General features: G+C 65.0%; 51 protein-coding genes, 1 tRNA gene and 1 pseudogene (2 of these 53 cut by a window edge). 17 read left to right on the forward strand and 36 right to left on the reverse strand.

Annotation, left to right across the window (positions count from 1 at the left end):
* Together CVM73_RS16525 and CVM73_RS16530 are read right to left on the reverse strand one after the other, a co-directional pair.
* A protein-coding gene (locus CVM73_RS16525; RefSeq protein WP_100233015.1) for a response regulator crosses the window boundary here: on the reverse strand, positions 1-580 show its 5' portion. 68 nt of this gene lie to the left of the window's left edge; 580 of the gene's 648 nt are visible here — the first part of the coding sequence; it begins with the start codon at positions 578-580; the stop codon falls past the left edge of the window.
* Complete coding sequence (locus tag CVM73_RS16530; protein ID WP_100233016.1) at positions 577-1,959, reverse strand: sensor histidine kinase; 1,383 nt, start codon at positions 1,957-1,959, stop codon at positions 577-579. Before CVM73_RS16530 ends, CVM73_RS16525 begins: the two co-directional genes overlap by 4 nt.
* Before the next feature lie 187 nt (positions 1,960-2,146).
* On the opposite strand from CVM73_RS16530, the gene CVM73_RS16535 reads away from it, so the two are divergent.
* Positions 2,147-3,007, forward strand: a complete 861-nt coding sequence (locus tag CVM73_RS16535) for a DUF3280 domain-containing protein (protein ID WP_100233017.1) — start codon at positions 2,147-2,149, stop codon at positions 3,005-3,007.
* Positions 3,008-3,061: 54 nt separating this feature from the next.
* Here CVM73_RS16535 and CVM73_RS16540 read toward each other — a convergent pair whose 3' ends face one another.
* From CVM73_RS16540 to CVM73_RS16550, 3 genes are read right to left on the reverse strand one after another with little or no spacing between them, the layout of a single operon-like run.
* Positions 3,062-4,093, reverse strand: coding sequence for an L-idonate 5-dehydrogenase (locus tag CVM73_RS16540; RefSeq protein WP_100233018.1), 1,032 nt, complete (start codon positions 4,091-4,093; stop codon positions 3,062-3,064).
* A gap of 24 nt (positions 4,094-4,117) precedes the next feature.
* Entirely contained in the window at positions 4,118-4,885 is a 768-nt protein-coding gene (locus tag CVM73_RS16545; RefSeq protein WP_100233019.1) for a glucose 1-dehydrogenase, read from the reverse strand.
* A gap of 12 nt (positions 4,886-4,897) precedes the next feature.
* Positions 4,898-6,097: a mandelate racemase/muconate lactonizing enzyme family protein gene (locus tag CVM73_RS16550; protein ID WP_100233020.1), complete on the reverse strand. Its 1,200-nt coding sequence runs from the start codon at positions 6,095-6,097 to the stop codon at positions 4,898-4,900.
* A gap of 177 nt (positions 6,098-6,274) precedes the next feature.
* Between CVM73_RS16550 and CVM73_RS16555 the strand changes: the two genes are divergently transcribed.
* Positions 6,275-7,039, forward strand: a complete 765-nt coding sequence (locus CVM73_RS16555) for a GntR family transcriptional regulator (RefSeq protein ID WP_100233021.1) — start codon at positions 6,275-6,277, stop codon at positions 7,037-7,039.
* A gap of 24 nt (positions 7,040-7,063) precedes the next feature.
* Positions 7,064-8,428, forward strand: coding sequence for an MFS transporter (locus CVM73_RS16560; protein WP_100233022.1), 1,365 nt, complete (start codon positions 7,064-7,066; stop codon positions 8,426-8,428).
* 46 nt (positions 8,429-8,474) lie between these two features.
* Here CVM73_RS16560 and CVM73_RS16565 read toward each other — a convergent pair whose 3' ends face one another.
* The 4 genes from CVM73_RS16565 to CVM73_RS16580 form a co-directional block, all read right to left on the reverse strand.
* Positions 8,475-8,711: a hypothetical protein gene (locus CVM73_RS16565; protein WP_100233023.1), complete on the reverse strand. Its 237-nt coding sequence runs from the start codon at positions 8,709-8,711 to the stop codon at positions 8,475-8,477.
* A gap of 121 nt (positions 8,712-8,832) precedes the next feature.
* The gene (locus tag CVM73_RS16570) at positions 8,833-10,092 is read right to left on the reverse strand and encodes an arsenic transporter (RefSeq protein WP_167406884.1); all 1,260 of its coding nucleotides are present in this window, start codon (positions 10,090-10,092) and stop codon (positions 8,833-8,835) included.
* A gap of 54 nt (positions 10,093-10,146) precedes the next feature.
* Complete coding sequence (locus tag CVM73_RS16575) at positions 10,147-10,587, reverse strand: EamA family transporter (RefSeq protein ID WP_100233025.1); 441 nt, start codon at positions 10,585-10,587, stop codon at positions 10,147-10,149.
* 227 nt (positions 10,588-10,814) lie between these two features.
* Positions 10,815-13,292: a PAS domain-containing hybrid sensor histidine kinase/response regulator gene (locus tag CVM73_RS16580; protein WP_100233130.1), complete on the reverse strand. Its 2,478-nt coding sequence runs from the start codon at positions 13,290-13,292 to the stop codon at positions 10,815-10,817.
* A 221-nt stretch (positions 13,293-13,513) separates the two neighbouring features.
* Between CVM73_RS16580 and CVM73_RS16585 the strand changes: the two genes are divergently transcribed.
* The 4 genes from CVM73_RS16585 to CVM73_RS16600 all read left to right on the forward strand — a co-directional run bounded on the left by CVM73_RS16585 (position 13,514) and on the right by CVM73_RS16600 (position 18,104).
* Positions 13,514-14,617: a zinc-binding metallopeptidase family protein gene (locus CVM73_RS16585; protein ID WP_100233026.1), complete on the forward strand. Its 1,104-nt coding sequence runs from the start codon at positions 13,514-13,516 to the stop codon at positions 14,615-14,617.
* Positions 14,618-14,780: 163 nt separating this feature from the next.
* Complete coding sequence (locus CVM73_RS16590; protein ID WP_100233027.1) at positions 14,781-16,796, forward strand: acetyl-CoA carboxylase biotin carboxylase subunit; 2,016 nt, start codon at positions 14,781-14,783, stop codon at positions 16,794-16,796.
* Between the two features lie 145 nt (positions 16,797-16,941).
* Positions 16,942-17,808, forward strand: a complete 867-nt coding sequence (locus CVM73_RS16595) for an isocitrate lyase/PEP mutase family protein (protein ID WP_100233028.1) — start codon at positions 16,942-16,944, stop codon at positions 17,806-17,808.
* Positions 17,805-18,104 (forward strand): acylphosphatase, encoded by a 300-nt coding sequence (locus CVM73_RS16600; protein WP_100233029.1) that lies wholly within the window; start codon positions 17,805-17,807, stop codon positions 18,102-18,104. Before CVM73_RS16595 ends, CVM73_RS16600 begins: the two co-directional genes overlap by 4 nt.
* 248 nt (positions 18,105-18,352) lie before the next feature.
* Here CVM73_RS16600 and CVM73_RS16605 read toward each other — a convergent pair whose 3' ends face one another.
* Positions 18,353-19,870: a PAS domain-containing sensor histidine kinase gene (locus CVM73_RS16605; RefSeq protein ID WP_100233030.1), complete on the reverse strand. Its 1,518-nt coding sequence runs from the start codon at positions 19,868-19,870 to the stop codon at positions 18,353-18,355.
* Positions 19,871-20,005: 135 nt separating this feature from the next.
* Between CVM73_RS16605 and CVM73_RS16610 the strand changes: the two genes are divergently transcribed.
* From CVM73_RS16610 to CVM73_RS16620, 3 genes are read left to right on the forward strand one after another with little or no spacing between them, the layout of a single operon-like run.
* Complete coding sequence (locus CVM73_RS16610) at positions 20,006-20,563, forward strand: GbsR/MarR family transcriptional regulator (protein ID WP_100233031.1); 558 nt, start codon at positions 20,006-20,008, stop codon at positions 20,561-20,563.
* A gap of 16 nt (positions 20,564-20,579) precedes the next feature.
* The gene (locus CVM73_RS16615) at positions 20,580-21,245 is read left to right on the forward strand and encodes a DUF4166 domain-containing protein (RefSeq protein WP_100233032.1); all 666 of its coding nucleotides are present in this window, start codon (positions 20,580-20,582) and stop codon (positions 21,243-21,245) included.
* On the forward strand, positions 21,242-22,678 hold the full coding sequence (locus CVM73_RS16620; RefSeq protein WP_100233033.1) for a TIGR01777 family oxidoreductase: 1,437 nt from the start codon (positions 21,242-21,244) through the stop codon (positions 22,676-22,678). Before CVM73_RS16615 ends, CVM73_RS16620 begins: the two co-directional genes overlap by 4 nt.
* 13 nt (positions 22,679-22,691) lie before the next feature.
* On the opposite strand, the gene CVM73_RS16625 is transcribed toward CVM73_RS16620, so the two are convergent.
* Positions 22,692-23,543, reverse strand: a complete 852-nt coding sequence (locus CVM73_RS16625; protein ID WP_100233034.1) for a LysR family transcriptional regulator — start codon at positions 23,541-23,543, stop codon at positions 22,692-22,694.
* 111 nt (positions 23,544-23,654) lie between these two features.
* Between CVM73_RS16625 and CVM73_RS16630 the strand changes: the two genes are divergently transcribed.
* Entirely contained in the window at positions 23,655-24,077 is a 423-nt protein-coding gene (locus tag CVM73_RS16630; RefSeq protein ID WP_100233035.1) for a tautomerase family protein, read from the forward strand.
* A 45-nt stretch (positions 24,078-24,122) separates the two neighbouring features.
* Here the strand turns inward: CVM73_RS16630 and CVM73_RS16635 are convergent, their stop codons facing one another.
* A complete protein-coding gene (locus CVM73_RS16635) occupies positions 24,123-24,836 on the reverse strand; it encodes a DNA helicase (protein WP_100233036.1) in 714 nt (237 codons plus the stop codon).
* 198 nt (positions 24,837-25,034) lie between these two features.
* Positions 25,035-25,784 carry a lipoyl(octanoyl) transferase LipB gene (gene lipB, locus CVM73_RS16640; RefSeq protein WP_100233037.1) on the reverse strand — a complete coding sequence of 250 codons (750 nt, stop codon included), beginning with the start codon at positions 25,782-25,784 and terminating at the stop codon, positions 25,035-25,037.
* Positions 25,785-25,866: 82 nt separating this feature from the next.
* Here lipB and CVM73_RS16645 point away from each other — a divergent pair, with 82 nt between their 5' ends.
* Positions 25,867-26,109 (forward strand): FliM/FliN family flagellar motor switch protein, encoded by a 243-nt coding sequence (locus CVM73_RS16645; RefSeq protein WP_018647371.1) that lies wholly within the window; start codon positions 25,867-25,869, stop codon positions 26,107-26,109.
* Between the two features lie 182 nt (positions 26,110-26,291).
* A tRNA-Leu gene (locus CVM73_RS16650) sits at positions 26,292-26,376 on the forward strand.
* A gap of 74 nt (positions 26,377-26,450) precedes the next feature.
* Here CVM73_RS16650 and CVM73_RS16655 read toward each other — a convergent pair.
* From CVM73_RS16655 to CVM73_RS16755, 21 genes and pseudogenes are all read right to left on the reverse strand, one after another.
* Positions 26,451-28,523 carry an SWIM zinc finger family protein gene (locus CVM73_RS16655; RefSeq protein ID WP_100233038.1) on the reverse strand — a complete coding sequence of 691 codons (2,073 nt, stop codon included), beginning with the start codon at positions 28,521-28,523 and terminating at the stop codon, positions 26,451-26,453.
* A 14-nt stretch (positions 28,524-28,537) separates the two neighbouring features.
* A complete protein-coding gene (locus CVM73_RS16660; RefSeq protein ID WP_208639212.1) occupies positions 28,538-29,701 on the reverse strand; it encodes a VWA domain-containing protein in 1,164 nt (387 codons plus the stop codon).
* Complete coding sequence (locus CVM73_RS16665) at positions 29,698-32,121, reverse strand: DUF5682 family protein (RefSeq protein WP_100233040.1); 2,424 nt, start codon at positions 32,119-32,121, stop codon at positions 29,698-29,700. Before CVM73_RS16665 ends, CVM73_RS16660 begins: the two co-directional genes overlap by 4 nt.
* A gap of 10 nt (positions 32,122-32,131) precedes the next feature.
* Positions 32,132-33,235, reverse strand: a complete 1,104-nt coding sequence (locus CVM73_RS16670) for an ATP-binding protein (protein ID WP_100233041.1) — start codon at positions 33,233-33,235, stop codon at positions 32,132-32,134.
* Positions 33,235-37,023, reverse strand: coding sequence for a DUF4132 domain-containing protein (locus CVM73_RS16675; protein WP_100233042.1), 3,789 nt, complete (start codon positions 37,021-37,023; stop codon positions 33,235-33,237). Before CVM73_RS16675 ends, CVM73_RS16670 begins: the two co-directional genes overlap by 1 nt.
* A 560-nt stretch (positions 37,024-37,583) precedes the next feature.
* Positions 37,584-37,838 carry a hypothetical protein gene (locus CVM73_RS16680; protein ID WP_100233043.1) on the reverse strand — a complete coding sequence of 85 codons (255 nt, stop codon included), beginning with the start codon at positions 37,836-37,838 and terminating at the stop codon, positions 37,584-37,586.
* A gap of 18 nt (positions 37,839-37,856) precedes the next feature.
* A complete protein-coding gene (locus CVM73_RS16685; protein ID WP_158237573.1) occupies positions 37,857-38,123 on the reverse strand; it encodes a helix-turn-helix domain-containing protein in 267 nt (88 codons plus the stop codon).
* A gap of 5 nt (positions 38,124-38,128) precedes the next feature.
* A pseudogene (locus CVM73_RS16690) lies at positions 38,129-38,443 on the reverse strand (type II toxin-antitoxin system RelE/ParE family toxin).
* A gap of 115 nt (positions 38,444-38,558) precedes the next feature.
* Entirely contained in the window at positions 38,559-39,779 is a 1,221-nt protein-coding gene (chrA, locus tag CVM73_RS16695) for a chromate efflux transporter (protein WP_100233045.1), read from the reverse strand.
* 258 nt (positions 39,780-40,037) lie between these two features.
* Complete coding sequence (locus CVM73_RS16700; RefSeq protein ID WP_100233046.1) at positions 40,038-41,012, reverse strand: tripartite tricarboxylate transporter substrate-binding protein; 975 nt, start codon at positions 41,010-41,012, stop codon at positions 40,038-40,040.
* 24 nt (positions 41,013-41,036) lie between these two features.
* On the reverse strand, positions 41,037-41,753 hold the full coding sequence (locus tag CVM73_RS16705; RefSeq protein ID WP_100233131.1) for a GntR family transcriptional regulator: 717 nt from the start codon (positions 41,751-41,753) through the stop codon (positions 41,037-41,039).
* A gap of 23 nt (positions 41,754-41,776) precedes the next feature.
* Positions 41,777-42,517: an SDR family oxidoreductase gene (locus CVM73_RS16710; RefSeq protein ID WP_100233047.1), complete on the reverse strand. Its 741-nt coding sequence runs from the start codon at positions 42,515-42,517 to the stop codon at positions 41,777-41,779.
* A 23-nt stretch (positions 42,518-42,540) separates the two neighbouring features.
* Entirely contained in the window at positions 42,541-43,311 is a 771-nt protein-coding gene (locus CVM73_RS16715; protein ID WP_100233048.1) for an SDR family oxidoreductase, read from the reverse strand.
* Between the two features lie 15 nt (positions 43,312-43,326).
* Positions 43,327-43,707, reverse strand: coding sequence for a carboxymuconolactone decarboxylase family protein (locus CVM73_RS16720; protein ID WP_100233049.1), 381 nt, complete (start codon positions 43,705-43,707; stop codon positions 43,327-43,329).
* A 29-nt stretch (positions 43,708-43,736) separates the two neighbouring features.
* On the reverse strand, positions 43,737-44,963 hold the full coding sequence (locus tag CVM73_RS16725; protein WP_100233050.1) for an ABC transporter substrate-binding protein: 1,227 nt from the start codon (positions 44,961-44,963) through the stop codon (positions 43,737-43,739).
* Positions 44,964-44,997: 34 nt separating this feature from the next.
* On the reverse strand, positions 44,998-46,248 hold the full coding sequence (locus tag CVM73_RS16730) for an ABC transporter substrate-binding protein (protein WP_100233051.1): 1,251 nt from the start codon (positions 46,246-46,248) through the stop codon (positions 44,998-45,000).
* A gap of 34 nt (positions 46,249-46,282) precedes the next feature.
* The gene (locus tag CVM73_RS16735; protein WP_100233052.1) at positions 46,283-46,990 is read right to left on the reverse strand and encodes an ABC transporter ATP-binding protein; all 708 of its coding nucleotides are present in this window, start codon (positions 46,988-46,990) and stop codon (positions 46,283-46,285) included.
* Complete coding sequence (locus tag CVM73_RS16740; RefSeq protein ID WP_208639214.1) at positions 46,977-48,749, reverse strand: branched-chain amino acid ABC transporter ATP-binding protein/permease; 1,773 nt, start codon at positions 48,747-48,749, stop codon at positions 46,977-46,979. Before CVM73_RS16740 ends, CVM73_RS16735 begins: the two co-directional genes overlap by 14 nt.
* A gap of 2 nt (positions 48,750-48,751) precedes the next feature.
* Entirely contained in the window at positions 48,752-49,687 is a 936-nt protein-coding gene (locus tag CVM73_RS16745) for a branched-chain amino acid ABC transporter permease (RefSeq protein ID WP_100233054.1), read from the reverse strand.
* Positions 49,688-49,781: 94 nt separating this feature from the next.
* Entirely contained in the window at positions 49,782-51,176 is a 1,395-nt protein-coding gene (locus CVM73_RS16750) for an MmgE/PrpD family protein (protein ID WP_100233055.1), read from the reverse strand.
* A 31-nt stretch (positions 51,177-51,207) separates the two neighbouring features.
* A complete protein-coding gene (locus CVM73_RS16755) occupies positions 51,208-52,101 on the reverse strand; it encodes an NAD(P)-dependent oxidoreductase (protein ID WP_100233056.1) in 894 nt (297 codons plus the stop codon).
* A 255-nt stretch (positions 52,102-52,356) separates the two neighbouring features.
* Between CVM73_RS16755 and CVM73_RS16760 the strand changes: the two genes are divergently transcribed.
* The 4 genes from CVM73_RS16760 (at position 52,357) to CVM73_RS16775 (ending at position 55,706) form a co-directional block, all read left to right on the forward strand.
* Positions 52,357-53,712: an MmgE/PrpD family protein gene (locus CVM73_RS16760; RefSeq protein WP_245452314.1), complete on the forward strand. Its 1,356-nt coding sequence runs from the start codon at positions 52,357-52,359 to the stop codon at positions 53,710-53,712.
* A gap of 31 nt (positions 53,713-53,743) precedes the next feature.
* Entirely contained in the window at positions 53,744-54,130 is a 387-nt protein-coding gene (locus tag CVM73_RS16765) for a carboxymuconolactone decarboxylase family protein (protein ID WP_100233058.1), read from the forward strand.
* Positions 54,131-54,157: 27 nt separating this feature from the next.
* Complete coding sequence (locus tag CVM73_RS16770) at positions 54,158-54,991, forward strand: N-acyl homoserine lactonase family protein (RefSeq protein WP_100233059.1); 834 nt, start codon at positions 54,158-54,160, stop codon at positions 54,989-54,991.
* Positions 54,992-55,097: 106 nt separating this feature from the next.
* Positions 55,098-55,706: a cysteine hydrolase family protein gene (locus tag CVM73_RS16775; protein ID WP_100233060.1), complete on the forward strand. Its 609-nt coding sequence runs from the start codon at positions 55,098-55,100 to the stop codon at positions 55,704-55,706.
* A 69-nt stretch (positions 55,707-55,775) separates the two neighbouring features.
* On the opposite strand, the gene CVM73_RS16780 is transcribed toward CVM73_RS16775, so the two are convergent.
* Positions 55,776-56,558 carry a Crp/Fnr family transcriptional regulator gene (locus CVM73_RS16780; RefSeq protein ID WP_100233132.1) on the reverse strand — a complete coding sequence of 261 codons (783 nt, stop codon included), beginning with the start codon at positions 56,556-56,558 and terminating at the stop codon, positions 55,776-55,778.
* Between the two features lie 210 nt (positions 56,559-56,768).
* On the reverse strand, positions 56,769-57,138 hold the end of the coding sequence (locus tag CVM73_RS16785) for a DUF305 domain-containing protein (RefSeq protein ID WP_100233061.1). It continues 818 nt past the right edge of the window; only the last 370 of its 1,188 coding nucleotides appear in the window; its start codon lies off the right edge, out of view — the gene reads right to left on this strand; it ends in the stop codon at positions 56,769-56,771.

Genomic DNA, 57,138 nt, shown 5'->3' on the forward strand with positions numbered 1-57,138 from the left:
GCTTGTCCTTGATCAGGGAATGCAGGTTCGCCACCGTCTTCGGGCTGACATGCAGCGTCTCGGCGATCTGCTCCGTCGTGTTCTCGGCGAGCAGCAGCCGCAGCACCTCGAATTCGCGCGGCGTCAGCACGTCGGCGGCCGAGCTCTCGCCGCTGATGCGGCTGAGCGCAAGCTCGTGGTCGATGTCGGGGCTGATGGCGATCTTGCCGGCGAGCACGTCCTTCACCGCGCGCACCAAGGTCTCGGGCGGACTGGTCTTGGTGACGTAACCCCTCGCACCGGCGCGGATCGCCTGCACGGCAAAGCCGGCATTCTCGTGCATGGTGAAGACGAGGATTCGTGCCGCCTTGTCCCACTGCCTGATCCGCCTGACGGCCTCGATGCCGCCGATGCCGGGCAAGCTGAGGTCCATGATGACGAGATCGGGCGCCTCGGATTTGTACAGCCGGTAGGCCTCCGCACCGTCAGCCGCCTCGGCGATGACGCGCAGGCCCGGCTGCTTCTGCAGCACGGAGCGATAGCCCTCGCGGACGACGGAATGGTCGTCGACCAGCAGGATGGTCGCCTCAGCCGTGCTCATGCCGCGTGCTCCAGCGCCTGCCGATCGGCGGCCGCAAGCGGAATGGACACGCGCAGCGCGGAACCATGGGGGCCGGTCTCAAAGCTCAGCCGGCCGCGGAGCGCGGCGACGCGTTCGCGCATGCCGAGCAGGCCCATGCCGGATTTGACGGCAGCCTCGTTCGGCCGGCCATCGTCCTCGATCGCGAGCGCGATCTCGCTTTCGGCCATCGTCAGATGCAGGCTGACGCTCGTGGCGCCGGCGTGCTTGGCCGCGTTGGTGAGCGCCTCCTGCACGATGCGATAGAGATTGGCGCTGACGGAGGCTGGCACGCTTTCGAAGGCACCGTCGAACCGGATATCGTAGCGCGTCTGGCCGCGGCTGCGGCCGTTCCACCCCGACACCAGGCCTTCGAGGCTGGCGACCAGGCCGAGCTCGTCGACATCGGGCGGTCGCAACCGGAACAGCGCACCGCGCAGCGTCTCCATCATGCCGGTCGCGGTCCGGGCAATGCTGTCGCATTCGCCCAGCAATCCCGGGCAGTCCTGCGCCGCAGTCTGGCGGGCGGACGCGGCCAGCGCGCGGATCGCGGCGAGCGACTGGCCGAACTCGTCATGCAGCTCGCGCGCGAGGTGGCGGCGCTCCTCGTCCTGGAGCGCGATCAGCTTCCGCGTGAGCTCGCTGCGCTCGGCCAGCGCGGTGTCGAGGCTTTCGGCGAGGTGGTTGAAGACGTCCCGGATGGCGGAGAGCTCGGCGAGATCGAACGGCGGCAACCGCGTCGTGAGGTCACCGGCGGCGATCCGCTCGAGGCCGTTGCCGATCATGCGGGTGGGGCGCAGGGCGCGGGCCAGTGCGGCATAGACCAGCGCGCAGAGCAGCGGCAGCGCGATCGCAAGCGCGATCATCAAGCGGCCGGCCTCGTGCCAGGCCTCGGCCGTCTGCACGGCCGGATCGACCGAGACCACGGTCTCGCCGAGCTTGGTTCCGCGCACGATCACGGGCCGTGCCGCCTCGCGGCCGGGGTCGAACAGGCTGCGATAGAACGCGGCGAAGGCTTGCGGCGGCGGGCTCGCAGGGGCAGGCGCGCCACTACAGAAACGCTGCAGCATGTCGCCGCTCGGGCTCCGGAATCCGAGGCACAGGCCGGGCGTCATCACATGGGCCGACACCGGGTCGAGGTTCGGAAAGTCCGAGCGGGGGCTCGCCACCCATTGGACCTTGCCCTGTTGCAGCTCCAGTGTCTTCGCCACGATGGCGGCGATACCGTCGATGCGCGCATGCGCCGCGCTGTCGGCCGTGACAAGGAAATAGGCGGAGATCGCGGCGAAGCAGGCGGCCGATATCGCGGCCACGCGTAGCGTCAGACGGACCTTGAGATCGAACCTCGGGCGATTCCACATCGGCTTGCACCTGGTGCGAACGGGTTTGTCGCGCCCTCATTAAACGGCAGAACGCCAGCGGCGGGAAGCGTTCCCGCCCTACCGCAGTGCAACGTCGTGAAATTTTCCCGGCGTTCGTCGGGACAACCACAGCTGCGCGGCCTCAGGCGGCCCGTCCAGATTTGCGTTCCATCCACGAGGCCCGTTCATGCACCGCTGCCGGCTGGTTCTCTCTGCCTGTCTCCTCTTCGTCCTCTCTTGCTCGCCCGTCGCTGCGCAGGCCGCCATCGGCGTCGCCATGGACGATTTCAGCTACACCGATACCTCGGCCGAGCCGACCAACCAGACCGCCGCCCACGAGCGGCGGCTGGCGGCGTTCATGGCCGCGCTTCGAAGGGACATCGACGCGGACCAGCGCTATCGCTTGGTGCCGTCCGCCCAGGACGGAGCGGCGTTCAAGGTCATCGGCGGCATCCAGAAGACGAGCACGCTGGTGCAATGGGCGAAGGTCGCCGTGATCGACGTCGGCGCCAAGAAGCTCGTGATGGACAAGCTCTACAGCTTCCGCGGCGACAATGATGAATCATGGGAGCGCGCCGAGGTCTTCGTGTCCCGCGAGGTCATGGCTGCGCTCGGCACGCCCGCGCCGGTCGCGCTTGCCGTGTTCGATTTCGAGCTCGAGGACATGACCGCCGCCTCCGCGGGCGCGTCAGCCGGTTCGGATGCCTCGTACCTGGCCGAGGTCACCGGCGGTGTACGCGAGGCGCTCAGCCAATCCGGCCGTTATCGGATCGTCGATGTCGGCACAGAAGCGGCGAGGGCGGGCGCTCTGCGCGATTGCGGCGGCTGCGAGGCCTCCATTGCGCAGAAGCTCGGTGCAGACCAGTCACTGATGGGCGTGGTGCGCCGCGTCAGCCGCACCGAATACACGCTCGGCTTCCAGGTTCGCGATGCCGGGACCGGCGCGGTGCTGGCGCGCGGCGACAGCGGCCTGCGCATGGGCGCAGACTATTCCTGGAAGCGCGGGGCGGTGCGGCTCGTCAGGGATCGGCTGATCGACAGCCAGTAGCTACGCTGGTGTTCACCTCTCCCTACGGGAGAGGTGAACCAAGACGCGCCGCGCTCAGAACGTCAGCTGCACCTTCATCGACTGCGAGCGGTCGCTGGCGAGCTCGAAGGCGGCGACCGCGTTCTCGAACGGCATGGTCGCCGTGATCAGCGGCTTGACGTCGATCAGGCCTTCGCCCATCAGCCGCACCGCCAGCTCGAACTCGGGATCGAAGCGGAAGGTACCGCGGAGCTGCAGTTCCTTGCCGACGATGGAGTTGATCGGCAACGTCATCTCGCCGCCGAGGCCAAGCTGCACGAGGATAGCACCGGGGCGCAGCACGTCGAGCGCCGTGCGGAGCGCAGCCTGGTTGCCGGAGGCCTCGAACAGCGTGTCGAACACGCCCTTGCCGGTGCGCCACGGGTCGAGCGCAGCGGCGTTGGTCGCGACATTGATGGCATGCGTGGCGCCGAGCTCTTTCGCGACGGCGAGCGGCGCGTCGGCCACATCCGTCACCACGATCTCGGATGCGCCGCCGAAGCGCGAGACCAGGATCATCAGCGCGCCGATCGGGCCGCAGCCGGTGATCAGCACGCGCTTGCCGAGCAGGGGACCGGCCTGCTTGCCGGCGTGCAGGCATACCGCGAGCGGCTCGGCCACCGCCGCTTCCGCCAGCGAGAGCTTGTCTGAGATCGGCACGGCCTGCGTCGCATCGACCGTGATGAACTCGCGAAAGCCGCCCTGCACATGCGGAAAGCGCATCGCGCTGCCGAGGAAGCGCATGTCGAGGCACTGGTTGCGCAGGCCTTCCTGGCAGTGCAGGCATTGGCCGCACGGCTTGCTCGGATTGACCGCAACGCGCGTGCCAGTCTTCACGGTGGTGACGCCGTCGCCGACCGCGGCGACGACGCCCGCGATCTCATGCCCCAGCGCCATCGGCTGCTGGATGCGCACGACGCCGAAGCCGCCATGATGGTAGTAGTGCAGGTCCGAGCCGCAGATGCCGCCATTGGCGATCTTGACGCGGACCTCGCCGGGGCCGGGTGCCGGGTCGGGGTAATTGTCGATCCGCAGGTCCTTTGGGGCGTGAATGACGACGGCGCGCATGGCTTGCTCCCTAGACTTCGCAGGTCACATCGCGGCGATCATGCCGCCATCGACATAGATGATCTGGCCGTTGACGTAGGTGGAGGCGTCCGACGCCAGGAAGATCGCCGCGCCGACCAGCTCATCCGGCTTGCCCCAGCGCTTGGAGGGAATGCGCCCCATCAGCCAATTGTTGAAATCGGCGTTGTTGACCAGTGCCTCGTTCATGTCGGTCAGCATGTAGCCGGGGCCGATCGCATTGGCCTGGATACCGTGCTGGGCCCATTCCACCGCCATCGAGCGGGTCAGGTTCTTGATGCCGCCCTTGGCGGCGGTGTAGGGCGCGATGGTGGGGCGCGCGAGCTCGCTGCCGAGCGAGCCGATATTGATGATCTTGCCGCGCTTGCGCGGGATCATGCGCTTGGCAGCCTCGCGGCCGATCACGAAGGCGCTGGTGAGGTTGGTCTCGATCACCTTGCGCCATTCGTCGGTGGTGAACTCGACCAACGGCTTGCGGTGCTGAATGCCGGCATTGTTGACGACGATGTCGACGGCGAGGCCCTTTTTGTCGAAGTCGTTGAAGGCCGCGATGATCGCGGGCTCGTCGGTGACGTTGAAGGCGGCGCCTTCGGCCTGGTAACCCGCGCTGCGAAACTCGGCGACGGCCTGCTCGACGCGCTTGGGGTCGACGCCGTTGATGATGATCTTCGCGCCGGCCTTGGCCATGCCCTCCGCAATGGCGCGGCCGAGGCCGCGGGAGGAGCCGGTCACGAGCGCGGTGCGGCCTGAGAGGTCGAAGAGAGAAGTGCTCATCTCGAGGAATCCTTAAGTGTTGGAACGGCGCACGGTGAGATCTGAGCGCTCGAATACGGCGGGCAGAAGGTCGACGCCGAGGCCGGGTCCTTCCATCGGGAAGACGTAGCCGTCCTTGATCACGGGCATCGTGGTGACGAGTTCATTGTACCAGCCCTTGTAGAAGGCGCGCACCGATTCCTGGATCAGCGTGTTGGGCTGGCTGAACGACATGTGGATGGCCGCGATGAAGCCGATCGGGCCGATGCAATCGTGCGGCGCGAACGGCCGGTGATAGGTCTCGGCCATCGCCGCGATCTTACGGCCTTCGGTGAGGCCGCCGGTCCAGCACAGGTCCGCCATCACCACATGCATGGCGTCGCGGTCGAGCATGTCCTTGTAGGGAAAGCGCGAGCCCAGCGTCTCGCTGGCGCAGACCCAGACGTCGGTCGAACGCGCATATTCGGCCAGCGCCTGCGGCGAGTTCATCCGGATGGGGTCCTCGTACCAGGTCGGCTTGTAGGGCTCGAGCGCGCGCGCGATCTGCTTGGCGGTCGGCAGATTCCACAGCGAATGGAGCTCGACCATGATCTCCATCTTGTCGCCGACGGCTTTGCGGATCTTCTCGAACGGCTCGATCGCCTGCTTCATCTGGGCGGCGGTGATGTAGAGGCCCTTGTTCTCCTGCGCGGCCGGATCGAACGGCCAGATCTTCATCGCCGAGATGCCGCTTTCGAGCAGGCTTTCGGCGAGTACATCGGCATGGTTCATGAAGCCGTCGAGATCTTCATAGGGTCCCTTGGAGGCGCCGAGATTCCAGTTCGCGACTGGGCTGATATTGGTCGAGCGGACATATTGCGTGCCGGCGCAGGTGTTGTAGATGCGCTGCTTGTCGCGGCAGAGGCCGCCGAGCATCTGATGCACCGGCTGGCCGCAGACCTTGCCGAACAAATCCCACAGCGCGATGTCGATGGCGGAGGCCGCGCGATACTCGACACCGGTGGACGACTGCGCCATCGGCAGATTCAGCATGTCGCGATGGATCGCCTCGATGTGCAGGGGATTGCGGCCGAGCAGGCGGCCGGCAAAGGTGTCGTGGATCTGCGCCTCGACCGCGCCCGCACCATAGAAGGTCTCGCCGAGACCGATCACGCCGGCGTCGGTGTGGACGCGCACCCAGATGACGTTGGAGAATTCCTCGGTACGCAGCGTCTCGATCGACGTGATCTTCACGGCAACTATCCTCCCATCACGGGCGCCTCGCGCCGACGTCTCATTTTGCATTGCAGCATGTTGCATGTTGCGTGGAAGTCTTACGCCTGCTTGTAATATATCACAACATGTTTTAAGGGTGCCACAAACAAAGCGCCGCCCAACAACGAGAGCGCGAACCTGACGGGAGAGAACGACATGGCACGGCGCAAGCGCGCGCTCGAGGTGGTGAGACACGACGACAGCGAGGGCAGGCCCTCGCGGCGCAACCGACTCAATTTCTTCGAGCTGGCCTATCAGAGGATCGAGGAGCTGCTCGTTCATTGCGAGCTCAAGCCCGGACAATTCATGACGATGCTGGAATTGCAGCAGATCACCGGTTTCGGGCGCACGCCGGTGCATCACGCCGTCAATCGTCTCTCGGCCGACACGCTCATCATCATCCGGCCCCGTCATGGCCTGCACATCGCCCCGATCGATCTGGCGCGCGAGCGCATGCTGCTGGCCTTGCGCCGTGACATGGAGCGTTTCGTGATCCGTCTCGCGGCCGATCGCGCCAGCCTGTCGCATCGCAATCAGGCGCTTCACATCGAGCGTCTGCTGCGCGAGCGCCGCGCCACCCTAACCCTCGACGAATTCAACAGCCTCGATCGTCGTATCGATGCACTGGTGCTTGAGGCAGCCGGCGAGCCGTTCCTGGTGCACACGCTGCGGCCGCTGCACACGCTGTATCGGCGCATCGGCTACATCCACCACCGCTTCATGCCGGGGCAGGCGGATCTGTCAGGCACGATCGATCATCATCTCGCCATTCTCAGTGCCGTCGCCAGCCGCCGCGTCGAGGAGGCCGTGAAGGCGAGCGATGCACTGATCGACTACATGGGCGAGATGTTCACGGGCATGGAGGCGGGGATCGACCCGCGCCTGCTCGATTGCAGCATCGAGCCGCTGCTCGGCACGTAGAGAGTTCTGAGGAAAGGAAGAAGAATGACAACGATGGCGATGCCACAAACGACCGCGAGCGAAGCCGCGGTCCGCTACCTCATCACCAACTACAGCCCCAAGGGCAACAAGGTCGGCTGGCTGATGATGGCCTCGATCCTGGTCGAGGCCTGGGACCTCTATTCGATCGCCTTCGTGCTGATTTTCATCAAGGAGCAGTACAATCCCGATCCGCTGATGCTCGGCCTTGCCGCGGCGGGCACGCAAGGCGGCGCCCTGATCGGCGCGCTGCTCGGCGGCTGGCTGTCCGACAAGATCGGGCGCCGGGTCATGTTCCTGGCGACGATGGTGATGTTCATCGTGCTGGCGCTCGCGCAGGCCTTCGTGCCGAACGTGGCCTGGCTCGTCGTGATCCGCTTCCTGCTCGGCATTCCGCTCGGCTCCGACATCTCGACCGGCTACACCTACATCATGGAATCCATGGCCAAGGGCGAGCGCGAAGTCATGGGCAACCGCTGGCAGTTCATGTTCGCCGTCGGCGAGGTCCTGACCATCGGCGTCATCGTGATCTTCCTCCTGGTCGACATGAACCACGAGATGCTGTGGCGCGTGACGCTCGGCCTCGGCGCGGTGCCGGCGCTGATCATCCTCATCATGCGCCACGACGTGCCGGAGACGGCGGTGTGGCTGGTGCAGAAGGGGCGCTACCGCGAGGCCAAGCAGGTCGCCCGTGAGATGTTCAACGACAATCTCGACATGCTGCCGGATCGGGACGTCGAGGTGCCGAAGGTCTCGACCCGCGCGTTCCTCGCCGACCTCAAGAAGGACCCGATCCGCTGGCGCGCGACGGTCTACGGCTGGATTGCCTGCTTCATGCAAGCAAGCGAGTTCTCGACCTTCGCGTTCTACCTGCCGGTGCTGTTCGCGATGGTCGGCGTTTCGTCAATTCTCGGCAACAATCTGGTGACGATGGCGCTGTTTGCCTTCGCGGGGCTGTCGGGCTGGGTCGGACCCTTGCTGACGCCGAAGATCGGTCATCGTGGCATCTCGATCGCCGGCTTCTCGATCGTGCTGGTATCGCTGCTCGTCGCGGCCCTCGCGCTCTACACCGACAACAAGATGCTGCTGCCGTTTGCCGCCGCCGCGATGCTGTGGGGCCATTACTGGGACGCCTCGAACTGCATGACGATCCCGACCATGGTCGCCAAGCCGAAATATCGCGGCACCGCCAGCGGCTTCGCCTACATGTTCGTGAAGCTGCCGTCGTTCCTGGCGATCTTCCTGTTCCCCTCGCTGTTCGCGGCGATCGGGCAGGCCAACGCCACGCTGTTCGTCGCGATCTTCCCGCTGATCGGATTGCTCGCGGCGATCTTCATCCTGCCGGAAGTCTACGGTTACGAGAACGACTGACAAATTGCCCGGTCGCGGCCTTGGGGCCGCGATCGGGCTTCTCCCGCTACGGGCTCAGAAAGACGGGATCGATCCCGGTGCCATGGCCGAGCAGACCGATGGCCTGAAGCTGGGCCGTATGCAGGTCGATCTCCACGATGGCGAACAGGGCCAGCAGCACTGCGACGGAGAAGACGAGCAGGGGATGGGACGTCTCCGCGCGACCTTCGGCGGGCGCAACGAAGCTCTGAATTCCGCGACGCAGAGAGAAGCTCTGCGGCAGCGACTTTGATCGAATCTGCATGATGACCTTCCTTGCCGCGGCCTATCTGAAGCTCGCGACAAGCGAACTCTAGCCGCGGCCGCACCACCGGCATTGATGCACCGCAAATAGCTGCCTTTATCTATGCAGGCGCGTTTTGACGCTATCTGATGGCAACCGCCAGCGCAGCGATCAAGGCAGGGGGCGTCACCAGCAGACCGAGCTTGAGGAACGGCCAGGCACCGACATCGATCTTCTCGCGCCGGAGCGCGACCAGCCAAAGGATGGTGGCGAGCGATCCGGTCACCGACAGATTGGAGCCGAGATCGACGCCGATCAGGATGGCGCTGACGACCGTTGCGGGCAGATGATCGTTGGCCGCGACGGAGCCGGCGACGAGGCCGACCGGAAGATTGTTGGCGATGTTGTCGGCGAGCGCGGTGGCGATGCCGACGCTCCAGGCGGCCTGGGACACCGATTGCGAGACCGCCTGGTGCAGCAGCGCGCTGAGCTGTGCAATCACGCCGGTCTTCACCAGCGTTTCCACCATGACGAAGAGCCCGCCGACCAGCGGCAGCACGCTCCAGGAGACACCGTGCAGCACGGGCAAAGGCGATTGCCGGTTGATCAGCAGCACGAGCGCGGCCGTCGCCACACCGCAGATGAACGTCGGCAGACCCAATTGCAGGTCGAGGGCCGAGGCCCAGATCAGCACGATGCCGATGGCGCCGATGCCATAGGCCGTCAACAGGCCACCGCGGCTGAGTTTGGGATGAGGCACCCGCGTTTCGATGGTTTCGTCCTTCAGCTCGCGACGCAAAGCGAGGCGCAGGGCGATATAGGTGAGACCAATCGAGGCGAGCGACGGCAGAGCGAACTGGCGCAGCCAGGTCCCCAGATGCGGCATGTTCTTGCCGAACACGACGAGGTTGGCCGGATTGGAGATCGGCAGCACGAAGCTTGCGGCATTGGCAATGAAGGCACAGACGAAGAGGTAGGGGAGCGGCTTGGCGCCGGCCGCGCGCGTCGCGGCGTAGACCGCGGGCGTCAACACGATCGCGGTTGCGTCGTTCGAGAGCAGCACCGTCACCAATGTCCCGACCAGATAGATCAGCAGGAACAGCCGCTGCGGCGAGCCGCGTGCATGCTCGACCGCGAAAGCGGCCAGATAATCGAACAGGCCTTCGAGCCGCGCCAGCTCGGCGATCAGCATCATGCCGATCAGAAAGAGATAGACATCGATGCCTTTCTCGATGCCTGTCAGTGCATCTTGCCACGGCAGCAAACCGAGCAGCACCAGCGTTGCTGCGCCGATCACGGCCCAGATCGCCTCCGGCATGCGAAACGGGCGGATGATGACGCCTGCGGTCGCGGCGACGATGATGCTCCAGGCCCAGATGGCGTCAGACGGCGGGGGCGGCAAGTCGATCTCCAAATTCCGTCCCTGACTACCGCGTGCCGGATAGATCCGCCAGCCTCAAAACTTGATTGCCAGCAATACCGCGCCCGCGCTGATCATGGCGATGCCGATCCAGCCCTGCGCCGTCGGCCGCTCGCCGAGGAACGCGAAAGCGAACAGGGCGACCAGCACGACGCTGAGCTTGTCGATCGGGGCGACCAGCGTCGCGGGGCCGAGTTTCAGTGCGCGGAAATAGCAGAGCCAGGATGCGCCGGTTGCCAGTCCTGACAACACCAGGAACACCCAGGTCTTTGGCGAGACCGCAGTGGGCACGACGAATTGTCCGGTGAAGAACAGCAGCACCGCAAAGGCGAGCAGCACCACGATGGTGCGGATGAAGGTGGCGAGGTCCGGATTGATGTTCTCGACGCCGACCTTGGCGAAGATCGCGGTCAGCGCCGCAAAGCAGGCAGAGAGCAGCGCCCAGGTCTGCCAGGCGGAGAGGAGGGCGGGTTTCATGGGTGTGTTGCCTTCATGTGGTCGTATCCCGTGTCGCAGTCCAACACTCCGTCGTCGTCCCGGACAAGCGCAAGCGCAGATCCGGGAGCCATAACCACAGGATGGAGTTTGGCGAGGGCTCACAATGACCGGCTCGCGCTACGATTTCTCCCTGGGAGTATGGGTCCCGGATCGGCGCGCGCTTTGGGCGCGCTTGTCCGGGACGACAGGGTGCATTTGGCTGAAACTCACCTTGCCACCGGCAGCTTCTCCGTGATTGCCTTACGCAGGATGCGCGAGAGCGATTCCACCGAATACGGCTTCTGGATCAGCTCGAAGCCGCGATGGGCGCTTTCGGCGAGCACGTTGCTGTAGCCAGAGGTGAGCACCACGGGCAGGCCCGGATAGCGCTCGCGGATGATGCCGGCAAGCTCGACGCCGTTCATGCCGGGCATGATGACGTCGGAGAAGACGAGGTCGACGGCAAATTCATTCTCGCTGAGGATCGCGAGCGCCGCATTGGCGTCGGCGACGCGGCGGACGACATAGCCAAGATCTTCCAGAAGCTCGGTCGAGAACTGGCCGACATCGTCATTGTCCTCGACCACGAGCACGCGGTAGCCGCGCCCGGTGGTCGCAGCCTCGCTGGTCAGCGCCGCCGCGTCCCTCTCGGTGGCGGGGCTTTGGGCCTGCGGCAGGTAGATGGTGAAGGTCGCGCCTTCGCCCTGCGTGCTCGTCACCGCGATGTCGCCCTCGGACTGCTTTGCGAAGCCGAACGCCTGGCTGAGGCCGAGGCCGGTGCCTTTGCCGACTTCCTTGGTGGTGAAGAACGGTTCGAAAATGGACTCCAGATGTTCCTGCGCGATGCCGCTGCCGGTATCCGCGACCGAGATCGCGATGTAGTCGCCGCCGCGCGCCGATTGCGCGCGCAGGCCCGGGATGCCCTGCACCTTGCGCACGGCAATGGTGAGGCGGCCTTCGTCCTCCATGGCGTCGCGGGCGTTGATGGCGAGGTTGATCAGGGCGGTCTCGAACTGTGCGACGTCGGCGACAGTGAAGCAATCGGCGTCCTGAATCTCCACGGCGATCTCGATGCGGCCGCCGACCAGCGGCCGGATCAGCTGCGCCACGCCCTCGACCTGGCGGCCGACATTGAAGATCTGCGGCTTCAGCGGCTGCCGGCGGGCGAAGGCCAGAAGCTGCGCGGTCAGTTTCGAGGCGCGCTCGACGGTGTCGGAGATGGCGTCGACATAGCGGCGGCGGCGCTCTTCCGATAACTCGCGCCGGCGCAGGAAGTCCGTGGCCGAGCGGATGATGGTGAGGAGGTTGTTGAAGTCGTGGGCGACGCCGCCGGTGAGCTGGCCGATCGCCTCCATCTTCTGCGACTGGCGCAGCGCCTCTTCGCCGAGACGGCGCTCGGTGATGTCGACGGCTTCGGGCACGGCGCCGGTGATGTTGCCGTAGCGGTCGAGCACGGGGCGCATGCCGAAGTCGAAATCCCGTTCGCCGATGGGAAGACGCAGCCGCATCTCAAGCCGCACCGCTTCGCCCTTCAGCACGGTGTCGAAGGCTTCGCGTACGGCAGCGCTCATACGTTCCGTGCCGGTGAACCAGGGCGTTTCCCAGAACGGCTTGCCGACCACGTCCTTAGAGCTCGCCTTGATGCCGTCGAGCGCGGTCTTGTTGGCGTAGAGCAGCTCGCCCTTGAGATTGACCAGGCCTTGATACTGGTTGCTGGTCTCCAGGATCGCGCGCAACCGGGCCTCGTTGGATTCGAGCTCGGCGGTGCGCTGGGCGATACGTTCTTCCAGCGTCTCATTGATCTGCCGGAGCTCGATCTCGGCCTGCTTGGCGACGGTGATGTCGTGGGCGACACCGATGAAGCCGATATGCTTGCCGGTCGGGTCCCAGCGCGGCTGCGATTCCGAGCGCAGCCAGCGCCATTCGCCGCTGGCGTTCCTGTAGCGCGCTTCCAGCACGAACGGCTTCAGCGACGCCTCACCCTGGACGGATTGTTGCAGCACGTGCGGCAGGTCGTCCGGATGCAGCACCTTGCGCCAATCGAAATCGATGGCCTGGTCGTAGGGCAGGCCGACGAAGTCGACATAGGCCTTGTTGGCGAAGGAGCGCTTGCGGTCGAGCTTGGTGACCCAGATCGGCACCGGCGCGCTGTCGGCGATCAGCCGGAAGCGCTCCTCGCTTTCGCGCAGCGTCTCCCGCGCCAACGCCTGGTCGGTGATGTCGATATGGGCGCCGACGAGGCGGATGGCGCGGCCGTCCTTGTCGCGCTCGATCTTGGCGACGACCCGGATCCAGCGGGTCTCGCCGTCGCTCGGACGGATGATGCGGTATTCGGCGGTGTAATCCTCGCTCGTCCCGGAAAGCGCCTCGAAGAAGTGTTTCACCGCCGCGTCGCGGTCGTCAGGATGGATACGGTTGACCCAGTCCTCGTGCGTCTCGTCCGCGGCCTCCGGGGGCAGGCCATGGATCATCAGATATTCGGGCGAACGGCGGGTCTTGAACCCCTCGCGGGAAACGACCTCGACGCCGCCGACCTTGCCGATGCGCTGGATGCGCGCGAGCTCGGCCTCGCGCTCCTGCAGCGCGCGATAGGCATTGTCGCGCTCGCGCGCGACGTCTTCGAGGTGCTGGCGCAGCCTTTCGGCGGCGATGGTCTCGGGCAAGGGATCGTTCAAGGCGTCGGCCGTTGTCATGCGGGTGCGCACGTGCCGGACCAATATTCACACAGACGGAGCGTGATGGCCATTGCCTAGAGGAGATAGACTGTTTGGAAGGACCCGCGGCCAGCCGGAACGCGGGAAAGTGCGGTCAAGCAACGCCCGGTCTGGCAATTTGTTCCTGATACTGGAACGATGCGGCCGCGGACGCGTCTTCGCGAGGCGCCACAACTCTCATTCATGGGACGCGCTTTCGGAGAGGCCAAATCTTGAAGCTCTTTGTCTGTCAGTCCTGTGGCAACGTCCTCTATTTCGAGAACCGCACCTGCGAGCGTTGCGGTCACCGCGTCGCCTTCCTCCCGGAGAAGGAGACGATGTCGGCGCTCGAGCCCGCGGGTGGGGCTCAAGGCGGGGCCTGGACGACCCTGGCCGACGCGGGCAGGGGACGCATGCTGTGCCGCAATGCCGAGTACGATGCCTGCAACTGGCTGACGGACACCGGCGACAGCAGCGGCTATTGCCGCGCCTGCCGCCACAACGGCATGGTGCCGGACCTGTCGGACCCCGCGCAGCTCGCCGGCTGGCGCGAGCTGGAGGTGGCGAAACACCGGCTGTTCTATTCCCTGATCCGCTGGAAGCTGCCGCTGCAGAACCGTCAGGACAATGCCGAGCATGGCCTGATCTTCAATTTCCTCGCCGACGATCCACACAGCGGCGAGAAGGTCATGACCGGCCATGACAACGGCCTGATCACGATCGCGCTGACCGAGGCCGACGACATCGAGCGCGAGCGGCGCCGGCTGGAGATGGGCGAGCCTTACCGGACGCTGCTCGGGCATTTCCGCCACGAGGTCGGCCACTATTTCTGGGACGTGCTGGTGCGCGACGGCGGCAAGCTCGACCAGTGCCGCGCCGCGTTCGGCGACGATGCGGCCGATTACGGTCAGGCTTTGCAGCGCCACTATGCCGAAGGTCCGCCGCCGGACTGGCAGCAGAGCTACGTCTCGGCCTATGCCACGATGCATCCCTGGGAAGACTTCGCCGAAACCTGGGCGCACTATCTCCACATCGTCGACACCCTGGAGATGGCCTCCGAGTTCGGCATGGAGGTGCGCCCCAAGGTCGACCGCGACGGGGAGTTGACGGCGCGCATCCGTTTCAACCCCTACGAGGCAAGGGACGTCCAGGCGCTCGTCGACGCATGGCTGCCCTTCACCTTCGCCATGAACAGCGTCAACCGGGCCATGGGCCTGCGCGATCTCTATCCCTTCATCCTGTCGCCCGCGGTGGTCGGCAAGCTCGGCTTCATTCACGGCGTGGTCCGGGACGCGGCCAAGGCCGGTAAGCCACGGGAAGCTGCACGGCTTCCCTAGGGCTCGCCGCGCCCATTTCGGTCTTGCGCTGGTACGCCAGAAGCCCCGGATTTAGACCGTTGCCTCCGGCTCATTTTGCTGTACCACGGGAGCCACACGGCCCCTCCCATAGGCCTCAACGGCCAGGGAAGGGTCCCGCCCAAGGTCGAGACTCAAGAAAAGCATGTTCAAACGCATTCTGATCGCCAATCGCGGCGAAATCGCCTGCCGGGTCATCAAGACTGCCCGCAAGATGGGAATTCAAACGGTTGCGGTCTATTCCGAGGCCGACCGCGATGCCCTCCATGTCGAGATGGCCGACGAGGCGGTGCTGATCGGCCCGCCGGCTGCGGCCGAGAGCTATCTGGTGATCGAGAAGATCGTCGAGGCCTGCCGCAAGACGGGCGCCGAGGCCGTGCATCCCGGCTATGGCTTCTTGTCCGAGCGCGAGGCGTTTCCGCGCGCGCTGGAGGCGGCCGGCCTTGTCTTCATCGGCCCGAACCCGGGCGCGATCGCCGCGATGGGCGACAAGATCGAATCGAAGAAGGCGGCCGCCAACGCCGACGTCTCGACCGTGCCGGGCTTTCTCGGCGTCATCGAGGACGCCAAGCATGCGGTCAGGATCGCCGACGCGATCGGCTATCCCGTGATGATCAAGGCCTCCGCAGGCGGCGGCGGCAAGGGCATGCGGATCGCCTACTCGACCCAGGAGGTCGAGGAGGGATTTGGGCTCGCAAAAGCGGAAGCGAAGGCCTCGTTCGGCGACGACCGCGTCTTCGTCGAGAAGTTCATCGTCGATCCCCGCCACATCGAGATCCAGGTGCTGGGCGACAAGCACGGCAACGTCATCTATCTCGGCGAGCGCGAATGCTCGATCCAGCGCCGCAACCAGAAGGTCATCGAGGAGGCGCCGTCGCCGCTGCTCGATGAAGCCACCCGCCGCAAGATGGGCGAGCAGGCGGTCGCGCTGGCGAAAGCCGTGCACTACGATTCCGCCGGGACCGTCGAGTTCGTCGCCGGGCAGGACAAGAGCTTCTACTTCCTCGAGATGAACACGCGTCTCCAGGTCGAGCATCCCGTCACCGAGCTCGTCACCGGCATCGACCTCGTCGAGCAGATGATCCGCGTTGCCGCCGGCGAGAAGCTCGCCATCGCGCAGAAGGACGTCACGCTGACGGGCTGGGCGGTGGAGTCCCGCCTCTATGCCGAAGATCCCTTCCGCAATTTCCTGCCCTCGATCGGGCGCCTGGTGAAGTATCGCCCGCCGGCGGAAGCCAGCAAGGACGGCATCACCATCCGCAACGACACCGGCGTGCAGGAGGGCGGCGAGATCTCGATCCATTACGATCCGATGATCGCCAAGCTCGTCACGCACGCGCCATCGCGCGCGGCCGCGATCGAAGCCCAGTCCACCGCGCTGGATTCGTTCTACGTTGACGGCATCCGCCACAACATCCCGTTCCTGTCGGCGCTGATGCACCATCCGCGCTGGCGTGAGGGACGGCTCTCGACCGGCTTCATCGCCGAGGAATTCCCCAGGGGCTTTGCAGTGCGCGTGCCTGAAGGCGAGGTCGCGCGGCGGATCGCCGCGGTCGGCGCCGCCATCGATCACGTGCTCGGGGAGCGCAAGCGGCAGATCTCGGGCCAGATGGGTGGCCGCGTCGTGCAGCGCGAGCGGCGCCGCGCGGTCTGGCTCGACCGCCAGGAGATTCTGCTCGAGGTGGCGCGCGAGGGCGAGGCGATCGCGATCCGCTTCATCGATCCCGACGGCAAGGCCGGCGATGCGCATCTGTTGCAGTCGCCGTGGAAGCCGGGCGATCCGGTCTGGCAGGGCACCATCGACGGGCACTTCATTGCGGTGCAGGCGCGGCCGATCGCCAACGGCATTCGTCTTGCGCATCAGGGTGTCGAGGTGCCGGTCTATGTCTGGACCGAGACAGAAGCGACGTCTGCCCGGCTGATGCCGGTGACGACGGCCTCCGACACCGGCAAGAAGCTGCTGTGCCCGATGCCGGGTCTCGTGGTCTCGATCGCGGTAAGCGAGGGGCAGGAGGTCAAGGCCGGCGAGACGCTGGCGGTGGTCGAAGCCATGAAGATGCAGAACGGGCTGCGCGCCGAGCAGGACGGCACCGTGAAGAAGATCCACGCGAGCGCTGGCGCGACGCTCGCGGTCGATGCGCTGATCTTGGAGTTTGCGTAAGCGCACCAAAGCGCAATAGTAGACCCTCACCCTGAGGAGCCGCGCTTGCGCGGCGTCTCGAAGGGCGAGGCCACAGCCGGGTCTTCATCCTTCGAGACGCGCGCAAAAGCGCTCCTCAGGATGAGGAATTGAGAGTGAGGCAACCATGGCCTTTCGTTCCCGCCGCGAGAAACTGCGATCGATCCTGTCGGGCGGGACGTGCGTCCATCCCGGCTCAGTCTATGACGCGATCTCGATCCGCATCGCCGAGGATCTCGGCTTTCCGCTTGGCATGTTCGGTGGGTCGGTCGCATCGCTCGCCGTGCTCGGCGACCCCGATGTCACGCTGATCACGCTCACCGAGCTGGCCGAGCAGATGCGGCGGATGTCGCGCGCCTCCGCGCTCCCGGTTCTCGTCGATGCCGACCACGGCTATGGCAATGCGCTCAACGTGCGCCGCACGGTGCAGGAGCTGGAGACCGCGGGCGCTGCCGGCCTCACCATCGAGGACACGCTGCTGCCGGCTGCCTTTGGCGAGACGAAAACGCAGCTGATCTCGGTCGAGGAAGGAATCGGCAAGATGAAAGCCGCGCTTGGCGGCCGTAGCGATCCGTCGCTGGTGATCATGGGCCGCACGGGCGCTGCCGCGATTACCTCGATCGACGATGCGATCCGCCGCGCCAAGGCCTATGAAGCAACTGGGGTCGATGCGCTGTTCTTCACCGGAATCAAGTCGCGCGCCGAGCTCGAGGCCGTCGCATCCGCCACGCGCCTGCCGATCGTGCTCGGCGGCGCGTCGGAGGAATTGAACGCGCTCCATCACCTTACGAGCCAGCGCGTACGCATCGCGCTCCAGGGGCATGCGCCGATCGCCGCGGCGACGCAGGCGGTCTACGAGACGCAGAAGGCGTTGCGCGAGGGCATGGCGCCGAAAAGCCTCGAGGGTTTGGCATCGTCGGAGCTGATGGCCCGCGTCATGCGCGAGAGCGACGTCAAGACGCGCAGCGCCGATCTCCTGGGACCGAAAAAGTGAGCCGGGCGATCCTTCAGGTCATGATCCGCGGCCGCGTGCAGGGCGTCGGCTATCGCGCTTGGGTCGAATACCAGGCCACCACGAGCGGCCTCGAAGGCTGGGTCCGCAACCGCCGCGACGGCAGCGTGGAGGCGCTGTTTGCCGGTACGCCGAAGCACGTTGCCGACATGGTCGCGCTGTGTCGCCACGGGCCGCCGTCCTCGCGCGTCGACAGTGTCACCAGTGAAACCGCCAGCGAGGATGAGCTGAATCTGCGCAGGGCAGGGGAAGCGTTCTCGGTGCTGCCGACGGTGTAGGTTGATCTGCTGCCTCGCCCAGCTGGCGGCAGGGCTATCGCACATGATTCGTGGCGGCAGCCTGCGCGCACGCCTCGTCCTTCGAGACGGCGCTGACGCGCCTCCTCTCCATGAACCACCTGAGAGACGTCGTCTGACAGGTGGTTCATGGAGAGGAGCCCGTCTAAAGCGGGCGTCTCGAAGGATGGCCGCAGGGGAAAGCTCTCAAATGCAATAGCCCTCGCTGGCGGGTAGAGGCGATGCAGCCGTCACCTTGGCAGCTTGGCGATCGCCTCGCTCAGCTCATGGATCTCGTAGGGCTTGCGCAGGATCGGGAAATCACCGCGCACGCCGGCGGCGACCTCGCTGTAACCGGTGGCAAGCAGGATCGGCAGGCCGGGGCGGATCTGGCGCAGGTAATGGGCGAGGCTGAGCCCGTCCATCTTGCCGGGCATGACGATGTCCGAGAACACGAAGTCGACGCCGTTGCTCTCGATCTCGCGCAATGCCGCTTCGGCATCGGCGACCCGGCGCACTTGGTAGCCGAGCTGTTCCAGAAGACCAATGCTGACGGATGCGACGTCGGGATTGTCCTCGACCAGCAGCACCGTGCCGCTGCCGCGGAACGGCGTTCCCGATGTCTCGCGCGACGGCGCATCTGCGCCGCGCGGCAGGACGATGGTGAATGTCGTGCCCTTGCCGAGCTCGCTTGCGACCTTCACCGTGCCGCCGGCCTGGTGGGCGAAGCCGTGCACCTGCGAAAGGCCGAGGCCCGTGCCTTTTCCGATCGGCTTGGTCGTGAAGAACGGCTCGAAAATCTTGTCGAGAACGTCGGAGGGAATTCCGAGCCCGGTATCGGTGACGTCGATCGCGACGAAGTCGCCGGCGAGGGGTGTCTCGTTCAGCACGACATTGCGCGCCCCGATCGTCACCGTGCCGCCGTCCGGCATCGCGTCGCGGGCGTTGATGACGAGGTTGAGCAGCGCGGTCTCGAGCTCGGAGACGTCGGCATTGATCGGCCAGGTGTCGGAGTGGATGTCGAAGGCGAGACGCACGGAACTGCCCACGCCGGCGCCGAGCACCTCACGGATGGCCGCGATGCGTTCGGCGAAATCGATCGCCTGCGGGTTGACGCTCTGCCGCCGCGCGAAGGTGAGGAGCTGGTTCGTCAGCGCGGCGCCGCGTCTGGTCGCGGTCTCGATCGCAGACAGGGCGCGCCCGAGCTTGGGGTCGTTGGCGGCGCTCTTCTTCAGGATGTGAAGGCTGCCACTGATGATCATCAGAAGGTTGTTGAAGTCGTGGGCACCCCCGCCGGTGAGCTGTCCGAGTGCATCGAATTTCTGCGACTCGGCCAGCTGCTTCTGCATTGCCTCGAGCTTGAGCTGGGAATTGCGGCGCTCGGTGATGTCGCGCGTGATCTTGGCGAAGCCGATCAGCGCGCCGTCCTCGTAGATCGGGTCGATCACAACGCTGGCCCAGAAGAACGTGCCGTCCTTGCGGACGCGCCAGCCTTCCTCCTCGTATCGGCCCTTTTCCCGCGCAATCCGAAGTGCCCGCGCCGGTTTGCCATTGGCGCGGTCGGTCTCGGTGTAGAAACGGGAAAAATGCTGGCCGAGGATCTCCTCGGGAGAGTAGCCCTTGATGCGTTCGCCGCCGATGTTCCAGCTGGTGATGATGCCCTTGGGATCAAGCATGTAGAGGGCGTAGTCCGCAACGCCTTCAACCAACAGCCGGAAACTGCGCTCGCTCTCGAACAAGTCTCTCTGTTGACTGAACTTTTCGGTCATTCCGGACCCCGCCTCGACGGGGACAAACGCCGCGGCCGGCGGATTTGTTCCGTTCTATGGGACATTTTTAGGCAAGTATCACGGATGGCATGCAGGCCTCTTGACACGAAGCCGGATTTATCAGAAATTTCTGTTATGACAGAAACAACCGGAAAAAAGAAACTTCCCGCTGCCATCGAGCGCTTCATCCTGCATTGGGGCGACATGGGGGACGAGTGGGGGGTCAACCGCTCGGTCAGCCAGATCCACGGGCTGCTCTATCTGGCCGAGGCGCCGATGACGGCCGAGGACATCGCCGACACGCTCGGCATGGCGCGCTCCAATGTCTCCAACTCGCTGAAGGAGCTGCTCGCCTGGAACCTGATCCGGCGCGTGCCGATCTTGGGCGACCGCCGCGACCATTACGAGGCCGAGACCGACATCTGGGAGGTCGCCGCGAGGATCGCGGCGCGGCGCAAGGAACGGGAGATCGATCCGGCGATCGCAGCGCTCCGGGCCTGCGTGTCCGATGCCACCGACGATCCCGCTATCAGTTCCGTCGCAGCCAAGCGCCTGAAGGAGATGCTCGCGTTCACCGAGCTCGCCGACCACTGGTTCACGCAGATGCTGAAGGTGCCGCGGCCGCGGCTGGTCGCCTTGATGCGGCTTGGCGAGAAGATCGCCAACCTGCTGCCGATGGGCAAAGTCAAATAGCATTGAGGAGGGGGCGATGACGTCGGCTCGACTATCAGGCTCAAGCGCATCTTCCTCCGCTCACACTAAGCTGTTCGACGATCGCCGTTTCCGCGCGCTGCTGTCGGACGAGGATTGGGGCCGCCTGCCGCTCGCGACCTGGCGGCGCTTCTCGAAACGCGTCGCCGACGGCGACAGCATCGTTTATGTCGGCGTGGTCGATGAGATCGCCTTCAGCGACATCGGCCGGTGGTTCGCGCAAGCCGCCCGCCTGATCGGCGGGCCATTGCCGACCGGACGCGACACCGGCGCGCCCATGATCGTCACGGTCACCGAGGATGGCGCGACCGGCGGTCAGACCTGGACTCGGATCTGCGCGCGCAAGCGCGGCTTTCCGCAGGTGATCCATTCCGCCAAGCGCTTCGCCGGCCCGACCGGGCTCGAAGAGTATGTCGGCTTCGGCGTCTCGATGGCGCTTCGCATCGCGGTCGAGGATCAGGTGCTGACCTTTCGCAGCGCTGGCTATGGCCTCCAGCTTGGACGCCTATGGTTCCCGCTGCCGCGATGGCTGACGCCGGGAGAACTCACCGTGACGCATCAAGATCTCGGCGAGGGCGCCTTCCGCTTCACCCTCGATGTCACTCACCCGCGTTACGGCGCGCTGATCCATCAGTCCGCCTTGTTCAGGGAGGCCGTATCATGACGCCGCTGTTGTGGACCCTCATCGCCATCCAGATCGCGATGGGCGTGTTCGACACCTTCTACCACCACGAATTCACCGAGCGCCTGGCCTGGCGACCGTCGCAGCGTTTCGAATTGAAGCTGCACGGCATCCGCAACATGCTCTATGCGCTGCTGTTCCTCGTGCTCGGCTGGCTCGAGGTTTACGGCGTGCTGGCGCTCTTGATCGTCGCGGTGCTGGTCGCCGAGATCGTCATCACGCTGATGGATTTCGTCGAGGAGGATCTGAGCCGCAAGCTGCCGCCGAGCGAGCGCATCAATCACACGCTGCTTGCGATCAATTACGGTGCCATCCTGGTGCTGCTGCTGCCGGTGCTGATCGCTTGGGCGATGCAGCCCTTTGGCGTGACAGTCGTGTATCAGGGCCTGCTCAGCATCGCCGCGACCGCATGTGCAGTCGGCGCGGCGCTGTGCGGCGTCAGGGATTTTGCGGCGATGCGCCGGCTCGGCCGCATGCGAAGCGTGCCGGCGGCCGGACTTGTCGAAAAGCTACCCGGCTGCAAGACCGTGCTGATATCAGGCGCCACCGGCTTCATCGGCAGCCGGCTTGCGGCGAGCCTCAGCGGGGCAGGGCATCACGTCATCGCGCTGATCCGCAATCCGGCGAAGGCCGAGATGCTGCCGCCGCCGGTGACGCTGATCACCAGCCTCGACCAGCTCGCCGCGGACACGCAGATCGATACAATCGTCAATCTCGCGGGCGAGCCGATCGGCAACGGTCTTTGGAGCGAGGCGAAGCGCGCGAAGATCATCAGTTCGCGCATCGACATGACCGGCGAGGTCGTCAAGCTGATCGCGCGGCTCGACCGCAAGCCCGAGGTGCTGGTGAGCGGCTCCGCGATCGGCTGGTACGGCCTGTGGGCCGACCAGGTGCTGACGGAATCGGCGAAGTCGCATGCCTGCTTCAGCCACGAGCTGTGCGCGGCCTGGGAGAAGGCGGCGCGGCCGGCGGAGGAGCTCGGCGTGCGCGTGGTCTATTTGCGCATCGGCCTCGTGCTCGGCACCGAAGGCGGCTTCATCACGCGGATGCTGACGCCGTTCGAGTTCGGTCTCGGTGGCCCGCTCGGCACCGGGCGGCAGTGGATGTCCTGGATCGAGCGCGACGATCTGATCCGGCTGATCGCCTATGTGATGGCAACGCCCGACCTCACCGGCCCCGTCAATGGCACCGCGCCGATCCCGGTCACCAACGCAAAATTCACCGAAGAGCTTGGCCGCCGCCTGCACCGGCCCGCGGTGTTTCGCATTCCCGGCGGCCTGCTGCGCCGGATCGGCGGCGGGTTTGCCGACGAGCTGCTGCTGGGCGGCCAGCGCGTGCTGCCGAACAAGGCGTTGAGCCGTGGTTTTGTGTTCCGTCACGAGACGCTGCGCAGCGCGTTCGAGGCGATCTTGTGAGCGTTAAGCTGGCTCAAGCCGGCAAGCTCCGAAATGTCGCCGCCACCGCACGTAGTGCCGCGAGCTTGGCGGGATCGCTGACCTTTGAATGCAGCATCACCTTGGAGCTGCCGAGCTTCGGCAGCTTGTGCGCAGCCCCGATATCGACCAACCCGGGAGGCGCAATCCGCCGCGCCAGCGGCGCGATCGCAAGTCCGGCAAGCGCGGCTGCGACCACCGCGGTAACGCCGCCGCCGACAAAACGCTCGCGCCAGGCGATGCCGGCCTTGTCGAGCGCGCGCACGGCGACGGCGCGGACGCCGCAGGGCGGGGCAAGTGTCGCAAGCGGCAGCGGCTCACCTTTCGGCAGGGCGAAGCGTCGTGCGGCGAACCAGCAAAACTCGTCCTCGGCAAGCTTCTCGCCGCCGCGGCGGCTGCCTTCCTGGCGAACGATCACCGCATCCAGCTCGCCGGCGTCATAGGCATCCTGCATCTCGCGCGAGAAGCCGATGGTGACGGCGAGGGTGAGGCTTGAGGACATCGCGTGCAGACGTTCGAGCAGCGGCACAAGCTCGGGCCCCGCCGCGTGGTCGGAGATACCGAGCGAGAGCGACTGCGCGGCTGAAGCTTCGTCGGACAGTGCGCGATCATGCGCCGCAATCAGCGCACGGGCGCGATCGAGAAAGGCCGCGCCGTCGGCGGTGAGGCGTACTGCGCGCGGCGAGCGCTCGACGAGGCGCTTTGCCAGCAATGTCTCCAGCCGCTGCAACTTGAGACTGACCGCGGCCTGCGTCGTGCCGAGCGTTTCGGCGGCACGGGTAAAGCTCTGGAGGTCGGCGACCAGTAGGAACGCCCGGACAGTGGCGATGTCGAGTGTGGTCATCATTATAAATTGTTATCACTGATATCGGAATAGATAAGATACCAAAATGACGTCCGCAGGTCTAGCTTCTCACCAACGCCGCGCAAGTCGCGTGGCATCTCGAGGAGAACCACCATGCCCCTGATCACCGTGTCCTACACCTCGTCCCGCCAGTCGCCCTCCCTGAAGGCCGACATCGCCAAGGCCGTGTCCGAGCTCACCGCAAAGATCCTGCACAAGGATCCAGAGGTCACGGCCATCATCGTGAAGTCCGTGGATGCCGGCGACTGGTTCGCCGGTGGCAAGTCGCTCGCGGAGCAGAAGCTCGCAAGCTACTGGATCGACATTCACGTCACCGAGGGCACCAACACCAAGGACGAGAAGGCGGCCTATCTCGCTGCGATGTTCAAGCGCATGGCCGAGATCCTGGGCCCGCTGCATCCCGAGACTTACCTGCATGTCGACGAGGTCAGGGGCGACGCCTACGGCTTTGGCGGTCTGACACAGGAGCGGCGCTATGTCGCCGGCAAGCTCGAGGTTGCACTGAAGGCGGCATGACGTTGCAGGCCGCGGGTGAACAATCTCACCCGCGGCCTGCAGCCATCAGCCCGCCGCGCGGAACTGAACTTCGGCGTTGTTGATGAAGCACGTCTTGTCGAACAGCTTCAGGTCCAGCGGGTTCGGCAAGCGGACGTCGCTGAGGTCGGGGCAGGGCTTGACCGCGGGATCGTAGGATCGGTCGATCTGCGAGATGAAGATGACGATCAGCCCCTTGTCACGCGCGAATGATTTCAGCGCGCGCACCTGAACGGTGAGGTCCGGGTTTTCCCGCCTCTGGTCGAGCAGTTGCAGATAGTCGATCACCACGAATGTGCCGCGCGGCGCCGAAGCCATTTGTTTCACGACGTAGTCGGCGCTGATGGCGTCGGAGCAATCGACCTCGAACAGCTTGTCGAATTGCGCCGGCTCCGCCCCGATCGCCCGCAGGCGATCCAGCACATCTCTCTGCGTATATTCGAGCGAGAAGAACGCGGCGCGATGGCCCGACTTCATGGCTTCGACGGCAAGTTCGAGGCTCATCAACGTCTTGCCCTGGCCGGGACGGGCCCCGACCAGCACCAAATCGCCCGGCCGGAATTGCGGGAACAGTTTGTTGGCCGGCGTCACTGCGGCTGCTTTCGCCGCGAGCATGCTCCAGGCGGAGAAACCTTCCGTCGCAGCGATGCGGTCAAGCGCATCGTGGAGCGGAATGCTGGCTTCGCGGGACAGGCGCTTCGCCTTGCGCTTGAGATGGTAGATGGGCGCAGACAGTCTCATCGTCAAAACCTCCCATTGCGAGCATGGATCGCAACCCCTCCTTATGCCTGGCGCTCGAACAGTCGGCCGATGATCAACTCGCCCGGCATGAGGTCTGCTTTCCCGGCGGAGGGGGGAGGCGTGGGCGGCACCGGCCTCAAGCGTAACCGATTCCGCGCCTGCAGAGAACGCGAGCTTTGCTTGTCCAAAAGGGGATGGTCAGGCGACCGTTTCCGGCAGCAGCGCGCGGGTTGGCCCGAAAAGCTGTTCGAACGCCTGCCTGAGTGCGATGTCGACATCGGCCATGGTCACGAGCTGGCCGAGATCGACCAGCGAGGTGACGCCGTAGCGGGGATCGACGACGCCGCAGGGCACGATGCCGGCGAAATGCGACAGCTCCGGCTCGACATTGATGGCGATGCCGTGGAACGAGACCCAGCGTTTCAGCCTGACGCCGATCGCCGCGATCTTGTCCTCGTGCTCAGGTCCCTTGTCGGGCCGCTTCACCCAGACGCCGACCCGGTCCTCGCGCCGCTCGCCGCGGACGTTGAAGGCGGCGAGCGTGCGCAGGATCAGCTCCTCCAGACCGGCGACATAGGCCCGGACATCGGGCCGGCGCCGCTTGAGGTCCAGCATGATATAAGCCACCCGCTGGCCCGGCCCGTGATAGGTGAGCTGACCGCCACGCCCGGTTGCAAAGGTCGGGAAGCGGGCATCGAGCAGGTCGGAGTCCTTGCCCGAGGTGCCGGAGGTGTAGAGCGGGGGGTGCTCGAGCAGCCAGACCAGCTCCGGCGCCTCGCCCGCGGCAATCGCGGCGACCCGGGCCTCCATGGTGGCCACCGCGTCCGGATAGGGCACCGGAGCGTCCGAGATCAGCCATTCGACGGGCTCGCCGGCTGAGGCGGAAAACGGCGTCAGATCGAGCTCTTGACGCTGGTTTCGGCGGGGGTTTTCAGGCGAATTAACCATTGGCTAACCATAACGTGGTGATGATCGCAGGCGCAAATGCCAAGTCCTTTGGCGCAAGTCCCAAGTTGCGGCGGTCCTGACAGTGCCCACTCTCGATAAAGTCACCGTGGATCTCATGGTCGTCCTCGGGACGACCACCATGCCGATCCATCAGGTATTACGTCTTTCCCGCGGCGCCATCATCGAGCTGGACGCAACCGAGGCCGACGAGGTCAAGGTTTTGGCCAATAATCTGCCGGTCGCCTCTGGTGTCGTGCTGGTCGACCGCAACCGGATCGCGGTCGAGGTCAAGCAGATGCTGCCGCGCTCGCCGGGGACCCGGTAGGGCCCCGGGCATGCGGTAGCGGCCTGGGTACCGGGCAAGGGCCGATTCGGGCAGATGGCTGGAAATTTCCGGCAAAGCTTGTGGAATTCAGGGCCTTTGCAGGCTTGTACCCCTCTGATGGATTTGTTAGATCGGCGCCGTTGATCCGGCCGGCCCTCAAGCCTCAAGCCGGCATCCCCAAAGCGCTCGTGGCGGAACTGGTAGACGCGCTGCCTTGAGGTGGCAGTGAGTAAAATCGTGGGGGTTCGAGTCCCTCCGAGCGCACCAAACAAATGCGGCATTGAAATCTCACGAATTTTTTGGACATGACCGCGGCGGTGTCGCGTCGCTTGTCGCGCTGATCAGGTCCAGACCTGAAGGCGGCCGGTAAGGTTTTGCAGCGTGAACAATCCTTGGGCCGAGGCCAGGGCCGCGGGAGTTATGTCACCTTCGCGGCTGGCGGCGGCGCGTAGAAACAGCCGGGCCAGTGGGGTCAGCGAAGCCAGCTGATAGGTCTGCGCCAGCGGCGCCAGCAGCTTCTGTTGGGCCGAGGCATGAAGACCGGCTTCTGCGAAGCGGATCAACGCATCGACGCCGGTTTGCAGCAGCTGAGTCGTCTGGCGCACCGTGACGTCCGCGGGCGGCGGTGGTGCGAACTGGGCCACTTTCCTACGCAGCCCCGCCATGACGCGCGAGACGACGTCGGTCGTTACCGGGGTGCGCTCGGGAAAATCGAGCGAAATCTGCTGGTCTCCCCAGAGTGCCATCGGCTCCAGCGTCATCTTTCCGGCCTCGGGCCGGGCGAGCGCAACGATCGCAAAGGGACGCTTGTTGCCGCCATCGCCGATCGTAGCCTCGAGCGCCGCGATACGGCTGGCGCCAAGGCCGCGTCCCTCGTCGTCATGATCGAGGGTGAGCGAAATCCAGCTGCCTCCTGCGTCCATCAGCGGCCAGCGCAGCCGCTGCGTCAGATCGTCAAAGGCCACCGGTGATACTCGGCTCGGCAGCAGCACGACGGGCTGGGCCGCAAGCAGCGGCGCATCGAGCGAAGGTGCGAACTGCCGGGCGAGATGGTCGGCAAGCATCGGCCAGGACATGTAAGCGAGACCGGCAAGCGGAGTGGTGTGATCCTGAGCCCAGGCCGCGATCGCGTCGCGGTTTGGTCGAAACGGCTGAACCGTCTCAGCGCGGGTCGCCTGCGACAAAGAGAGCCGACCGCTGGACGATGCCTGCGCTCCGGACAGACGGAAGGTCGCCGACGAGAGCCGGGCCAGTGTGTGGCTCCAGATCGGCTGGGTCCGATAGGCCGCGCGCGGGTCAAAGCGCGTGTCGTGGGTCGTGGCTCTGGCCAGCGTGGCTGTGAAGCGCTGCCCTGTTGCCGGTTCGACGAAATGGCCGGTCACACCAACCGCACCCGTGATCGTCTCGAACAGGGTCGCGCCAAGCCCGATCAGGTCGACATCGCCGACCGGCTCGTATTCGGCGCGCACCATGCCAGCAAGCCGGCGCAGCCGCGCCTCATCTGCGGTCTGCGACATCGCATAGAGCAGCGCATGGGCTGATGCGATCTCACGCAGCAGTTCCACCGGGTCGTGGTTGACGTTGCGGGACCGCCGCTGGTCCAGCCCCTCGGCAATGCGCCGCAGGCTCGCGGAAAGACGCGGCATCGCCTCGGCACGCCCGGACACCGCAAGCAACGTCAGCCGCACTTCGAGCGCGCGAGAGGGGACTGCAAAGCCCTGCGCATAGGCACGGCAGACCGCGTCCCGCATGGCGGCGAGCAACGCGGCATCCGGAACGAAGCTTCTCTGATCGACGATGGTTTCTGCATCGTCGAGTTCGATCGCCTCGTGGCCGAAATGCTGGCGTGCTGCGAGCACGGCGGCGGCATGGCCGGCTGGCTGGCGGCGCTCGGGCAGGGCGGACGCGAGCGAGCCGAAACCGCCCTGACTGGGGATCACGACCTCGATCTCCTCGGCATTCGATCGCAGCACGACCCTGAGCGAGGCTCGGTCGGGCTCGATCGTCGCAGGTTCGGCGAGGGCCAGCAGCCTGATGGCCTCGCGCAGTCCGGTCTTGCCGACTGCGCTCTGGAGGGTTTTGCGATCGAACGTCGCGAGCCGGGCCGGCCAATCCGTCTCGACCACCGGTGCGGCGGCCTGAGATTCGCCGGCCCTGGTCCGCAGCGCCAACACGACGGCGATCTTGTGTCGGCAGACGGTCGCGGCCGGGCACGTGCAGCGTGCCTTGCCGAGACCCTTGTCGTCGAGTCGCACCGTGGCATCGTCAATGCGGCCGACGATCTCGTCGGCACCGATCTTTTCGAACTGCACATTGACCGCGTCGGCACGCGCGCGGCGAACGATGCCTTTGGACGCCGTCGCCACCAGGGTGGCATCGTCGATCTCGGCATAAAGCGGGATGAGCGCGGACATGATTGTGCCAGGCCTCAGTCCATGACGCCGACCAGCCATTCGGCGAAGCGGTCGGGCGTCATCGCCGCGACATGCATGCCAAGGCCTGCCAATTTCTCGGCGGCTGAGCGATTGAAGACGGCTGCGCCGTCAGTGTCGAGCGCGGCCAGGCCAATCAGCCTGGTGCGAGCTTCCGCCAGGCGGCGCACGCAGCGCAGGAGCTCGGCGAGCGAGCCGCCTTCCTCGAAATCGCTGATCAGCGCGATGACGGTGCGGCTCGGATTGACGACGAGGCTCTCGCAATAGGTCATTGCGCGCGCGATGTCGGTGCCGCCGCCGAGCTGGACCGAGAGCAGCAGGTCGACCGGATCGGCAAGCTTGTCGGACATGTCGACGATCGAGGTATCGAAGGCGACGAAGCGCACGTCGACGGCCGGCAGGCCTGCAAGGATCGAGGCCATCACGGTGGCGTGGATGAGCGAATTCAGCATCGACCCGCTTTGGTCGACGCACAGGATGATCGTCCACGGCATGCGGCGCTTCTGCCGGGACACGAAATGCAGCCGCTCGGCGATGACGGCGTTACGCTCGGGATCAAAATGGCGCAGATTGTCCCGGATGGTGCGGCGGAGATCGAGATTGGCGGCCGATCGCAGCTTGCCGCGGCGAAACCGATCGCGCCGGCCCGACAGAGCGCGGTCCATCTCCGCCTTCAGCTTCCGCTTCAACTCTTCGACCACGACATCGACGACCCGGCGGATCGCATCGACGAGGTTCCTGTCAGCCTTTCCCCTAAATGCGAGCAGCACCTTCATCAGGTCGAGATTGGGCTGCAACTTCTCGAGCGCGGCCGGATTGGCGAACAGACTGGCGAGCCCGAGATCATTCAGCGCATGGCCCTGAATGGTCTCGAATACCGAATCCGGAAACAGGCGGCGGCTGTCGGTGAGCCAGTCTGGAATGGTGATCTGGCTCGCATCGAGCGAGCCCTTGCGGCCGCTGCCCAGGCGCAGGCCGCGCTGGCGTCCGCGTTCAGCATAGATCCGCTCGAGCAATTGATCACGCCGCAGATCTTCGGCCGAGAGGCCCGAACTGCTGAGCCGGTTGTCGGCGTAACGCCCCAGCGCCATCCGCCAGCGCAGCAGGCGGCGTGTCTGCTCCGCTGACAATGGCGTCGTCCCATCGTTCGCTGACGTCATGGCGCCTGCTCCAGCCACTGCGCCAAGCCATCCTCGCGCCACTGGTTGCGCAGCCTTTCGCTGAGTGCGAGGTGATCCGACAGCACGCGTGCATCCGGGACATGCTGCAGCATGGCGATGTCGTCGTCGTCGGCGCCGTGCGCGGCTGCGACGACTGCTGCCACACGATCGGTCTCATGTGGACTGAGTTCGGCGAATGCCATGCGCAGTTGCGGCAGCAGGGCGAGGAAGCCCTGGTCGTCCACGGCACCGAACAGATCGTCGATGGCCGCGATGACGCCGCTGTCATTGACGAACAGCTGCGGCGCAAGTGCCATCACTCCAGACAGCGCGCGGATGGCCTCGCCGGGGCGTTCGAATGCGCCTGCCAGCGCCGCCGACAAGCGTCGCCCGGCTTCGGTTTCATCGATCTGCCCGATCAAGGCGGCAACCGCGATCACGGCGCCGGTCAGTTGCGGATCGAGCTGCGCGCTCAGGAGCTGCGCAAGGGCGTCGCGAAGCGGCTCTGTCGGAAACGGCGGACGGGGATCGGCCATCGCCTCGACCAGGGCCGCAAGGCACTGCGTTGCTTCGCCAACATGGTCGGCATCGACGGCGGCAAGGTCGGGCAGCAGCTCGGCGATGCGGCGCGCCAGCCGATCGAGCAGGGGCGGGAGCAGAGATGCGAATGCCCGGACGGTCGTGTCGGAGTGCATGGCCTTCGCCCGGCCATCGAGGCCCTGGCCGATGACCAGGGCATTGGTCAGGCGCAAGAGAAGGGTATCGGCGCCAACCGCGGCGCTGACGGCCCCCATCAACGTATCGGCGGCGCCGCCAATGCCGGCATCGAAGGCAAAGCTGAGCAGGTTGAACGCCGCCTCGGTGTTGTTGCGCTGGCCCTCTTTTTCAAGATCGGCGAGACGCCGGATCAGGATCGCTGCGGCGACGTCTTGCACGGTTTCACCGTCGGCCGCCCGCTCGATCAGGGATGCCTCGACTGCGGGGGACCAGGCGTAGGTCCAGGTCTCCATCAGCGTATCGGCGCGAAAGCCATGGACCCTGTCGGGGCCCTTGACTCGCTGGGCGAAGGCGGGCGCCACCAGCCGCATCGCGTGCAGAAACCGGCTGGCCTGGGTATGCCGTGGCTTGCGATAGATATCGAGCTCGCGTGTCTTGGGCACGGCATCTTCGAGAGACAGGCCGTGCGCTCTGGCTTCGCTGCGCGCCCGTTCGATCAGCGGCGGCAGCCGGCTGCCGGGAGGCAGATCGCCCAGCCGGTCGCCTCCGAGAAAAGCACTGAAGGCGGCCAGCAGCGGATGACTGCCGAGTTCGATCTCTTCCTTGATGGCCGATGATTGCACCGCGTCGAACAGCTCGGTGCGGCCGGGCTCGGGCAGTCCGCGCAGATCGGCAAGACGCGTTGCCGTTTCGACCATGGCGCGCAGGGTCGGGAACGGGAACGCCAGCGCCGGTTCGTTCGCGATCAGATGAGAGCGAAAGCTCGTCAGGATCTCCTCGGTCAACGAGCTCTCGGCCTCGCCATTCGCGCCGATCACGCGCTTCCAGACGCGTTCGTAGAAGCCGGGCAGCGGAAGACCGGCGCCGTAGCCGTTCAGCCGGTCGAGCGCGCGAAAGTCATAGCGAATGAGCCATGCATCGGACCGGCTGGTGGTCCAGTCCGGCTGTGTCGTTTGCGGTTGCGCGTCGATCAACGCCGGTGTGTGAAAGCCGCCGGTCACGACGGCGATTGGTCCCGATGCCGTTGCGATCGCATCATGGATGCAGGCGCACATCATGGCTTCGCGCGCCTGCGTCCCGTCGGCCTGTAACTCATCCGTGTGAGACGCGGCGCGCAACGAGGCGCAATAGGCCCCGACGCTGGCAAAGAAGGCGCGCCAGTCGGTGCTGCGGGCGCGTGCCTCGAACAGCCCGTCCCATAACGCCAGGCCGTCGCGGAAGCCGGTTCGCGCGCACATCGCCTCCACATAAGCGCCGCGATCGAACATTGTCTCCCGCATCGGCAGCAGCGGCTGGTCCTTGTCGCGAACGTCCGACAGCATGGAGGGATGGCGGGACGGCAGGTCGATGAAGCGGATGGCGGCACCGAGTTGGCGGGCTTCCTGGATCGCGACATATTCAGGCGAATGGCTGCAAATCGGATAATAGGTGGTGCCGCTGCGGCCTTTGCCGGTGCGCGCCTCACTGTCCGGCAGCGCGACCATGGCTACCGGTGGCACGACGCCCGGTGCCAGCAACTCGGCGATCAGCGGCTCGAAATCGACCGGCCCCTCGATCAGGACGGCGGCGGGACGGATGGCGCGCAGCGCGTCGCGCAGATGCAGCGCGCAGGCCGGCGAGTGATGACGGATCGGGAAAAAGTAAAGCTTACGTTCGGTGTCAAACAGGCGGCCGGCGGTAGCGGCCGGATCAAGTACGCTCATGCCGTGAGCCTCAGCGCTCGTCTTTCATCGCCTTCACCGCGCCGAGAAAATCCGACCACACCTTGCTGCGGCGGGCGCGTTCCTTGACGATGTGATCGACATAAGCGCGAACCTTCTTCACGTCGTCCGCATTGTCCTTGACGATGACGCCCTGCAACTGGCGCCCGATATGGGCGCCGCCGACGTCGCCGTTGCCGAGAAACGCCGCCTCGAGCGCGGCGGCGTGGGCGATGTTCACGGCCTCCGCGGTCGACATCACGGCCGACGGTTTTGACAGCGGCACCTGGTCCCTGGTCTGGCCCCGGCGCAAATCCTGGAAGGTCGTGACAAGGAGATCGGTGACCTCGTCGGGGAAGTTCACCGAAATGTCGGCACGGCCGAGCCGTTTGTCGACTTCCTGGCGGATCAACTCCATTTCCAGGGCGGGGTCGGTCAGCGGAAGCACGGTTTCAAAGTTGAAACGGCGTTTGAGCGCGCTTGACATTTCATGCACACCCCGGTCGCGGAGATTGGCGGTACCGATCACCGAGAAGCCCGGCGCGGCATAGACGCTGGCGCTCTCGCCGAGCTCGGGTATCGCCATCACCTTTTCCGACAGCACGGAGATCAGGACATCCTGAATCTCGGGCGGACAACGCGTCAGCTCCTCGACGCGCACGACACGGCCAAGGCGCATCGCTTCCATGACCGGCGAGGGGACAAGCGCGCGCGGGGTCGGGCCCTCGGCAATCAGCAGCGCATAGTTCCAGCCGTAACGGACGTGGTCCTCGGTGACGCCGGTCGATCCCTGCACCACCAGCATGGAGGAGCCGCTGATCGCTGCGGCCAGCAATTCCGATAGCATCGATTTGGCGGTACCGGGCTCACCCACCAGCATCAGGCCTTGCTCGCTCATCAAGGCGACCAAAGCACGTTCGACCAGCGCATCGTCGCCGTAGAATTTGCGGCGAATGGAGAGCTTGCTGTCGCCAAGGATGAAGCTGCGGACCGCGCGCGCGGACAGTGCCCATCCCGGCGGCCGTCGGCCCTGATCGGCGGCCTTCAGCGCCGCGAGCTCGTCGGCGAAGCGGGCTTCGGCGCTGGGGCGAAGCTGCAGGGCGTTTCGTTGTTCCATTACCAGGCCACCTTGTTGCGCCAGTCGGCGGCAAAGCCGCTGCCGGCGGCCGCAATCTGATGAAGGTCGTTCCAGACTTCGCTCAACAGCACGGGCGGTACCTCGTTGAGCGCCAGCTGCGCGCCGTAGCTCGACCGCTGCCCCTTGCGCGCACGCACGAATTTGGCCGCGACCAACGCCACCGCACGATTCTCTTCCGGAAGCGGCGACCCGGTGAACTCGATCACGGCGTTGATCGCGATGCCGGCGAACGGCTTGATGTATTGCGTGAACCAGCCGCCGTCTTCGGCCTGCGCGCGGTCATAGCCCAGCTTTTGCGCCGCGCTGCGCAGCTTGAACGCTTCGATGATGTATCCGGCCCGATCGTCGATGGAGCCTCCGACTGCGCTTGCCAGCACCGGGCGATCCAATTGGTTGAACAGCGGCTCAACCTTGTAGTCCGCGAGGTGCTGTTTCCAGTTTTCGCTCTGTTCGGCCGTCAGCTGTGAACGATGCGCCAGTTGGACCGTGGCGAAGGAGGCAGGATCGACCGCATTGTCGCTGCTGTCGGTCAGGGACAGATCTTCGAGCGGCCGGAACGAGGTGACGATGTCACCTTGCGCGTCGATGCCTAGCCAGATCAGGCGCTGCACCAAGCGTCCGACGATCGGGTGCTCGAGCAGGAAGCGTTGCCAATCGGCAAGCTGCCAGCGTCGACCGACGCAGAGCGCTTCGTACAGTCGCTTGGCCTGGAATTCGTGAACCTGCTTCAATTCCTTCTTGGCGTTCGCGAGGGCCTTCTTGGCCTCTGCGGCGCTTTCCTTGTCCGGCCCGTCGCCGACCTGGGGCAGGCTCTTCACCACCTTGCCGTCGGGATTGTAGAGCGTCAGCACGTCTTCGGCATCGAGCTTGGCCTGATAGAGGCGGCTGCCGATTTCAAGGTCGAGAATGGCGCGCTCGTCGAGACCTGCCGTCGGAATGGTGCGGTCGGCCAGCTCGTCGGTGGTCCAGTCCCGTTCGTCGGCAAGGCGTTCGACCAGCGCTTGCGCCAGCACCTGCACCGCGTTGGTGCGATGGCGGCGGGCGACCGACAGCAGCATCTGGAGCGCGGCCGAGGAGGTATGGCCGCTGAGATATTCCGCGAGCGCCTTGACTTGCGCTGTCCTCCTGTAGTGGTCGCGCATATAGGTGCGGACCATCTGCACCGCGAAGGTGCCTTCCGCGCGCGTCGCTAGCCCAAGGATGCCACGATCGGCCTGGGCATTGTTGAGATAGATCCCGAGCTTTTCCGCGCGCAGATCGGCAAACGCCTTCTCATATGTATAGGAGCGGTAGAACTCGTTATTCCAGCGCTTGGCATAATCCTGATATTGCTCGTAGCGCTGCTGGGCGTGGGCCTTGGCATGAGCATTGGCGTCGTCTTCGGAGCAATGCGCTGCGTCATAGCGCAGGAAGCTGCCGAGGATGTGGCGGCCGAGCGCCTCGGCGCTTTCGGGAGCGAGCTGATCGAGCCAGAGCGAGAACAGCGCGTTGCCAGCGGGTTGCGCGAGCTTTCCCGCGAGCGCGATCCACCAGCGTGGCACGTCTGCCGGAACGGTGCCGCCGCTCGCCCATTTGAGGGCGGGGAGGGTGTCGAGCGGAAACCAGCCGATATCCTTGGCCTTCTTGCCTTTCAAACCGGTGGCCGCGTCCTTGATCAGGATCTCCGGCGAGACGTAGCCGGAGATGTCGACATCGAGCCGTCGCAGCGCGCCGAGGAGGGCAGCCCGCACCAGTTCGGACTTCTCCTTGCCGAGCGCTTTCTGCATGGGTTCGATGGCGCTCTCGGCACCGATGGCCCCGAGCATCTCGGCGACGCCAGAACGGATGTCCTGTTTGCTGTCGGAAAGGAACGGCAGCAAACGTTGCTCGATGCCGTCGACTTCCAGCAGCAAGGCACGGGCAGGCTTGTTGAAGGATTTCTTGGACGACAGCGCGTGGGTCAGGACGGTGTTGAAATAGCGCGCGGGCAGTTTCGGAAACACGCGAAGCACCCCCAGCGCGTTCAGAACCGGCGGATCGTGAAAATCCGTTGCCGCCGCTTGCCCCAATGCTTGGTCAAGCACATCGAAGTGAGCTGCCAGATAGGGCCAGATCTTTTCCGGGGCTAGGTCTTCGGAAAGGCCGGCGTTCAGCGCGTGCTTCGCCAGTTCGTTGGGTTCGAGATCCTTCTGCATTAGCGTCGTCACGGAACGCAGATCGACCCCTTTGGTCAGTCGCGAATGAATAGCGGCGGAAATCGCTCCGTGGCCCCTCAGCAAATTCCCCATATACCAATGCGGATTGGTTGCTCGGTAGGTCTCAATGGTGCGCGCGCGGCAGAGGTGCCAAAGCGTCAGGTCTGGATTGTTGAACGGCGGATCGGCCGCGGCCTCCGTGTAGTAGGGCGCGAAGGGGGCGACAATCCCGAGCGCGGTGATCGCGGCTTCATTGATCGGATCGCTCGACGCCAGGTAGGCGCAGTATCGGTCGGCGACGGCGCGATCGAACGGTTGGGGCGATACTGGAAGGGCCGACTTCGACCAGGATTTCCGTTGCTCGGCCGTGGCTTGTTCGTAATATCCCTTTTGCCGCTCGTAGTGCTTCATGGAATTGGCGTAGGCCTTGTCGAGCAGGGCGTAATAGCCGGCCTTGACGTCGTCGGACATCGGCGTCGGTGCCGGCAACGCGGCCGCTGGCGGCGCGAGCACTTCGGTTCCGTCGGCGGCGAGATAGCCTTCGGCGCCGTCGCCCTGCAATGTGCGCACGGTCCGGGCGGCTTCAGCGCTGACGAATGACGATCCGAGTCCGAGCTCGATGACCTTGCGGACGTTCTTGGATGTTTCGTTGGCGAGATGGTTCTCGAGTAAAGGTCGTGCCCGTTCGCCCATAACCAGCGGCAGGATCTGCGCGGCTTGCGCGCGCGCCGTCGGATTGCCGTCGGCCAGGGTCTGCATCACGCTGGCGGCAAGAGTCTCGGGCGATGCCGCGAGCAGCGCGTTCTGGGCTGCCTCACGAACGGCTTTGCTGGGGGACAACAAATATTGCTGGTAGACGAGCTGAAAATATTCGTTCCTGAGAACGCCGAACTGCTTCAGAACATGAATGACAATGGCCTGGCTCGGACGATCGTATTTCGCAAAGGACTCGATGACCGCCGGCTTCTCCGCCAGCAGGCCATGTTCGAAGTCGAACTGCGATCCGAGGTCACGCTGACCAAGATAATATGGGTGGGTCTTCTCCAGAACGAGCAGGTCTAACGCAAGCACGGTCGCACTGTCGTCGGTATCGCGCCAGCTCAGCACTGTCGAGAGATCGGTTGCTGGCTTCTGCTGCGTATGCAGGCCGAGTTGACCTAGGGCAAAAAAGCCCCGAAGCCATATCGGGCTCGGCCCTTTATGGGCGAAGACTCCGTAGCGAGAGCCCTTGTGAGGCTGCGTGAGCACCTCGAGGTAGCGCCTTATCCACGTCGTTTCGGGTCCATGTTGCCGCTTGAGAACATTGCCGCGGGCTGCAATCGACTTCTGCTGCGCGGCCTGAGCCGCGGGCGTATGCTGGTAGTGGTTGAGAGCGGCGTTGACGGCATTTGCCTGTTGCTCGAGCTCAAGCAGAACGGAACTGGCTTCGCCCGTCAAGACATAGGCGATGGCGCGTTTGGCGAGGTCCGGGCTGATCGTCTCCAGCCGCTTGAGGTCGGTCACGATCTCCCGGACCGTGGCATTGTCGGCTTCGGTGGCAGGTACGCCCGCCGGCTTGCCGATGCCGATCACCGATTTGAGAAAATCAAACATGCCTGCATTTCTGGATTGAAGATCGATAGTAGCGTCCGCATATCACGGCTGCACGAACAAATGCTCACCTTCAACCAGAACTAGCGTCGATTCGTGGCTGCGCCACGCGAAGCGTGGTCCCCCGGGCCGACAGCCGCTTCGATTGTCGCCGATACCAACAGAGATACCAACAGCCTGTCGTGCCGTCTTAATTCGCCTGCCCCTCGAAGGCTGAAAGGGTCCCGTGTGGGTCGAAATGAACCTTTCGATCGCCATTGCCAGGATAAGCCATTGAAATCACAGGAAATGCGACCGCCCTCCGAGCGCACCAGCCTCAAGCTTGGCGTTGAAATCGCTGAGTTTTTTTCGTCGGATTACGACTGCTGTGGCTACGAAAGCTATCCGAGCGTTTCTATCCTTCCCGGGGTTCAGTTGGATGGTCGCCTTCATCTTCGTCATCTTTCAAGTTGATTGTCTCGCCTAGCGATTCCATGACAGCCCCTATTCAAGCCGTAGTTCTCCATCATTCTTGCGGCACGTAGGTCGACCAAGGCGGAAGGCGAAGGGAGAGGGGGCTCCGGTTAGCTATCGTCCATCAGGGCCATCCAAATATCGTGCTTGGTGAATGGTGGACGGTCGTCGTCGTTATCCCACTCAAAAAGCGCCCGACGATATTCTTCGGTTGCGATGTTGTTGAGCTCGTCGTCAGTGTCGGGCAGCAGTTTGGCAGCCCGCTTTGCCAACAGATCGCCAACGTCGCCGCTCAGGGCGGCCGTATTGCGATGTGACGTTTGCGATGTGACGTGGCGGAGAGCGTCTCTGCCGCTAATGTTCAACTATGCCAATCTCGACTGTCACGCCGCCTTCTGTAGCTTGATCCCGGGGCGTAGCCCCGCGCGCTGCGCAAGCCGGACCAGCATGCTCAGGCTGAACCGGTTGATCTTTCCGTTCTTGATCTCCGATATCCGAGCCTGGGTAACCCCGAGTTGTTCCGCCGCCTCGGTCTGCGTCAATCCGGACTTGTTCAGCCATTTGTTGATCCCGGAAAGCAACTTGGCGCGCATCTCAAGCTCTGCGGCTTCTTCCTCGGAGAAGAGGTCGTGGAATACTGATCTTGCCATTATCGTCACCTGATCTGTCTGAGCCGCGCTTTGGCGACGTCGATGTCCCGTTTGGCCGTTGCCTGTGTTTTCTTCTGGAACGCATGCAGCACGTGAACAACGTCGCCGATCGTGGTCAGGTAGATGATCCGGTAAGCGCCGGATGCCTGACGTATCCTGATCTCGCGAACGCCGGGGCCGACCGACGACATGGGCTTCCAGTCAGAAGGATTTTCGCCGATCTGAACCTGAAACAATTGATATCCAGCTTCGCGTCACGCGTCGTTCGGGAAGGCTTCGACATCGGACCGGCTGCTGCCGTGCCACCTCACTTCCTTCATTATCTGACTATGCCAATTCTGGCATAGTCAGATAATGCGGCTTGGCGTCGGACACTGGCCTTGAAAGAAAGCCGGTGGTACGCGTGGGTGCCGAGTTTTCTTGCGTGCCCAGCGGTCAAATCAGCGTCGTCGCGACGCCGGCCACGGCGCTGAAGGCGACGACGAGGAGCGGAGGAGCGCGCCACGCCACCAGCAGGACGAAGCCGGCAAGCGCGATGCCGAAATCTCTCGGCGCGTGCACGGTCGTCGTCCATACCGGATCGTACAATGCAGCGCCGAGCACGCCGACCACCGCGGCGTTGACGCCCCGCATCATGGCCTGGGCGCCGGCCCGCTTCCGGAACGAATCCCAGAACGGCAGGGCGCCGAGCAGAATCAGGATCCCCGGCAGGAAGATGCCGGCGAGGCCAAGCACGGCGCCGGCAAGCCCGTGCGGATCCGGAGTGACCACCGTGCCGAGATAGGCCGCGAAGGTGAAAAGCGGACCGGGCACCGCCTGAGCGGCACCATAGCCGGCGAGGAAGGCATCGTCGCTCAGCCAGCCCGGCGCGACGAAGGCCTCGCGGAGGAGAGGGAGCACGACATGACCGCCGCCGAAGACGAGCGCGCCGGAGCGATAGAACGCGTCGAACAAGGCGACGCCTGAGGATCCCGTCAACCCGCGTAACGCGGGAAGCCCCACCAGCAGAATGAAGAACATCCCAAGCGTGATCAGGCCAACGGTTCGCGACACCGGAATTTCGACGTGCCCAGACGGCGCAGCCGCCTCGCTCCGGCACAGCCAAAGACCGGCGAGGCCGCCGAGGACGATCGCGCCGATCTGTGCAATCGACGCCGTGCTGAAGAGGATGATCAGTGCCGCCACCACCGCGATCGACGCGCGCTCGCGGTCCGGACAGAGGTTGCGCGCCATGCCCCAGACTGCCTGCGCCACGATCGCGACCGCCGTCAGCTTCAACCCGTGCAGCAGGCCGGCCCCGACCGGCCCGGTCAACGCCCCGGCCCCATAGGCGAAGAGGACAAGTGCCGCGGCTGACGGCAGCGTGAAGCCGGTCCAGGCGGCGAGGGCACCCAGGTAACCGGCGCGCATCAGCCCGATCGAGAATCCGACCTGGCTGCTGGCGGGGCCCGGCAGGAATTGGCACAGGCCGACCAAGTCGGCATAGGCGTGCTCGTCGATCCACTTCCGCCGCACGACGAACTCGTCGCGGAAGTAGCCGATGTGGGCGATCGGGCCGCCGAAGCAGGTCAGCCCGAGCTTGAGGAAGATGCGCAGCACCTCGAGCGGCGAGCCGCGGTGGGCGGGGACGGTCGCGGTTTCAGCGGTGAGATCCATGCGTCACACGTCGTCGAACAGGGCGATGAAACCGAAATCCATATGCTGTTGCCGGCGGCAGTGGAAGAGCGTTGTCGTGGGGCCTGCGACGGTCATCGGATTTCGACAGTCGATGCCCCAGCGCGGTCGTCCGGCGATATGGCAAGCCGGCCGCCTGGACGCGCGAACCCAAGCTCAACGATCGAACCCAGTGCCGCCGCAGTGTAGGAGGACCGCACAGTGCTTTCGTAACCGTTCGTCGCCTCCTTGCGGCTGACGTTACTGCGGCTCGATTCCAGCCGCCTTGATGATCTTTCCCCATTTGCCGATCTCAGCTTTCAGGAAAGCTTCGAGGGCGTCCGGGGTCGCGCGCTCAGGCTCCACTGGGGCCATGCTGAGTTCGGCAAAGCGGCTGATCAGCGCCGGGTCCTTCAACGCCGTCTGCAGCGCGCCCACGAGTTGGTCGACGACGGGCGTCGGCGTCCCGCGCGGCGCGTAAAGACCGTACCACGTCGTCACATCGAAGGCGGGAACGCCGGCTTCGGCCGAGGTCGGCACCTCAGGCAGCGTCGCCACGCGCTTCCTGCTGGTGATCGCGTAGCCTTTGATCGTGCTCGACTGGATATAGGGCGTCGGTCCGGTCGCGGGATCGCAATAGACGTCGATGTGGCCGGCGATGACGTCGTTCAGTGCCGGCCCGCCGCCTTTGTAATAGATTGGCGTGAGCTTGGTATCTGTCGCGCTCATGAACATCAAACCGCAGAGCTGCGAGGCTGAGCCGAGACCGACATTGCCGAAGGTGATCTTGTCGCCGGCGTTGCGGATCTGCGCGATGAGGTCTTTGAGATCCTTGGCTGGAAAGTTCGGCCGCGCCACGAGGATCATCGGGACGTCGGTGACGAGCCCGATCGTAGCGAAGTCCCCGACCGGATCGAACGGCAGCTTGGCATAAAGGGCAGGTGCGGTGGCCTGGCCGACATGCATCAGGAGCAGCGTGTAGCCGTCGGGGGCCGCCTTGGCGACACGGTTGGTGCCGAGCGTGCCGCCGGCGCCGACGACATTTTCAATCACGATCGACTGTTTCAGCGTCGCGCTCATGGCGCCGCCGAGGATGCGCGCGATCACGTCGCCGGGACCACCGGCGGAGAAGGGCACGATCATCGTGACCGGGCGTGAGGGATAGTCGTCCGCGATGGCCGCGCCGCAGGGATAGAGCAGGACAAACAGGATCAGCGATCGTACGAGATACGTCATCGAACACTCCCTGGCGGCAATGTTTTAGTCGTCGGAAGGCGCCGCCTCCTTGGCTGCCGACGATTTTTCGATCATGTCGAGCGCGGCCACCGCAGCCGCGTTGATGTGGTCGACGCAGCAGCGCTCGGCGAGATCCGGATCGCCGTTCTGGATCGCGCGCCAGATCGCGGTGACCTCGCGCAGGCTCTTGTTGATCCGCTTCGGCTGCGACATCGAGGTGATCCGCAACAGCTGGATCCGGTCATGCAGCGGCTTGAGCATGCGCTCGATGAACGCGTTGCGGCAGCCACCGATCAGAGCGGCGTAAAAGTCGGTCTTGGCTTCCAGGCATCCGACGAGGTCCTGCCTTGCCGCGGCTGCCTTCAGCCGCGTCAGGGCTTCCCCGATCCGGCGAGCCACTTCCGGATCGTGAAGCCGGGCGCATTCGCGGCCGGCGAAGCCTTCGAGCACCGCGCGCGCCGCGTAGAGCTGCCGGGCCTCTTCGAGGCTGATCGTGGAAACCACGGGGCCGCGGTGCGGGACCGTATTGACCAGTCCGTCGGCCTCGAGGACACGCAGCGCCTCCCGGATCGAGGGGCGACTGACGCCCATCATCTCGCAGAGCTCGCGCTCCACCAGACGCTGGCCCGGTTTCAGCGTGCCGGACATGATCGCCTCGCGCAGCTTTTGCGCCACCATCGCTCGGACGGTTGGTACGTCATCGATGCGGAGTGTCGACTGCAATTCGCGGCGTCTTTCCATGTTCCGGCCTTGGTTGGGATGATTCAATACCGGTTTACAGGCAGAATCATCAGTTCGGCAATTTGAACGTGGGCGGGCTGGTCAAGGGCAAAGACGATCGAACGGGCGATGTCGGCCGGCTCGAGCGCCATCCTGAACTGGTCGAAATAGTCCTTTTCCCTCTGCTTGTCGCCGCGGTAGCGGGTCAGGATGATGTTGGTCCGGGTCAGGCCGGGCTGCAGCTCGGTGACCCGGATCGCGGTGTCCGCCAGTTCGCCCCGGAGGGTCTCGGTGAACATGTGCACGCCCGCCTTGCTGGTGCTGTAGGCGGCCATATCCGGGATTATACGGACGGCGTTGATGGAGCTGATGTTGACGATATGCCCGGCGTTGCGCCGGACCATGTCGGGGAGGAGCGCGTGGGTGACGCGCATCAGGCCGATCAGATTGGTTTGGATGATGTTGGACCAGTCGTCCGCGGAGCCGACGTCGAAACGCGTCCGCCCGCCGATGTCGTGGCCGGCATTGTTGATGAGGATTTCGACAGGATTGAAATGTGCTGGGATAGCCTCCGGCAGGCGATCCACGGCCTGCGCATCGCTGACGTCGAGCTGGATCGGAAACATCGCATCGCCCGCCGTTGCCGCCAGCTCCTGAAGGGCCTTGGCGTCGCGATCGACCAGCACGACGCGGCGGCCACTTTCCAGCAGTGCCTTGGTGATGGCGCGCCCCATGCCGCCGGCGGCGCCGGTCAGGACGACGATCTGGCCCGATGCTTCAGTCATCGCAACACTCCCATTTCATGCTCTCATGCGATGGACCAGCCGCCATCGATCGGCAGGCTGGCGCCGGTGATGTCATTTGCCGCGGGACCGCAGAGAAAGACGACCATGGCGGCGACGGCATCCATTTCGATGAAACGCTGCGTGGGCTGGCGCGCGCCGAGATACTCGCGGGTCACATCGTCGACCGGACGGCCGCTATTGGCCGCCATCGTGGCGATCTTGTTCAGAATGGCGGGCGTCGGCAGCGTGCCGGGGCAGAGCGTGTTGCAGGTGATGCCGCTGCGGGCGGTCTCGATGGCCACGGCGCGGGTCATGCCGAGAATTGCCGTCTTGGTGGTGACGTAGTCGATGCGGTCCTCGACCGCTCGGCTCGAATAGATCGAACCCATGTTGATGATCCGGCCCCAGCCGCATTGCTTCATCGCCGGCAGGGCAAGGCGGATCAGGTTGAACGGCGCCGAAAGGTTGACGGCCAGCGCCTGCTCCCATTTCTCGGGCGGGAATTGTTCGATCGCAGAGAAGTGCCTGACGACGGCGTTGTTCACGAGGATATCGATGGCGCCGCAGCGGCCGAGCAGGTCCGCCATCATCGCCTCGATTGCCTCGCGCTGGGACAGATCGACGCCGGCCGCAATCGTCTCGACGCCGAAGCGGGCGCGGAGATCATCCGCGGCTTGTCTCGGTGCCGCGAGATCGTGGAGGACAATGTTGGCGCCCGCGCCGGCCAGGCCTTCTGCCACGGCGAGGCCAAGGCCTGCCGCCGCACCGGTCACGAGCGCCCATTTGCCCTTCATCGCCGCTATGCTCCGTTATGCCTTGTCGAGCTCGGCAAAGACTTCCTTCGCGTTCCGGAACGCATCGACACCCGCCGGCACGCCGCAATAGATCGCAACCTGCATGAAGACCTCGCGGATCTCCTCGCGGGTCGCGCCGTTGGCGAGCGCGCCGCGGACATGGGTCTTCAGCTCATGCGGGCGGTTGAGCGCGCAGAGCATTGCTAGGTTGAGAAAGCTGCGCGTCTTCCGCGTCAGTCCCTCGCGCCCCCAGACGTAACCCCAGCAATATTCCGTGGTGAGGTCCTGCATCGGGCGGTTGAACTCGTCGGCAGATGCGATTGCCTTGTCGACGAACTCGTTGCCGAGCACGGCTTTGCGGATTTCGAGACCGCGGTCATAGGTCGCCTTGTCCATTCTGTTCTCCGTTTCTTGTTCGGGCGTTGTCAGCTCTTCGGCCAGAACGGTTTTGCCAGCTCCAGTTCGGGCGGGAACACCGTCACCGGCACGCCGGATTGCCACTGCACGATGGTCATGCCGGCGCCGACGCGGCGGCCTTTCTCGTCGAACTTAATCTCGCCCAGCGGGTAATATTTCGAGGGGCCGGCATCCATGGTGCGCAGCGCTTCGCCGATGGCGATGCGGTCGGCCTTGCCGGCCTTCTCCAGCGCGTCCTTGATCACCCACATGTCGCCATAGGTGGAGATCGCGTTCTGCGTCATCCACGGCTCCTTGTAGCGGGTCTTCAATTCGGCGATCAGCGCCTCGTGGCCCTTGGCGCCCCAGCTGGCGACGCATGTGAGCACGCCTTGAAGCAGTTCGGGGCTGACGGTCTGCAGCATGTCCGGCTCGGCGATGGCGATGCCGAACGAGATCGTCGGCACCTTGCCCTGGCCGAGGCCGAATTCGTTCATCTTCTCGAGCAGCAGCTTGGCGTCCGAGATCACCGTCGGCAGGAAGAAGAGCAGATCGGGCTTGGCCGAGCGGATCTTCTGCACCAGCGACGTCGCATCCGCGAGCGGCGGCGTGAACGTCTCGTCGACGACCAGCTGGAGCTGGTTCTCCGCCAGCAACCCCTCGCGCATCGACTTTGCGGAAGCGATGGACGCCGCGGTGTTGTCGGTGAGGATCGCGACCGTCTTCGGCCGCTTGCCGGATGCCGTCTCCGCCAGCTTGATGATCTGCGGCAACGCCTGTCGTGCCTGGGAGCCCGCCGTGGCCGAGGTCTGGAACACGTATTTGAAGCCGCGATCCGTGATCAGGTCGGAGTAGGAGAGGGTGAGGACGGGCAGGTTGGCGCGTTCGGTGACCTCGGTGACCGCGAGCGTGAACGAGGACAGATAGGCGCCGCTTGCCGCGACCAGGTCGCTCTCCTGCGCCACCATGCGCTGGGCGGCGTTCTTGGCTTTTTCCGTGGTGTCGCCGGAATCGAGCACGACGAGCTTCAGCTTGGCGCCGCCGAGCGCCTTGATGCCGCCTTGCGCGTTGATGTGCTCGACTGCCATCTCGGCGCCTTCGCGCATCACCGTTCCCGGACGAGCATAGAGCCCGGAGATCGGCACCAGCAGGCCGACCTTGACCTCCGAGGGTTGCTGGGCCCAGGCGCGGGATGCGATCAGCGTGCCGGAGGCTCCGGCGAGTAACGTTCGTCGGGTGATCCTGATCTTGCTCATGACAATTCTCCTCCCTGAAAAATTGCGCGAGGCTCTATGATCTCTGCGGCCAGAACGGCTGCGCCTGCGCGAGCTCGGGCGGATAAACGGTGACTGGCACGCCCGATTGCCACTGCACGATGACGACGCCGGCGCCGATCCTGCGGCCCTTCTCGTCGAATTTGAGCTGACCGCCCGGATAGTATTTCGACGGACCGGCATCCATGGTGCGGAAGGCCTGTGCGACCGCATTGCGGTCGGCTTTTCCGGCCTTCTCCAGCGCTTCCTTCATCAGCCACATGTCGCCATAGGTCGAGATGACGTTCTGCGTCATCCAGGGCTCCTTGTATTTGGCCTTGAGCTCGGCGATCAGGGCCTCGTGGCCCTTCGCGCCCCAATTGGCAACGATGGTCATGATGCCCTGCACGGTTTCCGGGCTCACGCTCTGGAGCATATCCGGCTCGGCGATGGTGATGCTGAAAGACACGGTCGGAATCTTGCCCTGACCGAGACCGAACTCGCTGATCTTCTCCAGGCCGAGCTTGGCGTCCGACACCGCATTCGGCATGAACAGCAGCAGATTAGGCTTGGCCGATCGAACCTTCTGGATCAGTGGCGTGGCATCCGACAGCGGCGGCGTCCACACTTCCTCGACCGCGAGCTGGAGGCCTTCCTGCGCGAACAGCTTTTCCTTGAGCGCCTTGGCCGTGGCGACCGATGTCGCGGTGTTGTCCATCAGCATCGCCACGGTCTTGGGCTTCTTGCCCGAGGCGTTCTCGGCGAGCTTCATCAGCGTCGGCAGGCCGAGCTCTGACTGACGGCTCGCGGTTGCAGCGGTCTGGAAGATGTATTTGAAGCCGCGGTCGGTCAAAAGGTCCGAATAGGACAGCGTCAGCACCGGCAGTTCGGCGCGCTCGGTCACCTCGGTGACGGCGAGTGTGAAGGAGGAGAGATAGGCGCCGGTCGCGGCGACCAGATCCGGCTCCTGCGCCACCATGCGCTGCGCCGCGTTCTTGGCCTTCTCGGTGGTGTCGCCGCAATCGATCACGACCAGCTTCAGCTTGGCGCCGCCGAGCGCCTTGATGCCGCCTTGCGCATTGATGTGGTCGATGCCCATCTCGGCGCCCATCTTCATGACCTGGCCGGGGCGGGTGTAGATGCCCGACAGTGGCACGATCAGCCCGACCTTGATTTCTGCCGGGGTCTGCGCGCGCGCCACGCCGGCGAGGCCGACGACGGCGGCGCCGGACAGCACGGTGCGGCGGGTCAGGCCCGTCGATGTCTTGCTCTTCGATGTCTTGTTCATTTTGTTCGCTCCCTGATCATTGCTCTTGTGCTTGTCACATGCCGAGATAGGCCTTCCGCACGCGGTCGTCGGCGCGCAGCGTGGCGTTGTTGCCTTCGAGCACGACATGTCCGGCCTCGAGGACATAACCGCGGTCGGCGGATTCCAGCGCTTCTGCGACGCGCTGCTCGACCAGCAGCATGGTCAGTCCGGACTGGCGGCGGATCTCGATCAGGCGTTCGAAGATGAAGTCCGCGGTCGACGGCGCGAGCCCCATCGAGGGCTCGTCCAGCATCAAGAGCTTTGGCGAGGAGGCGAGGCCGCGGCCGATCGCGAGCATCTGCTGCTGGCCGCCGGACATGGTGCCGGCGAACTGATTGCGGCGTTCCTTCAGCACCGGCAGCCATTCGAAGATCCGCTCGATATTGGCCTGCCAGTCCCGGTGCCCGCTTTCGGTCATCGCGCCCATTTCCAGATTCTCCATCACGGTCAGTGACGGGAAGACCTGGCGGCCCTCGGGGACGTGGGCAATGCCGAGATGGGCGCGCTGTGGTGGCGGCACCGCGAGAAGATCGACGCCGTCGAACGTAATTGCGCCGCCGCTCGGCTTCACGATGCCAGAGATCGTCTTGAACAGCGTGGTCTTGCCGGCGCCGTTGGGACCGACGATCGCAACGAACTGACCCGCGCCGACATCGATCGAGACGTCGTTCAGGACGGGCTTAGCGGAATAGCCCGCGCTCAATCGCTCAATTCGCAGCATGGCCCACCCATTTCTTGCCGAGATAGGCCTCGATCACGCGGCTGTCGCGCGTCACGACTTCAGGCAGGCCCTCGGTGATGACGGCGCCGTGGTCGAGCACGAGGAAGCTGTCGACCAGGCGGACCATCGCCTGCATCGTGTGCTCGATGATGGCGATGGTCATGCCGTCGCGTGCGAGCTGCTGGATGACGGCGACGACCTCGTCCGCCTCGCCGTGACCGAGGCCGGCGAGCGTCTCGTCGAGCAGCAGGATGCGCGGCTGGCCCGCGATCGCGCGGGCAAGCTCCATCAGCCGCAGCTCCTTGGTCGAAAGCTCGCCGGCGACACGGTCGGCGACGGCAGAGAGCCCGACACGGGCGACCGCATCAGTGGCAAGCTTGCGCGCCTCCTCGTCGGATCGGGCGCGCACGTACGCGCCGACCACGACATTGTCGAGGATCGACATGCGCAGGAACGGCCGCATGACCTGGAAGGTGCGGCCGATGCCGGCCTCGCAGATCACGTGCGGCCGCTGGCCGGACATGTTGCGGCCGTCGATCAGCACCTCGCCCTGGCTCGGCTTCAGGAAGCCATTGAGCAGATTGAATAGCGTGGTCTTGCCGGCGCCGTTCGGACCGATGATGCCGAGGATCTCGTTCTTGTGCAGCTTGAAGCTGACATCCTGCACCGCTTTGAGGCCGCCGAAGGAGCGCGAGAGATTCTTGACCTCGAGCACCACTTCGCCGGTCGCTGCGCGCTGCCGCGTGGCCGGCCTCAGCGCCGTGACGTTGGTGGCCGATGTTTCGGAGACGTTGGCAGCAGCGGATTTGGGCGCGATGCGTTTGCGCAGGAGATCGCGCAACTTCCAGAACAGTCCTTCCGGTGCGAGCAGGATGACGCAGACGATGGCGAAGCCGAAGATCACGCCCTGAATGCCGGGGAAGCGTGCGCCGGCCTCGGCGTGCAGGATCTCGGCGAGAGGGATCAGGATCACCGAGCCGATCACCGGACCCCACACCGTGCCGACGCCGCCGAACATCGCAACCGTCAGCGCTTGTGCCGACACCAGCATGCCGAACACCGATTGCGGTGTCACGACCAGCAGCACCTGTGCGTAGAAGCCGCCGATCGCGGCGGCGATTGCCCCGCTCAGCGTGATGGCGCGCAGCTTCCAGGCCAGGGTGTTGATCCCAGCCGCCTCGGCCGCGGCCTCGTTCTGCTTGATCGCGAGCAGCGCCATGCCGAAGCGGGATCGCTCGATCACTTGCGTCAGCACGATGGTGGCAAGCATGATTGCGAGCCCCAGCAGCGTGTAGACGTGGGGATCGGCGAATTGCATATAGGCGATCGGCGCCTCGCGCTTGATCGGAAGCGTCACCTCCTGGAAGCCGAGCCACTCGAACACGTAGAGGATGGCGAGCGGGTAGGCGAGCATCGCCAGGGCAAAGTAGTGGCCCTGCAGGCGGAAGGTCGGAAATCCGATCAGGAGCCCGGCGATGCCGCCGAGCATGGCGGCGACCGGGATCAGCAGCCAGGGGGAGATGTTGAAGTAGATCTGGCCGAGCGCGGTCGCATAGGCGCCGATGCCGAAGAACGCGGCGTGGCCGAACGAGATCAGCCCTGTGTAGCCGCTGAGCAGATTCCAGGACAGCCCGAACACCGCCCACACCGGCACCAGCGTCAGGATGAGCTGGTAATAGGAATTGGTGACGCCAAGCGAGATCGCGGCATAGGCGATGGTGAAGAGCAGGGGAGGCAGAAAAGAACGCATCCGGAGCATGGTCACGTCCTCTCCACCATCCGCCCGAAGAAGCCTTGCGGGCGGAAGAAGATGATGAGGAGGAAGACGGCGAAGATTGCAGCGTTCTGCAACTGTGTCGGCAGGATCAGCGTCGACATCTGCTGCACGAGGCCGATCGTCATGCCGCCCCAGAACGCGCCGATGATGCTGCCCATGCCGCCGAGCACGACGCCGGCATACATGACGATGACGTATTCGAGGCCGACGAACGGGTGGAACGGATAGTTGGTGGCGAGCAGGCCGCCGGCAATCGCGGTGATGCCGCAGCCGAGCGCGAAGGCGGTACGGTGGGCGCGGTCGACGTCGATGCCCATATAGGTCGCTGCCGTCGGGTTATCCGCGGCGGCGCGGAGCGACTTGCCGATCCGGGTTCGCGTGATCAGCAGCGAGAGCAGAACCATGATCGCCAGCGAAACAACCGCGTCGATGCTGCGCGCCTTGTTCAGGAAGATGCTCATGTCGAACAAGGGGCCGAGCTCCCAGGCCGAGCTCGACAGCGGCGTGCGGATCGAGGCCAGCACGGAGCCGAACACGATGAGGCCGCCGTTCTGCAGGATCAGCGCGATGCCGAGCGTGAGGATGAGCTGGGCGTAATGGCCTTCGCCTTCGAGCGAGGCGGTGCGCGTCCCCGATACGTGCGAGATCAGCGCCAGATGAACGAAATAGCCGAATAGGGCGAGCACGGGCCCGGCCAGCAGGATGGCGACGAACGGGCCGACCGTGTTGCCGAACAGCGCCTGCACGCCGGCGGCGGTGAACAGATAGAAGGCGGTGTACATGCCGAGCATCATGAAATCGCCGTGGGCGAAGTTGATGACCCGCATGACGCCGAAGATCAGGCCGAGCCCGACGCACATCAGGCCGTACACTGCGCCGATCAGAAGGCCCGCGGCGAGCGCTTGCAGGAATCCTTCCATCAGCCTCGCCTCCGCGCGGCGTCTGCACCGGCCGCTGACGATGCTACGCTGGTCTCCAAGTCGACCATGTTTCCCCCATACTCTCCGGCATTTCTTATGATGCCGATCGCAAAGTCCGTTCCGTTGCGTCCAGACGGCATTGCGCGGCGATGATTCCGGCATTGCCGAGCTGGTCGCAGTTGTCGACGAATTGCTCGAGCCGATGCGCGCGATCCTCGCCGAGCACGCGGCCGGCGGCGGCGCGGAAGCGCGCGCGAATATCTGACGGCGTTGCGGCGATGACATCGGGCAGCGCGTGACGGATGGCCCGCCCGTCGCGCAGATGCACGGTCACATCAGCGCCCTGCTTGCCGGGGAAGGCGGCGGTGAAGGCCGGATCGGCCTTGAGCTCCGTGATCGAAACCAGGCGGATGATCTCGGCATCATCGAGCGCTGCGTAGTTCTCGTCCTCGATCTCGCCCCGCGCCAGCGTCGCCGCGACGCTGAACGGGATGCTCATCTTGGCCTGGAGCGCGTTGCGATAGGGCCCTTTTGAATCGCAACCGGGATAGCGGACGGCGGCGTCGGGCGCGCGGATGAGGACACTGCTGATCTCCTCGGTGCTGGCAAGCTCGTGCGAGACGCGAAGCGCGGCCTGTGCCGCGGTCTGCGCGAAATTGCAGGCTGGCACCGGCTTGTTGTAGACGGCCATGATCTCGCATCCGCCGTTCGGGAAGAGAGTGATGCGGTCGGGCGCGGCCTGGCGGCGATACGCGGCGAACAGGCCGGCCTCGCCTTCGAGGATTGTCTCCGAGCCGAACGCGCCCGCTGCGGCGAGGCCAACTGCCTTGATCGCATTGCTGGCGGCGAAACCCGGATGGAAATACATGTCCGAGCCGCCGGCATGCGGCCACTCGTTCAGTCCGCTGGACGTATTGGCCGCGATTGCGATGGCGCTGGTTGCCTGGTCCTCGGAAAGGCCGAGCGCGTAACTTCCCGCGAGCGCCGCGCCCGGAGGCGTCACAAGGCCAGTCGGGCGATAGAGGCGCGCGAGATCGGAGGTCAGGAGCGCGCGGCCGATCCGCGCGCCGGTCTCATAGCCGATGATGGCAGCCGCGAGCAGCCTCGTGCCGTGCAGCGGCGTTTGTTCCGACAGCGCGAGCAGGGCGGGCCAGATCACGACGCCGTGGTGTGCGATGCTCGCCGCATGCATGTCTTCCCGCACGAGACCGTGTCCCATCACGGCGTTGGCGAAGGCCGCGTCGGCCGGGGACGAGAGTTGCGACGTTCCGATGATCGTTGCGTTGCCGCCGCCTCGCGCGATCGCAACGGCCTGGCGGCTCCAGGGATGGTGGCCCGCCTCGAACGCGCAGGACAAGAAGTCGAGCAGGCAGAGCTTTGCCTTGGCGATGACCTCCGGCCCGAGATCTCCGATATCCAACGTAAGCACGCTACGCGCCATCTGACGCGCGAGCGATACCTTGCCTGAAACGGTCGGGCCGATCGTCATCGCGGATCGTTCTCCCTGAAGGTGCGCGCAATCACCCGCGCATCTCGACCCCGGCCCACTCTTCGAGCACCTTGGCGATCGAGGTGAAATCGGACGAAGCGCCGTATTTGGCGTTGGTGATCGCGAGCATCTGCCGTACCACCGCGCCGCAGACCATCGGCACGCCCATGGCCTCAGCTTCGTCCACGCAGAGACGAACGTCCTTGTAGGAAAGGCCGGTGGCGAAGCCGAAATCGAAAGTGCCGGGCAGCACCGCGCGGGGGAATTTGTCTTCGGACGCGCTGTTGCGGCCGCTGCTGGCGTTGATGATGTCGATCAGCACCTTGGCGTTGACGCCGCCCTTGACGCCCATGGCGACGGCTTCCGAAGTAATGACCAACGCCGCGGCCGCCATCAGATTGTTGGCGAGCTTGGCGGTCTGCGCCACGCCGGGCTTGTCTCCGGTGTAGAACAGCTTGCCGAAATTCTTGAGGATCGGCTGCACGGTCTCGTAGGTGGACTGGGGGCACGACACCATCACGGCCAGGGTGCCGTTGACAGCGCCCTTGATGCCGCCGCTCACCGGCGCATCGACCAGCGTCATGCCCTTAGCGCTCAGGCCTTCGGCGACGAGCTTCGCCGCGCCAGGACCCGAGGTCGAGAGGTCGATCACGATCTTCGCGCGGTTGCCGCTGCTGATGCCGTCTTGGCCGAGCGCAACCGCCTTCACGATATCCGGTGTCGGCAGGCTGGCGAGCACGATGTCGGCGCGGGAGGCGACGTCGGCCGGCGACTTGCCGACGAGGGCGCCGCGCTTGACTAGCGGCTGCGTCGCGTCGGCCTGCGTGTCGTAGACGACGAGCGAATAGCCCGCGTCCATCAATCGTCCCGCCATGGGGCCGCCCATGCGGCCCGTGCCGATCACGCCGAGCGTCTCTCCCGCCATCGTTCACTCCCTGTCGCGCGATCCCGTGACGGGCGCGCCTTTTTCTTCATCTTCTGGTCGATCGATTTCGGCGGCTGGCCGCGCCGACCGCCGTCGTTGCGGCGACGGGATCCCCGCGCCAGCGGGCGGGATTGTTATGATTGTCAGACAAGCTGTCAAGCATAACATTTGGGGTCGACAGTTTGCCGCGGATCGGCATAAGGTCGAAAGAAAACGAGGAAGACGTCCCGCGTGCCGCAAGATTCGATTCCGAGTGTGAGCAAGACGCTTGCCGATTTCGTCGCTGCCTCGTCATGGGCGGACGTGGCGGCGCAGAGTCACGAGGCACGGCGCTCGATTCTCAATTTCTTCGCAACGGCACTGGGCTCTGCACGCGATCCGGTGGTGATGGCTGCCATGCGGACCTTGTCGCCGTTCAGCGGCGCCGCGACTGCGACGGTCATCGGCCATTCCGAGCGAATGGATGCGTTGTGCGCCTCGTTTCTCAACGCCATCTCGGCGAATCTGCTCGACTTCGACGACACCCATCCCGACACGATCATTCATCCGGCGGCACCAGTGGCAGCTCCTGTCCTGGCGCTTGCGGAGACGCGCAGGATGTCAGGACGCGAGGTGCTGACGGCCTTCATCCTCGGTGTCGACGTGGAATGCCGGATCGGCAGTGCGGTCTCGCCGCGTCATTACGCGCGCGGCTGGCACATCACCTCGACCTGCGGGATTTTCGGCGCGGCGGCGGCGTGCGCGAAGCTGCTCGGCCTGCCGGCGGAAGGGATTGCGAATGCAATCGGAATTGCGGCGGGCCAGTCGGCCGGCAATGTCGAGAACCTGCCCAGTGCGGCCAAGAATGTCAGCGTAGGCAACGCTGCGCGCAATGGTTTGTTCGCCGCGCTGCTTGCGCAGCAGGGTTACGACGCTGCCCCCCGTGCCATCGAAGGTCCGCTCGGCTGGGCGCGCACCATGGGAGACGAGCTAGACCTTGACCGTCTGCGCGCTGGTCTCGGCAAGAGCTGGGAGATCGCGAAGAATACCTACAAGCCTTACCCCGCAGGAATCGTCTTTCACGCGGTCATCGACGCCTGCCTTCGATTGCGCGAGCGGATCGCTGGACGGGCCGGCCAGATCGAATCGGTGATCGTGCAGGGCTCGGCGCTGCTGCTCGCCCGCGGCGATCGCCCCGTCAACAACGCGCGTGACGCGCGCGTCAGCATCCATCATTGCGTGGCCTGCGGACTGCTGCTCGGCACGGCTGGAGTTGCCGAGTTCGCCCACGAGACGGTGGTCCGGCGCGATATCGCGCAATTCCGGCAGAGGGTGAGGGCGGAGCTGGACAGCGGGATGCCCGATGGTGCCGCGCGCGTCACCTTGCGTCTCTTGTCCGGCGAGGTTCTCACCGAGACCGTCATCTCGCCGCGCGGCAGCCAGGCTGCACCGCTTTCAGACAACGACATTGAAGAGAAGTTGCGCGAAGGTGCGCGCACCGGTCGAAGCGATTGGGACGCGGACCGTGTCATCGATGCGATCTGGTGGCTCGAGGCGGCGGATGACGTCGCCAATCTCCTGCAATCGCTGCGGCCGCCATCGGCGCCGCGCCACACGGATTCCAACCCTTAACTAGGATCTCTCAAGACCGGAAAGGACGATCATGAGCAAGACTGAACTGTTCGAGAAGGGCCTCAAAGTCCGCAAGGAAGTGCTCGGCGAGAACTACGTCAACAAATCGATCGCGGGCGCCGACGAGTTCACGCGCACGATGGCGGAATGGTCGACCGAGTTCTGCTGGGGCGCGCTGTGGACCCGGCCGGGCGTCGACCGGCGCACGCGCTCGATCGTCAATCTCGCGATGCTCGGTGCGCTGAACCGGCCGCACGAGCTGAAGCTGCACGTCAAAGGCGCGCTGAAGAACGGGCTGACCAAGGAGGAGATCAAGGAGATCCTGCTCCAGGTCGCCGTCTATTGCGGCGTTCCTGCCGGCATCGACGCCTTCCGTAACGCGCGCGAGGCCTTCAACGAAGTCGACGCGGGGTCCTGAAGGCCCGCCGCCTGATTGGAAGACTCCATGGCTGACCCGGAATACGAGCTCTTCGCCATCCGCTATGCAACGCGGGAGGCGCAGCGGAGCGAGCACTTCATCGGCGGCGATCCGCATGACGGGCCGATGCCGATGGACTATTTCATCTGGCTGGCGAGGGGAGGCGGTCGCACCTTCGTCATCGACACCGGGTTCAACGCCGAGATCGCGAAGCAGCGCAGGCGGACGTTCCTGCGCTGCCCGGTGGAGACGCTTCGCGCGTTCGATATCGACCCGGCCGACGTCGAGGATGTGATCCTCACGCATCTGCACTACGACCATGCCGGAAATTTCGACCGGTTTCCGAATGCGCGCTTTCACCTCCAGGAGCGCGAGCTCGCCTATGCCACCGGGCGCTATATGCAGTACCCGAGGCTGTCGCATTCGTTCGAGGTCGAGGATATCTGCGGGATCGTACGGTTGAACTATGCGCGCCGCGTGTTGTTCTACGATGGCGATGCCGAGATTGCGCCCGGGCTGACGGTCCATGCAGCCGGCGGCCATTCAGCCGGTCTGCAGTTCGTCCGCATCAACACGCGACGGGGGCCTGTCGTGCTCGCCTCCGACGTCAGTCACTTCTACGAGAACATGACCAGCGAGCGGCCCTTCACGACGGCGTTTCACGTCGGCGACATGCTGGTGGGCTTCGACAAGCTGCGGACCGCGGCACCTGGCGCTGACCACATCGTTCCCGGCCATGATCCGCTGGTCATGAACCTCTACCCCGCGCCAAGCCGGGACCTGAATGGCATCGCAGTCCGGCTCGACGTGGCGCCGTCAGGAGCTGGCCGGGGCGAGGACGTCCAGCGCACACCAGCGTGACGCACGTTGGAGGCCGAGTCCGCCTCGGCACCGCGGCGGTTCGGAACCAAAGCCTTCGCCTTCGCATTCGCAACTGGTCGCCGAATGCGCTTGACGGTGGAGGACGATGAGGGACAGCACGTCGGAAGTGGCCCCAATTCGGGACGCCGTTCACCTCTGCATCGACATGCAGAACATTTTCGCTCCCGGCGGCCTCTGGGCGACGCCCTGGATGGAGCGTGTTCTGCCGGCGATCGTCTCGGTCGTTTCGTGCCATCCGGTGCGAACGATCTTCACGCGCTTCATCACCCCGCAGGATCCAGAGGATCGCCCGGGACAGTGGCAGAGCTATTTTCATCGCTGGCACCAGGCGACGCGCAGACATCTGCCGCCATCCGCTCTTGAGCTCGTGCCGGCCTTGAGCCGGTTCATTCCGCCAGCTGCCGTCATCGATAAGCCGGCCTATTCTGCGTTCAGTAATGCCGGTCTCGCGAGCCTGCTGGTCGAAAAGAAGGTCAGTACCGTCGTGATATCAGGCGCGGAGACGGACGTCTGCGTGCTCTCGACGGTGCTGAGCGCGGTTGATCTCGGCTTCAGGGTCGTCATCGTCGAGGACGCGCTGTGCAGCTCGTCCGACGTCGGGCACGATGCGCTCATGACGATGTATCGCACCCGCTTCCACGGCCAGGTCGACCTGGTGACAGCGGAAGAGCTGGCCGAGTTCTGGCGCGAGTAGGATGCGAAGCGGGATATGATCCGCGATCACCAAGGCGCGCAATGCGCCTTCGGCGCTCCTCGAGGCGGATCAAGCGACCGCGACGTCGGCCGTCGTCGACCTCGCATATGGCGGCCGCGCATCGTCCGCGCCGGACCGAATGCTCAGATAGGCCGGATCGAAGCCGGCGAGCCGGACCAGGCCCGGCCAGTCCGTGATCGTCAAGGTCTTGCCCTGCCATTGCAGCAGATTGCAGCGGCGCAGCTCCTGGATGGTGCGGTTGGCGTGGACCGGGGAGATGCTGCAGGCTGCGGCGAGGTCGGACTGGGTGCAGGGCGAGGACAACCTGAAATCCTTGGCGAGCCCGACGATTTGTAGCCGAACGGTGATCTCGCAGAGCAGATGAGCCACGCGCGCCAATGCGTCCCGGCTGCCGAGATTCACCGTCCAATTGCGCTGGATGGCGTGGTCGGCAAGCAGCATCAACAGCATCGCATGTGACATCGCCGGCGAACGCGCCGCGAGTTCGCGAAAGAAGCGGTGCGGTACGAGGGCGACGACGGCAGGGCCGAGCGCGACCAGGTTGCCGTCGATGCGCGGACGATAGAGGGCATGCAGGTTGGCAATGTCGCCGGGAACGCAGATCGCGGTGATCTGGCCATCTGCGCTTTCGTGATTCTGCCAGGACAGATACCCCTGGAGCAGCAGGCAGCATTGCGTAGCCTCATCGCCGTGCCGCAGGATGGCCTGATGCGTGCCGAAATGCGCAATGCTGCTCGGCATGTCCGCAAGCAGATCGAGATCGTCAGTGGTCAATTCGACGAGGCTCGTCAGCCGATCGGCGAGTTTCGAGAAAGCAAATCCTGCCTGCATGTGATGTCCGATGGCCGGCCGCCCGGCTCCGACTTTGACCGAGAACGACGGCAAGAGGCATTAACTTTTGATAGGTTGGCTCCGGTGCGTCAGCCGATGCAACGCAGCGCCTGGATATCGACGTGCCGTATTGTTCATTGTTCCTATTGATCTGAGCGCAGCGGGGCCATCCGTTGCGTCTGTTCGCTTGAATTCAGGCAACCACGATCCTCAATCGGCTCGCCCATCCAAGGTTCCTCGCGCTCGATTGACGTTGTCGCCGGCCATGTTGCGAACGGCCGTGGTGACGGCGGCAAGGCCGCTCGCGCCGCGCATCAGCGCGATCTCGCCCTGCTGCTCGTGGCGAATGGCATGCGCCATGATGCGCAGGCGCAGATCGCCGCGGCTGTGCCAAATCTGGTCCGCCATCTTGGCGGCGCCCCGGTGATGCCTGCTCATGGTCTCGACGAACAATTTGTCGAACTGGTCCGGCGGCGCGGTCTTGACCTGTCGCATCTCGGTCGACGTCAGAAAGCCCGGCATTGCCGCGCGCTCCTCCGTGCTGCAGTCGGGCATCTCCGTGTCGAACCAGCTCAGCCAC

The organism is Bradyrhizobium forestalis (assembly GCF_002795245.1).
Lineage (GTDB): Bacteria > Pseudomonadota > Alphaproteobacteria > Rhizobiales > Xanthobacteraceae > Bradyrhizobium > Bradyrhizobium forestalis.

What these genes read in the sequence shown, in the direction of transcription:
- CVM73_RS16530 (WP_100233016.1), bottom strand. Translation starts at nt 1,959, where the DNA reads ATGTGGAATCGCCCGAGGTTCGATCTCAAGGTCCGTCTGACGCTACGC.
- CVM73_RS16535 (WP_100233017.1), top strand. Translation starts at nt 2,147, where the DNA reads ATGCACCGCTGCCGGCTGGTTCTCTCTGCCTGTCTCCTCTTCGTCCTC.
- CVM73_RS16540 (WP_100233018.1), bottom strand. Translation starts at nt 4,093, where the DNA reads ATGCGCGCCGTCGTCATTCACGCCCCAAAGGACCTGCGGATCGACAAT.
- CVM73_RS16545 (WP_100233019.1), bottom strand. Translation starts at nt 4,885, where the DNA reads ATGAGCACTTCTCTCTTCGACCTCTCAGGCCGCACCGCGCTCGTGACC.
- CVM73_RS16555 (WP_100233021.1), top strand. Translation starts at nt 6,275, where the DNA reads ATGGCACGGCGCAAGCGCGCGCTCGAGGTGGTGAGACACGACGACAGC.
- CVM73_RS16560 (WP_100233022.1), top strand. Translation starts at nt 7,064, where the DNA reads ATGACAACGATGGCGATGCCACAAACGACCGCGAGCGAAGCCGCGGTC.
- CVM73_RS16565 (WP_100233023.1), bottom strand. Translation starts at nt 8,711, where the DNA reads ATGCAGATTCGATCAAAGTCGCTGCCGCAGAGCTTCTCTCTGCGTCGC.
- CVM73_RS16575 (WP_100233025.1), bottom strand. Translation starts at nt 10,587, where the DNA reads ATGAAACCCGCCCTCCTCTCCGCCTGGCAGACCTGGGCGCTGCTCTCT.
- CVM73_RS16590 (WP_100233027.1), top strand. Translation starts at nt 14,781, where the DNA reads ATGTTCAAACGCATTCTGATCGCCAATCGCGGCGAAATCGCCTGCCGG.
- CVM73_RS16595 (WP_100233028.1), top strand. Translation starts at nt 16,942, where the DNA reads ATGGCCTTTCGTTCCCGCCGCGAGAAACTGCGATCGATCCTGTCGGGC.
- CVM73_RS16605 (WP_100233030.1), bottom strand. Translation starts at nt 19,870, where the DNA reads ATGACCGAAAAGTTCAGTCAACAGAGAGACTTGTTCGAGAGCGAGCGC.
- CVM73_RS16610 (WP_100233031.1), top strand. Translation starts at nt 20,006, where the DNA reads ATGACAGAAACAACCGGAAAAAAGAAACTTCCCGCTGCCATCGAGCGC.
- CVM73_RS16615 (WP_100233032.1), top strand. Translation starts at nt 20,580, where the DNA reads ATGACGTCGGCTCGACTATCAGGCTCAAGCGCATCTTCCTCCGCTCAC.
- CVM73_RS16620 (WP_100233033.1), top strand. Translation starts at nt 21,242, where the DNA reads ATGACGCCGCTGTTGTGGACCCTCATCGCCATCCAGATCGCGATGGGC.
- CVM73_RS16625 (WP_100233034.1), bottom strand. Translation starts at nt 23,543, where the DNA reads ATGATGACCACACTCGACATCGCCACTGTCCGGGCGTTCCTACTGGTC.
- CVM73_RS16630 (WP_100233035.1), top strand. Translation starts at nt 23,655, where the DNA reads ATGCCCCTGATCACCGTGTCCTACACCTCGTCCCGCCAGTCGCCCTCC.
- CVM73_RS16635 (WP_100233036.1), bottom strand. Translation starts at nt 24,836, where the DNA reads ATGAGACTGTCTGCGCCCATCTACCATCTCAAGCGCAAGGCGAAGCGC.
- lipB (WP_100233037.1), bottom strand. Translation starts at nt 25,784, where the DNA reads ATGGTTAATTCGCCTGAAAACCCCCGCCGAAACCAGCGTCAAGAGCTC.
- CVM73_RS16655 (WP_100233038.1), bottom strand. Translation starts at nt 28,523, where the DNA reads ATGTCCGCGCTCATCCCGCTTTATGCCGAGATCGACGATGCCACCCTG.
- CVM73_RS16660 (WP_208639212.1), bottom strand. Translation starts at nt 29,701, where the DNA reads ATGACGTCAGCGAACGATGGGACGACGCCATTGTCAGCGGAGCAGACA.
- CVM73_RS16665 (WP_100233040.1), bottom strand. Translation starts at nt 32,121, where the DNA reads ATGAGCGTACTTGATCCGGCCGCTACCGCCGGCCGCCTGTTTGACACC.
- CVM73_RS16670 (WP_100233041.1), bottom strand. Translation starts at nt 33,235, where the DNA reads ATGGAACAACGAAACGCCCTGCAGCTTCGCCCCAGCGCCGAAGCCCGC.
- CVM73_RS16675 (WP_100233042.1), bottom strand. Translation starts at nt 37,023, where the DNA reads ATGTTTGATTTTCTCAAATCGGTGATCGGCATCGGCAAGCCGGCGGGC.
- CVM73_RS16685 (WP_158237573.1), bottom strand. Translation starts at nt 38,123, where the DNA reads ATGGCAAGATCAGTATTCCACGACCTCTTCTCCGAGGAAGAAGCCGCA.
- chrA (WP_100233045.1), bottom strand. Translation starts at nt 39,779, where the DNA reads ATGGATCTCACCGCTGAAACCGCGACCGTCCCCGCCCACCGCGGCTCG.
- CVM73_RS16700 (WP_100233046.1), bottom strand. Translation starts at nt 41,012, where the DNA reads ATGACGTATCTCGTACGATCGCTGATCCTGTTTGTCCTGCTCTATCCC.
- CVM73_RS16705 (WP_100233131.1), bottom strand. Translation starts at nt 41,753, where the DNA reads ATGGAAAGACGCCGCGAATTGCAGTCGACACTCCGCATCGATGACGTA.
- CVM73_RS16710 (WP_100233047.1), bottom strand. Translation starts at nt 42,517, where the DNA reads ATGACTGAAGCATCGGGCCAGATCGTCGTCCTGACCGGCGCCGCCGGC.
- CVM73_RS16715 (WP_100233048.1), bottom strand. Translation starts at nt 43,311, where the DNA reads ATGAAGGGCAAATGGGCGCTCGTGACCGGTGCGGCGGCAGGCCTTGGC.
- CVM73_RS16720 (WP_100233049.1), bottom strand. Translation starts at nt 43,707, where the DNA reads ATGGACAAGGCGACCTATGACCGCGGTCTCGAAATCCGCAAAGCCGTG.
- CVM73_RS16725 (WP_100233050.1), bottom strand. Translation starts at nt 44,963, where the DNA reads ATGAGCAAGATCAGGATCACCCGACGAACGTTACTCGCCGGAGCCTCC.
- CVM73_RS16730 (WP_100233051.1), bottom strand. Translation starts at nt 46,248, where the DNA reads ATGAACAAGACATCGAAGAGCAAGACATCGACGGGCCTGACCCGCCGC.
- CVM73_RS16735 (WP_100233052.1), bottom strand. Translation starts at nt 46,990, where the DNA reads ATGCTGCGAATTGAGCGATTGAGCGCGGGCTATTCCGCTAAGCCCGTC.
- CVM73_RS16740 (WP_208639214.1), bottom strand. Translation starts at nt 48,749, where the DNA reads ATGCTCCGGATGCGTTCTTTTCTGCCTCCCCTGCTCTTCACCATCGCC.
- CVM73_RS16745 (WP_100233054.1), bottom strand. Translation starts at nt 49,687, where the DNA reads ATGGAAGGATTCCTGCAAGCGCTCGCCGCGGGCCTTCTGATCGGCGCA.
- CVM73_RS16750 (WP_100233055.1), bottom strand. Translation starts at nt 51,176, where the DNA reads ATGACGATCGGCCCGACCGTTTCAGGCAAGGTATCGCTCGCGCGTCAG.
- CVM73_RS16755 (WP_100233056.1), bottom strand. Translation starts at nt 52,101, where the DNA reads ATGGCGGGAGAGACGCTCGGCGTGATCGGCACGGGCCGCATGGGCGGC.
- CVM73_RS16765 (WP_100233058.1), top strand. Translation starts at nt 53,744, where the DNA reads ATGAGCAAGACTGAACTGTTCGAGAAGGGCCTCAAAGTCCGCAAGGAA.
- CVM73_RS16770 (WP_100233059.1), top strand. Translation starts at nt 54,158, where the DNA reads ATGGCTGACCCGGAATACGAGCTCTTCGCCATCCGCTATGCAACGCGG.
- CVM73_RS16775 (WP_100233060.1), top strand. Translation starts at nt 55,098, where the DNA reads ATGAGGGACAGCACGTCGGAAGTGGCCCCAATTCGGGACGCCGTTCAC.
- CVM73_RS16780 (WP_100233132.1), bottom strand. Translation starts at nt 56,558, where the DNA reads ATGCAGGCAGGATTTGCTTTCTCGAAACTCGCCGATCGGCTGACGAGC.